Below are 50,511 nucleotides of genomic sequence, written 5' to 3'. Positions count from 1 at the left end.
TGACTACCGGCTGCCAAACGGCAAGATTTTAATTTTGCGAAAAACTATTGACACAATCGTGGGTGTAGGTCTTTTCTGTTATATCTTCAACCGCATGACCAACAATCAGTTTCAGAATATATTCATGCATCTCAACAGCCTTTGCCTTGGTGATGAATGTGTGCCGGGTGTCATGGGGCTTATGGTTCATGTTCATACGCTTCATCACTTTATTGAACCGTCCCCGGTATTTGTCATATGTGAGGAAAGTTCCCTGCTGCCCGAATTCATCATTGAACAGGTGGTCACTGTGCATCGCTTGGGCTTGGTCATAATTCTTCTTGACCAGTTCCAGAATTGCCGGGTGAATGGGAACAACCCGGTTCCTGCCTGATTCTGATTTCAGACCGCCTTGAATGGTCAGGTTTTCGAAGTCCACATCTTCAACTTTCAGTATTGCCAGTTCCTGCGGCCGGAACCCGGTAAAAATACCAATCATGACCATATCGGCAAACGGGAAATGAATATCATCCCACAACCGTTTAATTTCTTCATCAGAAAATGGAATTCTGACAATTTCCAGTTTTGGCTTTTTGATGCTGTCGCATAAGGCGGCATAGTCTTTGTCTACAATCTCATGCTTCATAGCGTATTTGTACATGAGATTGAACAGGCTTTTCATCCTGCCTTTAGTATTCGCCCCTACTGTGGCATCTTTGATTGTCTGTTCCAGATGATTCACCCGTATATCCCGCATCCGCATATTATACAGGGGCTTGCAGTAACTAAAGGCACTCTTCCACGTCCTTCTGGCAGAAGGAACGATTTGATATTGTCAAGATTAGTTGGCACATTTTTCTCAAGGATATCACTGACTATGCCGCCCGCTCCAAAGTCTCATAATACTGCCTGCGTTTTACCACGGGAGGAACCCCTCCATTGGCAGAGCAGATCCTCCGGTTATTCCAGTAGCTGAGGAAGTATCTCCAAATGAGTACCTTTAATTCCTCTACAGTCATCTGCTTTGTATCATAACGGTCATAAAGGATCTCTGTCTTCATTCTGGCCCACATACTCTCGCAGCGTGCATTATCATGGCAGCGCCCTCCTGCGCTGTTCATGCTTTGGTGGATATGATATTTCTGGATAGCTTGACGATAGACTTCGCTGGTATACTGTGTCCCACGGTCGCCGTGGATAACAGCACCTTCCAGCGTGGGATAAGCAGTCAGGGCGTTTTCCAGTGTTTGGATACACAAATCTGCTTTCCTGTTTGTTTCCATTGCCAGACCGAGGACGCTAAGATCAAAGCAGTCGAAAATCGCAGATACATACAGTTTTCCATTGGATGCCGGAATCTCTGTGATATCTGTCATGCACTTTTCTAATGGGACATTGGAATGGAAATCCCGCTTCAGCAGATCATCCGATTTCATGGCTTCTCGGTCTGCCTTTGTGAGTCCATTCGGTTTTCTCCTTGGCCGATGACTCAGACCGATTTGATCCATAACCCGGTATACAGTCCGCTCACTTGAGATATGCACTCCCTCCGGCTGTTTCAGCAACAGTGTCTGATACATCCGGATCCGTCCGTAAGTATCGTTACATTCGTCCTCGTTGATGATTTCTTTCATGGCATCTGCCAAATCCTGGTACTTCCAAGGACGGTCTTTATTCGCAAGATATTTATAGAAACCTTGCCGGCTGATACCAGGCATCCGGCAATAAAAGGAGATTTTCCCGGTAATCCTGCCGTACTCTGTTTTCAAAGCCAGAAATATCATTCTCTGTTTTTTTCTGACTTCCGACGGCTGGAGGCGAAAAAAGCGCTGGCTTCCTCCAGAAATTCGTTTTCTTCCTTCAAGCGGCGAATTTCTTTATCCTGCTCCTTTACCCGCTTACGCAGCATAGCAATCTCTTCTGACAGGCTCATTGCACTGGCAGGGGTATGGGAACCTTCCCCGATATCTAACTTACCGGCCCTTACAGCTTTCAGCCAGGTATGGATGGTTCCTTCAGGGATTCCTAATTCTTTAGCAGCCTTAGCGCCACCGATTTCTTTGGCAAGTTTTACTGCCTGTACTTTGTATTCATGGTCATATTTGCGCGCCACTTTGAATACCTCCTTATTCTCTTGGTTTTATTATGGAATCCTTGAGAATAAGCTGTCAACTTTTTTTATACCACACCATTATCATTAAAGCAATGAAAGCCTGTATATGGGCTTTATATGAGTTGTCAGAGTTAAAAGAATATGGTAGAATCTTGTCATGGAACAATCGTGTTACAGGGTGCGTTGACCTCATTCCAAAAGAATGGGGGTGATGCCTATGAAAAATCATTTTGATTTTAAGGATTTGATGACCTTTGGTCTTTTCCTTTTGGCATTGCTTACATTCGTTTTTACGTTTTGTAAGTAGCCTTACATAGCAAAAACCACCCTGATACTTTGGACGGTTTAGGGTGGCTTTGCTATCTTCTTAACTGGTCAACCCCCTTGTGGGCGGTTGTTCCTTTTCTAATTGCATTATAGCACAACTGTTCAGTGTGTTCAATAGAAAATTCAGTGTTGATGAGTGATCTACATGGAATTGCAAAAGGCGTTGGAAGAATATGAAAGATGCTTTGGTGAGAATTATTGTTTCTATATCGGATTTCTGAAAACGGATGAAGAGATTATTGCAGAAATTCAGAAGTGCATTAGGACGGGAAAGAAACAACGCCCGCCAAAGTACAGGGATGACCTTATTAATTGAAAGTGATTCAGCGTGTTCAGACGGTCAGGTTGCTACAACAGATTGAATTGTTCACAGGTAATACACAAATACATTGAACGATACAGTAAAATCAAGCCTTTTCAATTAGTTGCGGTAGCGATTGAGGAAGCTGCTAAGGCTGGGAAGTTCTAAATTCCAAAGCAGCAGAGAAAGGTGAGCCGAAAGGCGAAGAATGGGCTTAGCGGAGGGACTATTCCCTTACAAACGAATAATGAAATGAAAAGACCGCACTGGCTGCATGGCCGGTGCGGTTTAATTCTGATGAAAAAATGAGACAAATAAAATAAAGATCAGACTATTGGACTTGCATTTTCAAGAATCCGGCGGTATAATAGGCACGATAAAAAAACAGGGGAGCTTGTGGGCAGGCTGAGAGGAAGTAATCGAACTTCGACCCTTTAACCTGATGCGGATAATGCCGTCGTAGGAAGTCAAAGGATGAGATTTTTTTCGGGAGACGCTGCATCAGGCGTCTCTTTTTGTATTGTCCTTTTGCAGCGCCGGGACTTTGCTCTGTAAGAAACAGAACAGCCGGACGGCCTGTAAAGCCGCTCAAAAGGGGAGAAAAGCCAACAAGATTCTCTCAAGGGAAAGGAAGTGGGAAAACAGCATCTGCTGTCCATGAAAAGACAGTAAAAAAGGATGCCAGCCGACAAAAACCGCGGAAACCCGCGGCGGGCAGAGGGGGAGCGCCCTGTGCCTTGTATCACAGCGATGGGAAGCCGTGTTCCGGCGTGAGAGGAGACCAGTAAGTCTCGACCGAACCGCCGGGCGGAAAGGAGTGAATCCTTTCTGTCCTGATTCTGGAGAAAGCGGCGCTGTGACAGGCTGTTTTCTCTGTATTTCAAAGGAGAGAAGTAGAAAAATGAACAAGACAGTGAACAGAACAGTGAAGGAGAAAAACAGGGCAGCTGTCCAGCAGAGAACAGGAATGTCCCTTAGAACCAGAAAAATGGTCTTGGCAGCCATGTTTGCGTGTCTGGCCTTTGTGCTGAATACCTTTGTCTATTTTCCGGCAATGGCTCCGTTTCAGCATTTTGTGGATGTGCTGGCGGCTGTATTTCTGGGCCCGTGGTACGGGTTTGTCAGTGCGCTTCTGTGCGGGCTGATGAGAATGATGTGCGGGCGGACTATCCAGGCAGTGGCAGGGGCTGTATTTGGGCCGATTCTGGGAGGACTTCTGTACAGAAAGACAAAAAATATTTATCTCGTGTTTGCAGGGGAGGTGGTGGGAACCGGGTTCTGCGGAGCCATGGTATCCTACCCTCTGATGAAAATCTTTTACGGACTGGATGCCCAGTCTCCCTTCTATTATATTCCGTTCTACACGCCGGCAGCGGCTGTCGGAGCTGCCATGGGAATTGCAGTGCTTCTGCTTTTAAAGCGCGCCGGAGTATTCGGGCGGATGATGGATGCGATCGGATAGACAGTCAGCTTAAGTGCTGTACTGAAATCAGAAGCTGAGTAGGAATGAATCTGAGTCGGCATGAAGCTGGGACAGGGCAGAAATGACGCCAGAAACGGGTCAGAACGGAGCCGAACAGGCAGAAAAGGAGTCGGAAAGGGACCGGGAATGGATCAGTTACAAGAGAGAATTTTAGAAGTGTTTTGCAGGACAAGGGAGCAGGGGCCGCTGGTGCAGTGCATCACAAATTTTGTCACGGTCAATGACTGTGCCAACGTGATACTGGCGGCGGGAGGCTCGCCGTCCATGGCCCACGATATACGGGAAGCGGCAGAGGCAGTGGAGGGGGCGGCAGCCCTTGTCTGCAATATGGGCGCGATTGAGAACATTGATGCGATGATTCTGGCAGGGAAGCGGGCCAATGCTCTGGGAAAGCCGGTGGTTCTCGATCCGGTGGCAGCCGGCGGCACAGAGCTTCGCAGGAGAGAGTCCAGGCGGCTGCTTGAGGAAGTACATTTTTCAATTATACGGGGCAATGCCTCAGAGCTTCGCTATCTGGCCGGCCGGCAGGTTGCGGGAAGCGGGGTGGATGCAGGCGGAGCCGATCGAGTCACAGAGGAGAATCTTCTCCGGGCCGCAGAAGAGTTCAGGGAGCTTTCGAGAAGAACCGGGAGCGTGACGGCTGTATCCGGGGAAATCGATCTGATCTCTGACGGAAATCAGACAGCCGTCTTCCGGGGCGGATGTCCGGTGATGGCCAGGATTACAGGAAGCGGCTGTATGCAGACTGCGCTCCTGGGCGCATTTTCCGGTGCAGGGAGGGAGGACTCCTTTGCAGCTGCATGCGCCGGGGCGGCAGTCATGAACGTCTGCGGCGAGCTGGCAGACGAAAAAAGAAAACGAAACGGCACGGGAAATGCCACGTTTCGCACGGACTTAATTGATGCAGTTTTTAATCTGACAGAAGAACAGTTAAAGGAAGGGATGCGGTATGAAATTTTCCAGGGATGAGATCAGAAGGGCGATGCTGCTCTATGCGGTGACGGATCGCTCCTGGCTGAGAGAAGGGGAGAGTCTGTCTGGTGTATGCAGGGAGGTTCTGAAGGGAGGAGCTACCTTTCTGCAGATCCGGGAGAAGGACTTGGATGAGGCTTCCTTTGAGGCTGAGGCCAGGGAGCTTAAGGAGCTCTGTGCAGAATACAGGGTTCCGTTTGTGGTGAATGACAGCGTGGAGATCGCTCTGAAAATTCAGGCAGACGGTGTTCATGTGGGGCAGTCAGATATAAAAGGGCGCGATATCCGCGCTATGATAGGCCCTGACCGGATTCTGGGGATTTCAGCCGGAACGCCTGAGGAGGCTGCCGCAGCAGAAAAGGCAGGGGCAGACTACATAGGCGTGGGAGCCGTGTTTGGAACCAGCACAAAGAAGGATGCGAGAAACCTGTCTGTGGACGCACTCCGGGAAATCCGGAATTCTGTTTCTATTCCCATTGTGGCAATCGGAGGTATTCAGCCGTCCAATCTGATGGAGCTTGCGGGAACGGGAGTGGACGGAGTGGCTGTGGTGTCAGCTATTTTCGCTGCAGAGCGGCCGGGAGAGGCCGCAGAGAATCTGAGAAAGCTGGCAGAGGAGATGGTAAGACATGGATAAGCAGTTTGCTGTGTTTGATCTGGACGGAACGCTGGCAGATTCCATGGTCTACTGGGCGGAGCTGGCCGGGGAATTCCTGAAAAAACGGGGGCTCCATCCTGTCCCGGAGGGCATAGCCGATGAAATTAAAACGATGACAATGGCGGAGTCTGCGGCTCTGTTTGTCAGGACATTCGGCCTGGAGGATACGCCGGAGCAGGTGGCAGGCGAGATGAATGCCATGATAGAGGAGCATTATAGGAAGGATATTCCGCTGAAGGACGGAGCCGGTGAATATATCAGGCGGCTTGCCAGCCAGGGAGTCAGAATGTGCGTTGCATCGGCGACGGACAGACACCTTGTCAGCGACTGCCTGAAGCGGCTCGGTATTCTGCCGTATTTCGAGTTCCTCATTTCCTGCGAGGAGGTAGGCCGCGGAAAGGACAGCCCCAGGGTCTATGAGGAGGCCGCACGCCGGTTCGGTGCACAGCCCGGGAAGATCGCTGTCTATGAGGATGCACTGTTTGCTGCCAGAACAGCGAGACAGGCGGGATTCTACGTGGTCGGTGTATATGACAGGGGATCAAAGGATTTTGACCAGTTAAAGCAGATGGCTGACGAGGTGGTGCTTAGCTGGAGAGACTGCCTGGGATAGAAAAGAAAAAAGAGAGGAGAGAGTGGTATGAGCGCAAGCATTGCAATTCAGGTTCTGCCCAAGGTGGACAGTGACCAGGAGGTATGCCGGATTGTGGATCAGGTGATTGAATATATAAAAAGCACGGGACTCCACTGTGAAGTAGGCCCCTTTGAAACGACGATAGAGGGGGAGAGCTATGACGAACTGATGGATATTGTCAAGGAGTGCCAGCATGTGGCAGTCAGGGCCGGAGCGCCGAAGGTTTCAGCCTATGTAAAGATTGTGTACCGCCCCGATGGGGAGATCCTGACGATTGATCAGAAGATTGGAAAATACAGGGACGAATAGGAGTGCCGGGAGCCGGGAAAGGGCCGAAAGAAGCACCGGAAGGCCGAAACAGACACAGCGGTAAGCAGAAGAAGCGCAGAGAGCGGGAGGAACAAAAGTGAAAACAGTACTTTCAATAGCAGGGAGCGATTCAAGCGGAGGAGCAGGAATCCAGGCAGACTTAAAGACCATGATTATGAACGGTGTCTATGGCATGAGCGCTGTGACGGCGCTGACGGCCCAGAATACCACAGGGGTGAGGGGGATACTGGAGAGCAGCCCGGAATTTCTTGGACAGCAGATCGACGCAGTCTTTGAGGATATCCGGCCGGATGCGGTAAAAATAGGTATGGTTCCCTCAAAAGCTCTGGCGCAGATGACGGCAGACAGGCTTCGCTTTCACAGAGCAGAGCGCATTGTGCTGGATCCTGTGATGGTGGCTACCAGCGGTTCACGTCTGATGGAGACGGAGACAGTCGCTGTTTTGGAGAAGGAGCTTATGCCGCTGGCACTCGTGGTCACTCCGAATATACCGGAGGCGGAGATTCTGGCCGGCATGAAGATAAGGGAAAAGAGTGAGATGGAGGCTGCAGCCGTAAAAATCTGGGAGAAATTCGGCTGCGCCGTGCTGGTCAAGGGAGGACACAGCGTCAGCGACGCAGATGACTTCCTGTTTGACGGACGAAAGGGAGAATGGTTCTGTGGAAAGAGGATTGACAATCCCAATACCCATGGAACGGGGTGCACGCTTTCAAGCGCCATTGCCTCCAATCTGGCCAAGGGTTACTCCCTGTCTGAGTCCGTCCGCCGCTCCAAGGATTATCTCTCTCTTGCCCTCGCCGAAATGCTTAATCTGGGAGCGGGAAGCGGCCCGATGGATCATGGCTTTGCGCTTACAGGCACATTTGCAGAATAGGAGAGGGGCACTGGAATTTAAACTGCGGATCTGAAACGCCGTTTTTCCTTCCTTTTCGACAGACTGCATGATATAATGGGGATATCAGACATGATATCTGCCCAGACAGGATGAAGGAAAGGGGTGCATGCTATGAGCAAAGTTATAACAATCAGCCGGGAATTCGGAAGCGGAGGAAGAGAGCTGGGGGTGAAGCTCGCAGAAGCTCTGGGGATTCCTTTTTATGATAAGGAGCTGATTTCCATGGCAGCTGACGATATGGAGATTGCGGAAGAGGCTTTCCGGCGCTATGACGAGAGGGTGGAGATTCCGGATTATCTGAATCATGAGAGATATGTGGCTCTGGCAGATTTATACCGGGTAAATATTTCAGATCAGCTGTTTGTGGCCCAGTCCAATGTAATCAGACGCCTGGCTGCCCACGGCCCGTGTGTGATTGTGGGACGGTGTGCAGATATGATATTGGAGGACAGCGTCAACCTCTTCCTGCACGCTAGGATGGAGCGGCGGGTGATGCGGGTGATGGCCATTGAAGCGAGCACGGATCCGAAGGAGACCGAACGCCATATCCGAGAAGTAGATGCAAAGAGAAAAGATTATTACCAGTACTATACGGGAAATACCTGGGGCAGAGCCCAGAATTACCATCTGTGCCTTGATACGGGACTGGCCGGGATCGATGGCTGTCTGAAGGCAGTGCTGGCCTATCTGGAAGCATTTTAAGATGCAGCAGGAATGCAAAAAATCATACCGATTAGAACTAGGTTAAAGAGGGGCAGCTTCTGTGATATGACAGAGGCTGCCCTTTCTGGCAGGATACAGTGCGGGAGAAAAAATGGTATTGACTTAGAGTGAACTCCAGGGCATATAATCAGTTTAAAGCCGGAACTTTGCCGGAATGTTTCTGTGCATCCAGAAATAGCTTTTACAATAGCTTCAAAAGATTCAGAAACGGTCACAGAGACATCTCCTGGAGAACGATGGAAACTCCGGCACAGGATTTTGACTGACAGAAGGAGGAGTGTGCGGATATGATCTACAAAAAATTTCAGAACCTGAATCTTTCAGCCCTCGGGATGGGGGCCATGAGGCTGCCGGTGATTGACGGGGACGATTCCCGGATCGATGAGGCTGCCGCAGAGAAGATGGCCGCCTATGCCATGGAGCATGGGGTAAACTACTATGATACGGCATGGGGATACCACAATGGCCAGTCTGAGCTTGTGATGGGACGGATTCTCAAAAAATACCCCAGGGACAGCTTTTATCTGGCCACGAAATTTCCGGGCTATGATCTCTCCAATATGGATAAGGTGGAGGAGATTTTTGAGAAGCAGCTTGAAAAATGCCAGGTAGAATACTTTGATTTCTATCTGTTCCACAATGTCTGTGAGATGAACATTGACGCATATCTGGATCCGAAATACGGAATTTACGAGTACCTGACACGACAGAGGAAAGAGGGCAGAATCCGCCATCTGGGATTTTCCGTTCATGGAAGCCTGGATGTTATGAAGCGCTTCCTCGACGCCTACGGCGACGTCATGGAATTCTGCCAGATCCAGCTGAACTACATAGACTGGGATTTTCAGGATGCCAGGGCCAAGGTGGAACTGTTAGCAGAGAAGAAGATTCCTGTCTGGGTAATGGAACCCCTTCGGGGAGGAAGGCTGGCCTCTCTTCCGGAGGAAAGTGAAAAGCGGCTGAGAGAGCTGCGCCCGGATGAGACCATTCCGGCCTGGGCCTTCCGGTTCCTTCAGACAATCCCGGGAGTAACCGTCGTCCTGTCAGGTATGTCCAATATGGAACAGATGCAGGCAAATATCGAAACCTTCAGGGAGGAGAGGCCTTTAGACGAGAAGGAGAGAAAGGTGCTTGCAGAGATTGCAGACGGGATGGTAAAGAAAACAGCCCTCCCCTGTACGGCCTGCCACTATTGTGTCAGCCACTGTCCTAAAGGGCTTGACATTCCTTCACTGCTGAATTTGTACAATGAGCACAGCTTTACAGAGGGCGGTTTTATCGCTCCCATGGCGCTTTCGGCGATTCCGGAGGATAAAAGGCCTTCTGCCTGTATCGGCTGCAGAAGCTGTGAGGCTGTCTGTCCCCAGCAGATTAAAATTTCTGAGGCCATGAAGGATTTTGTCAGGAAACTGGGCTAGGACTGGGAGAAAGCGTACGGCAGTACAGTAAAAAACCATGCGGAATAACTGATTTGAGAAGGAGACTGAGAGGATGGAATATCGCAGACTGCAGCTGGGAGGAGAAAACATCAGCATTCTGGGGCTTGGAAACAGCTCTCTGGGAGCAGCAGGGCAGAAAGAGGCAGAGGAAACGATTGCTCTCGCCCTGGAAAACGGGATCAACTATTTTGATATGGCGGCGGCAGACGCCTCGCCGTTTTCCGCCTTCGGAAGCGCTGTTTCAGGGTACAGAAATCAGGTGTTTTATCAGATCCATTTCGGAGCGGATTACAGAAGCGGGAAATATGGCTGGACGCTTAAGCTAGAGGATATAAAAAAATCAGTAGACTGGCAGCTTCAGGCCCTTAAAACAGACTATATCGATTTTGGCTTTATCCACTGCATTGACGAGAAGGCAGACTGGGAGAAGGTATTGTCCGGCGGAACGCTGGAGTATATCAGAGAACTGAAAAAAGCGGGAACAGTCCGCCACATCGGCCTTTCATCCCACACGCCTTCGATTGTGGAGCGCTTTCTCGATGAGGGAGATATTGACATGGTCATGTTCAGCATCAATCCCGCCTATGATTACAGGCAGGGAGACTATGCCATTGGAAGCGTGGACGAGAGAATGGCCCTGTACCGCCGCTGTGAGGCCGAGGGAGTGGGGATTTCGGTTATGAAGGCATTTGGAGGCGGACAGCTTTTAAATGCAAAGACTTCTCCGTTTCAAAAAGCATTGACAGAATACCAGTGTATCCAGTATGCTCTCGACAAGCCGGGCGTGGTGACAGTGCTTCCCGGCATCCGGGGGAAGAAGGATCTGGAACGCATTCTGGGATTTTTCAGGGCACCCAGGGAGGAGAAGGACTATTCGGTTCTCGGGACCTTTGCGCCCCAGGATGCAGAGGGCATCTGTGTCTACTGCAACCACTGCCAGCCATGTCCGGCAGGGCTTGACGTGGGTCTGATCAATAAGTACTACGATTTGACAATGGCCGGGGATGTCCTTGCGAAGGATCACTATGAGAATCTGGAAAAGACAGCCTCTGACTGTATTGGCTGCGGCCACTGCGACAGGCGCTGTCCCTTCCATGTAGGCCAGACAGAACGGATGAAAGAGATTGCCGGGTACTTCGGAAAATAGCAGAGAAGAGATCCCTGCGCGGCTCCGGGGCAGACAGATGCGGAAAAATGCAGAGGCAGAAAAGCGGAGAGCGGAAGTCCGGGAGAACTCCGGGGAACATGTATGAAAATGGAAAGAGCAGAAAACATGGCAGGAGGAAAGCAGCTCATGAAAGAAGCTTTGGAAGAGATGACAAGGGAGCTGCTAAGGACAGCTGGTTTCAGCCTCTGGCCGTGGAGGTGCCGGCTGAAGGCGCTTCCAATGAGTGGCTGGAGGCTGTGGAGGATGAGGAGTACATCAGGCTTCCGCAGGAATCCTGATGTGAAACAGAGTGAGAACTGACAGAATTCAGGAGGTACAGGGATGAAAGTATTGATGATCAACGGAAGCCCGAGAAAAAACGGAAATACATCGGCTGCGTTAAAGGAGATGGAGCGCGTATTTTTAAAGGAAGGCATTCAGGTGGAAACCGTACAGATTGGAGCCAGGGACATCAGAGGCTGCATTGCCTGCTGTTCCTGCAGCAAGACGGGGCGATGTGTGTTTGAGGATGAGGTAAACCAGCTGGCTCCGAAGCTTGAGGAAGCTGACGGTCTGGTGATTGCCAGCCCTGTGTACTATGCCTCTGCAAACGCCACGCTGATCGCCTGTCTGGACCGGCTGTTCTACAGCACGCATTTTGACAAGACCATGAAGGTCGGGGCGAGTGTGGCAGTGGCAAGGCGGGGAGGCTGCTCTGCCACCTTTGATGAGCTGAACAAGTATTTTACTATCACGGGAATGCCGGTGGCCTCCAGCCAGTATTGGAACAGCGTGCACGGCAGGAATGCCGGAGAGGCACTGGAGGACGAGGAGGGACTTCAGACTATGCGCACTCTGGCGGCCAACATGACATTCCTTATGAAGAGCATTGCTCTTGGAAAGGAGACGTTCGGTCTTCCAGAGAGAGAGCCTCAGGTGTTTACCAATTTTATACGATAGGATCCCACTGTCCTGGCAGGCCGCCGTTTCGGCGGCCTGTATCTGTATTGGAGGTCTTTGCCTGGCCTTTTTTCAGAAGATAAAGGATTCCGGGCAGTTTTGAGAGAAGAGAGAAGAAGACAGGAAGAGAAGGATTGATGTTGGCCCCCGTTCCCTGTTTGTGCAAAAAAGGACTTGCAGAAGGGAGGATTTTGTCTTATCATATAGTTTGATATCAAACTATATAAAGGAGGGAAATGAATGCTCAATGAAGAACTGCATGTCCTGCTGCTCAGAGCCTTTCATCACTGCAATAAGCGGATTGTCCAGAGAACATCGAGGCTGCCGCTGCTCCCGGGACAGCCTAAGATTCTGGAATACGTAGAAGAAAACAACGGCTGCATCGCAAAGGATATATGCAGGGGCTGTGTGCTCGATAAATCGACGATGACAAGTCTGCTGACCCGGATGGAACGGGAGGGACTGCTTGTTAAAAGCGGAAGTCCGGCTGACAGAAGGGCATATCATATTTTTTTAACGCCAAAGGGAGAGCAGGCTGCCAGAGAAGTGAAAAGGATTTTTTCTGAAACGGATGAGAAGGCCTTTCAGGGAATTTCTGCCAGTGAAAGGGCAGGCTTTCTTTCCACATTGAATAAAATTATAGCAAACCTGGAGGATGAGACCGAATGAAACAGATACTAAAGCGTTATTTATATTTTATACTTGGAGTGGCGATCAACTCTTTCGGTGTTGCCTTCATCACGAAAAGCGCTCTGGGAACCTCCCAGATTTCCAGCGTTCCCTATGTCTTAAGCCTCCGGTTCCCATCTGTCAGCTTTGGCATGACAACCTTTTTTGTAAACCTGCTGTTTATTCTGATCCAGGCAGTACTTTTGAAAAAGAATTTTCAGCCTGTGCAGTTTCTTCAGGTAGCAGTCAATGTGCTGTTCAGCGTGCTGATCGATGTGAGCATGACGCTGCTGTCTTTTTTCCAGCCGGAGGCGTTCGGGCTCAGAATCGTAAGCCTTCTGGCAGGATGCGTCATACTGGCTGTCGGAATCAGCATTGAGGTAGCCCCTGATGTGCTGGTGGTTCCCGGGGAAGGGGCAGTGCGCGCAATTTCCCAGACCACGGGACTCAAATTTGGCTCTGTGAAGGTCTATTTTGATGTCAGCCTGATTGTAATTGCCTCGGCTCTGTCCTTCCTGTTTTTTGGAAGGCTGAACGGCGTCGGCCTCGGCACCGTGATCTCGGCTCTTACAGTGGGAAAATTTGTGAATATTGTTAACCTTCATCTCCCTGCTGTCCGGAAAATAAGAGATCTGGCCGCATCTGCTTCTTGTCCATCTGCAAATTTTGTGCCATAATAGAACTGAATTCCTGCCGGAAGGTCTGAGCTGCCTGCTTTTTCAGGCAGCCAGGAAGATGGACAGGGGGAAATAAAAGTGACAGTACTGAAAAGAGAGGGATAGATAATGAGAAGAGAAGCCTCCCTGGAATTGTGGAAATCTCTGTATAAGGCTGCCGTTCGTCTGATGGAACTTGCTCCATGGGAGAATTTTTGGGATACGGATCTGGTAGCGATACAGCTGAAGGATAAAAAAGAACCTGTGTTTATGAGTATTGCAGGCCGGGGAATTGCCGGCTGCGGAGTGACGATGTATGAGGGAGAGAGAGGGCTGGAGGACTTTGATCTTCTGGAGGGAACCAGGGGTGAGGAAGGACCCTTCAGTGTTTTTGCGCTCAGAGAACAGCAGTGTGTCTCCTTAAGCTTTGTGGATCGGGAGGATGTGCCGAAGGAGCAGCGTGACAGGATAAAGGAGCTGAATCTCTCCTTCCGCGGCAGAGGCAAATGGCCCTGCTTTCTCGCCTTCGAGAAGGCCTATGCGCCGTGGACTCCTGACGAAAGGCAGGTGTCCGTTATGGCCCAGGCCCTGTGGGAGCTGTGCGAGGCGGCAGGTGACGTGAAGTCCGGAAAGGTGAAAATCCGATATGAGAGGGGAGAGCACCTGTGGCGTTCCTATGACAGTGAGGCAGGAGAGTGGAGAAACTATTCGGCGCCTCTACCTGACGGGAACAGAAAGTATCCTCTTGCAAGGCTGAGAAGCCAGGACCAGATAGAGGCTGTGAAGTCCAGACCCAGGAGCATTTATGAACTGTGTATGGATCTGTTCTACATGAATGCGGAGGTGATGGAGGAGGGCTATGACAAGCCGTTTTTCCCCCGCGCCTTTCTGGTTATGGATAAGAGAAGCAGGAAAATTGCCAATATGCAGGTTTTAGAGCCCAGGGACAGCGAGGTAAACGCGATCCTCCATTTCCTGCTCACCTATGTGATGAAGAGCGGAAGGCCGCGCACCATTTACGCCAGAAATCCCTGGATCTTTGCGGCTCTGACCGATACCTGCAAAAAGTGTGACATCCCTCTTGTGCACAGCGATCTGGAAGAGATGGAAGAGATGGTGGAACAGCTGACGGACGCTGGGACAGAGGACGGACAGGAGTAGGAAACGTGATAAGGAATCTTTCCTGCTTCCGCTATTTTCCGCTGTCGCCGTAGTTGGACAGATACCGGGCGGAGGGGTCGGCTACACGGCAGCCCTCCCAGCTCTCATTCGGCATCCAGTAGCCCGGGATCATTTCCGCCTGGCCAGGATAGTGACGCTCAAAAATCTCCCGGTACAGGAGAGATTCCTTCGTGAAGGGCGGGCAGAAATCAAAGGAGGCGGCTTTGGAGGAGAATTCGCTGTCGCTGTAGCAGCTGTCCGCATATTCCTTCAGATAATCTACCATGGAATGGCCTACCGCGTCAGAGAATGCGGCCTTTTCGCGCATCAGGATGTCCTCAGGGAGAATGCCGGAGTCCAGAAATGCCCGGCGCAGCAGGTACTTGCCTTTTCCATAGACATTTCTCTTTTTTTCAGGGTCAATGCTCATGACGTATTCCGCAAAAGCCAGATCTCCGAAAGGAACGCGGCCCTCCATGGAATTGTCGCTGATGCACCGGTCTGCTCTCAGCACGTCGTACAGATAAAGCTCCCGCACGCGCTTCTGGCTCTCCGCCTGGAAGGCCGCGGCGTCAGGGGCAAAATCCGTATATTTGTAGCCAAACAGCTCGTCGGAAATCTCCCCTGTCATCAAAACGCGGATGTCGGTAGTTCTGTGAATCTCCCGGCAGAGCAGGTACATTCCGATGGAAGCCCGGATGGTGGTAATGTCATAGGTGCCCAGGATGGAAATTACCGGATCCAGCGCGCGGATTACATCTTCGCGGTCTATGAGTATTTCCGTGTGCTTGCTTCCGATGTATTCGGCGGCCTCGCGGGCGTATTTGAGGTCAATGGCATCTTCCGCCATTCCGATGGCAAAGGTGCGGATGGGACGGCCCAGCAGACGGGACGCGATGGCGCATACAAGGGAGGAATCCAGGCCGCCGCTCAGCAGAAAGCCCATGGGAGCGTCTGAATCCAGCCTCTTTTTTACACCGTCTGTGAGAAGAAGCCTGATGTTTCGGCAGATGGTGTCCAAATCTTCAGAGAGATCGGACAGATGTTCCCCGTCCGGATGAAAAGGAGAGGGAAAACGGCGGGAAAAGATACTGTCAGCCGTCGGGGCGGACACGTCTCTGTATTTTACGAAGGCGCCGTCCCTGCAGTAGCAGCCGGGAGGAAAGGGAAAGATTTTCTGGCACAGGCCCACGAGGCATCTTGCTTCGCTTGCAAAGCAGATAGCCCCCTCGCTGTCATAGCCGTAAAAAAGAGGACGGATGCCGAAAGGATCTCTGGCTGCAAGGAAGGAGCCGGAAGCCTTGTCGAACAGAACAAGAGCGAACTCCGCGTCTAAGAGCCGGAACATGCCGGTTCCGTATTTTTTATACAGCGGCAGGAGAAGTTCACAGTCGCTGCCGCTCTTAAACTCCCATCCCTCTTTAATAAGGGCTTCACGGACAGGACGGAACCCGTACAGTTCGCCGTTGCAGGCGACGCAGATGTCTTTATCTGAAAAGGGCTGCATACCTTCGGGGGAGAGCCCCATAATCGCCAGCCGCTTAAAGCCTATCAGGCCGCGGCCGGTATCTATAATTTTCGTATCGTCAGGACCTCTCTCCTCCGAGCGGCCAAAGAGGGAGGAAAACTCCTCCCTGTCGGCTCCGGCCCTGCAGCAGCACATGATCGAGCACATATCAACCCTCCTATTTCACACTGAATATAATATCGCTGTAGGACGGATAAGGCCATGCGCTGGAATCGGTCATACCTTCCATGCGATCCACTGTGGAGCGCAGAGCCTCCATGGCAGGCACGATGCTGTCCCGATAGAAAAAGGCCTGTTCACAGAGCTTTGCCTTTTCCTTCGCTTCTCCCAGCCGTTTTTTCAGCTCTTCCACTTCCTCAAAAGCCTGATCCGCAAGGGAGGACAGCTGAGCTGCCACTGTGAACTCATAGCCAGACGGAGCCTGGGAGGACAGCTGCGCTTTTCTGTGAGCCGCCGCTGCCAGCTCTCCAAAAAAGCGGGATACGGCCGGAAGAATATCCCGGAGAACCATCTCATTCATGGTCAGCGCTTCGATATTCAGAACCTTTACATAGTTCTCAAACATGATCTCACAGCGGGCCTTTGCCTCTGCCTCACTGAATACCCTGTGCCTGGAAAAGAGAGCCAGATTTTTTTCATCTGTAAAATGTGACACAGCGTCCGGGGTAGTTTTCAGGTTCATGAGCCCGCGGGCCCTGGCCTCTGCGATCCAGCTCTCATCGTAACCGTTCCCATTGAAAATAATCCGTTTATGTTCAGATATGGTCTTTTTCAGCAGTGTGCGGAGAGCTGCCTTAAAATCCCCGGCAGGTTCCAGAATATCGGCAAACTGCCGAAGCTCCTCGGCCACAGCCGTGTTCAGCATGATGTTGGGGCCGGAGAGGGAGGAGGAGGAGCCTGGCATACGAAATTCAAACTTATTTCCTGTGAAAGCAAATGGGGAGGTCCTGTTTCTGTCTGTGGTATCCCTTGGAAATCTGGGGAGCACATGGGCGCCGCGCATAAACTCCCTCTCACTGCATCCGTCATAGGGGCAGTCCCTCTCAATGGAATCCAGCACCTTTTCCAGAGCGGAGCCGATAAAAATGGAAACGACGGCAGGAGGGGCTTCGTTGGCGCCCAGGCGGTGATCATTTCCCGCGGAGGCGACGCTCAGACGAAGGAGATCCTGATACTCGTCCACAGCCTTTATGACAGCACAGAGGAAGAGAAGAAACTGGAGATTGCTGCCAGGCGTGTTCCCGGGCTCCAGCAGGTTATTTCCAAGGCTGTCGCAGAGAGACCAGTTGTCATGCTTGCCGCTTCCGTTGATTCCCTCGAAGGGCTTCTCATGGAGCAGGCATACCATATGGTGGCGTCTGGCAATTTTCTGCATCATCTCCATGGTGAGCTGATTCTGATCCATGGCCACATTGGCGGTGATAAACACGGGAGCCAGTTCATGCTGGGCAGGGGCCACCTCGTTGTGTTCTGTCTTTGCCAGAATTCCCAGCTTCCACAGCTCCTTGTTCAGCTCGTCCATAAAAGCCTGTACCCTGGGCTTGACTGCGCCGAAGTAGTGATCGTCCAGCTCCTGTCCCTTGGGGGATGTGGCGCCGAACAGGGTTCTGCCGGTCAGGATCAGATCCTTTCGTTTCAGGAATACCTCCTCGTCGATGAGAAAATATTCCTGCTCTGCTCCGATGGTGGGGCGCACCCAGGATACGCGGTCATTGCCGAAGAGGCGCAGAATGCGGACAGCCTGACGGCTCAGGGCTTCCATGCTCCTGAGAAGAGGCGTTTTCTTATCCAGGGCCTCCCCGCCGTAGGAGCAGAAGGCAGTGGGGATGCACAGCACCCGGTCTTTGATAAAGGCGTATGAGGTGGGATCCCAGGCGGTGTAGCCTCTTGCCTCAAAGGTGGCTCTCAGCCCGCCGTTAGGGAAAGAGGAGGCGTCCGGTTCGCCCTTTATGAGTTCTTTGCCGGAAAAATCCATGATAATTTTTCCATCGCCGGCGGGAGTGATGAAGCTGTCGTGCTTTTCAGCGGTGATGCCTGTCATGGGCTGAAACCAGTGAGTAAAGTGGGTGGCTCCATGATCCAGAGCCCAGTCCTTCATAGCGTTGGCAACGGTATCCGCTATCTGAGGATCCAGGCTTCGCCCGTCGTGGATGGTGCGAAGAAGCTGGCGGTATACGTCCTTTGGAAGACGTTCTCTCATGGCGCTTTCGCCGAATACCATAGAACCGAAAATGGCGTCAGGTTTTTTCATAATGTCTCCTCCTTCTTTTCAGAGTATGAGCTGTCATGCCCGGACAGCGCGTCCGGGCGGGAACTGGGAGAGGGACCGTCCGGTTTCTCTCAAAAAAAGAAACGGCAGAGGGCACTTTGACCATTGGCCGGCGCCCTTGCCGTTTGTTTGGGTGATACTATAGCGCGTTCAGAGAGATTTGTCAACTGCCGTTTAAAAAAAATCGGAGTCCATCTTTCAGACCCGGTCAGGCGTCGGAATATCAGGAGAACCCGTACAGCGAAAAAATTCTTGACAGCAGAGATATTTTCCTGTATAAATAATTCCAAACTGCAGAAAATACAATTTTGAGAGAGAACAAAGGCGTTCGCTTCAGGGGAAAGTGTCCCCCTGGCGAGCGCCTTTTCTGAAAGGTTGTTTTTTGGCGGAGGCAGAATATGAGGAGGAAATCTGGGATGACGAAGTACATTTTTGTGACAGGCGGAGTAGTATCTGGACTCGGAAAGGGGATCACGGCGGCTTCTCTTGGACGGCTGCTGAAGGCCAGAGGCTTAAAGGTTGCTGCGCAGAAGCTGGATCCCTATATCAACGTGGATCCGGGGACTATGAGCCCTTATCAGCACGGAGAGGTATACGTGACAGAGGACGGTGCGGAGACAGATTTGGATCTGGGGCACTATGAGCGGTTTATCGACGAAGATCTGAACCAGTATTCCAACCTGACGACGGGAAAGGTTTACTGGAATGTTCTCAGCAAGGAGCGCCGGGGGGAGTATCTGGGAGAGACGGTTCAGGTGATTCCTCATATAACCAATGAAATCAAGGATTTTATCTACAGGGTTGGCAAAAAGACGAACGCGGATGTGGTGATCACTGAAATCGGCGGAACCACCGGTGACATCGAAAGCCAGCCCTTTTTGGAGGCTATCCGCCAGGTGGGGCTGGAAGTCGGCAGGGAAAACAGCCTTTACATTCATGTGACTCTTGTTCCGTTCCTGAAGGGAAGCAATGAGCATAAGTCAAAACCCACCCAGCACTCGGTCCGGGAGCTTCAGGGGATGGGAATTAAGCCGGATCTGATCGTACTTCGCTGCGACGAGCCTCTGGAGGAGGAAATTTTCAAAAAGACAGCCCTGTTCTGCAACGTGAAAGAGGACTGTATTTTTGAAAATCTGACGATCCCTGTACTCTATGAAGCTCCCCTGATGCTGGAGCGGGAACATTTTTCAGAGATTGTCTGCCGGGAGCTTCAGCTGAGAGCCAGGGAGCCGGATCTTGCCGACTGGAAGGCCATGGTGGAGCGGATCAAGGGAAGGAAAAAGACAGTGACCATAGGCCTGGTGGGCAAATACACAAAACTCCATGACGCCTATCTCTCTGTAGCTGAAGCCCTGCGCCATGCAGGCTATGACTGCGGCTCAAGAATTGATATCCGCTGGATCGACTCGGAAACCGTGAGAGAGAACGATTCTGCCCGGGTGCTGGGTGCCTGTGACGGGATTATCGTGCCGGGAGGCTTCGGGGCAAGAGGAATTGACGGAATGGTGGAGGCTGCCAGATACTGCAGAGAGCACAATGTTCCCTACCTGGGAATCTGTCTGGGAATGCAGATTGCCGTGATTGAGTTTGCCAGAAATGTCTGCGGCATGAAAGAGGCGTCGTCCAGGGAGTTCGATCCGGATTCCCCCTATAAGGTGATCGATTTTCTCCCGGATCAGGATGATTTTACGGACAAAGGGGGAACACTCAGACTGGGAGCCTATCCATGCAGCATAAAGGAGGGAAGCAGAATGGATGAGTGCTACGGCAGCAGTCTCATTTATGAGCGTCACCGCCACCGCTATGAGTTTAACAACGGCTACAGGGACAGGCTTGAAGCAAATGGCCTCCTGATCAGCGGCACATCCCCGGACGGAAAGCTGGTGGAGACAGTAGAAATACCCGGGCATGATTTTTACGTAGGCGTCCAGTTCCATCCTGAGTTTAAGAGCCGTCCGAATCGTCCTCATCCTCTGTTTAAAGGGTTTGTGGAGAGTGCGCTTAAAAGGAGAGACGATTTGCGCGGGTAAGGCTCAGCCTGAACAGAGTCTTTTTGAAAGGAGAACAGACGAATGAACAGATACCTTGTCCTGGAAAACGGAAAAGTACTGAAAGGTACGGCTTTCGGAGCTGACAGAGAGGTAACGGCAGAGATCGTGTTTACCACGGCCATGACAGGCTACATTGAAACGCTGACAGATAAGAGCTATAAAGGGCAGGCGGTTGTCCAGACCTTTCCCCTGATTGGAAATTATGGAATCATCAGGGAGGATCAGGAGAGCGGGACTGCAGGGCTTTCTGCCTATATTGTGCGGGAATGGTGCGCCCATCCCTCCAATTTCCGGTGCGATACAGATCTGGACAGCTACCTGAAGGAAAACCAGATTCCCGGCATCTGCGGTATTGACACAAGGGCTCTCACAAAAATGCTCAGAGAGTACGGAACTATGAACGGGTTCATCACAGATGACCCGTCGAGAGCAGATCTGGAACAGATCAGGGCCTTTCGCTGTGAGAACCCGGTTTCCCAGGTGACAATCCATGAGCCGACGCTGTTTCGCGGCAGGGCCAGCCGCAGACTGGTGGTCATGCTGGATTTCGGAAGGAAGGACAATATTCTGCGCTCCCTCCTGGAGAGAGACTGTGACGTGTGGGTGCTTCCGGCTTCCACTTCCCCAAAGGAGGTTCTCAAGTACAAGCCGGACGGAATTTTCCTGACAAACGGTCCGGGAGATCCGGCAGAGAACACGGAGATTATAAAAAATCTGAGAGAGCTATTGGAAAGCGGTATTCCGATGATGGGAATCTGTCTCGGCCATCAGCTTCTGGCCCTTGCACACGGTTTTCAGACAGAGAAGATGAAATACGGCCACAGGGGAGCCAACCAGCCTGTAAAGGACGGAAAGACAGGGCGGATTTACATTACCTCCCAGAATCACGGCTATGCGGTGAGGGAGGACAGCATCGATACCTCTGTAGCTGAAACCTCCTTTGTCAATGTCAATGACGGGACCAATGAGGGGCTGCGCTATAAAAATTACCCCGTGTACTCCGTCCAGTTTCACCCGGAGGCGTGCGGAGGCCCGAAGGACACAGATTTTCTGTTTGATGATTTTTTAGGGATGCTGAAACGGTAGAAGCCCCGCCTGGCAGTTCAGCTTTGCCATAGAGCAGCAGTACGAAAAGACAGATAAGGAGGAAACAGAATGCCTTTCAATCATTCAATTAAAAAGGTGCTTGTGATCGGCTCCGGCCCCATTGTCATCGGACAGGCAGCAGAATTCGACTATGCGGGAGCGCAGGCCTGCCGTGCCCTCAGGGAGGAGGGGCTGGAAATTGTCTTGGTGAATTCAAATCCGGCTACCATTATGACGGATCACATGATGGCAGACAGAATATACATTGAGCCGCTGACCCTTGAAACGGTGAAGAGGATTATTGAGAAGGAAAAGCCGGACAGCATTCTCTCCGGTCTCGGCGGCCAGACGGGGCTTACACTCTGTATGCAGCTGGCCCATGACGGGTTCTTAGAGGAGCATGGAGTAAAGCTTTTAGGCTCTTCGCCGGAAACTATCGACAGAGCAGAGGACAGGCAGCTCTTTAAGGATGCTATGGAGTCCATCGGACAGCCCTGCGTCCCGTCAAAGGTAGTCAATGAGACAGAGGACGCCCTGGAATTTGCGAAGACCATCGGATATCCGGTGATTGTCCGCCCGGCCTTCACCCTGGGAGGAACGGGAGGAGGAATCGCAGACAGTGAGGAGGAGCTTCGGGAGATTGCAAGAAACGGCCTTGCCCTGTCGCCGATTCACCAGATTCTGGTGGAGAAAGGGATTTCCGGCTGGAAAGAGATTGAGTTTGAGGTGATCAGGGACAGGGCAGGAAACTGCATCACCGTCTGCTCAATGGAAAACTTTGATCCGGTAGGGATCCACACAGGCGACAGCATTGTCATCGCCCCTGCGGTGACGCTGGCAGACAGGGAGTACCAGATGCTTCGCTCTGCGGCTCTCAGGATTGTGGACACCCTTCAGGTAGAGGGCGGCTGCAACTGCCAGTTCGCACTGAATCCAGAGTCTTTCGAGTATGCAGTGATCGAGGTAAACCCGAGAGTGTCCCGCTCCTCGGCCCTGGCATCCAAGGCCACAGGCTATCCAATCGCCAAGGTAGCCACCAAGATTGCCGTGGGATACACCCTGGATGAGATCAAAAATGCAGTGACAGGAAATACGTACGCCGCCTTTGAGCCGGCTCTGGACTATGTGGCTGTAAAGTTCCCCAAGTGGCCCTTTGAGAAATTCGTGTATGCAGAGAGGACGCTGGGAACTCAGATGAAGGCCACCGGGGAGGTTATGTCCATCTCCGACAGCTTTGAGTCAGCCATTATGAAAGCGGTGAGAGGGGCGGAGATCTCCACAGAAACCCTGAGTTTTGCGTGGATACGCGCCCTGACGGACGGGGAGCTGAAAGACCGCATTCACGTCCAGGATGACAGCCGCCTTTTTGTAGTCTGCGAGGCCTTAAGACGGGGGATCACAGTGGAGGAAATCCACGGGATCACAAAGATTGACGAGTGGTTTCTCTGGAAGCTCAGAAATATAGTCGTTTATGAGAAGGAGATTGAGGAAAGGCAGCTGACCGGGGAGCTGTATATGCGAGGCAAGAAACTGGGCTTTACAGACCGCTCCCTTGAGACCATATCCGGCCATCCCCTGCCTGCGAAGGCTGCTCCTGTGTACCGGATGGTTGATACCTGTGCCGGCGAGTTTGCCGCCCAGACACCTTACTTCTACGGCGTTTACAGCAGCGAGGAGGAGGGAGGAGAAAATGAGGTGCTGCCGTTTATCAGAAATCCCGGGAAAACCGTCGTGGTATTTGGCTCCGGCCCCATCCGTATCGGGCAGGGAATTGAGTTTGACTATGCCAGCGTTCACTGTGTCCAGGTGCTGAAGGGGCTGGGCTATGAGGTAGTGATTGTCAACAATAATCCGGAGACTGTTTCCACGGATTTCGACACGGCAGACCGTCTCTACTTTGAGCCGCTGACGACGGAGGATGTGAAGAACATCCTTCAGGCGGAGAAGCCCTGCGGGGTGGTGGTGGCCTTCGGCGGCCAGACTGCAATCCGGCTGACCAGGTTTCTGGCAGAGAGCGGGGTGCCGGTTATCGGAACCTGTGCAGACAGCATCGATATGGCGGAGGACAGGGAACGGTTTGATGAGCTCTTAGACCGTCTGCACATTGCAAAGCCGAAGGGGCACACAGTCATGACAGAAGAAGAGGCCATCCGGGCAGCAGAGAGCGTGGGGTACCCGGTTCTGATGCGCCCGTCCTATGTACTGGGGGGTCAGAACATGATTATCGCCTTCGACGAGGCGGACATCAGAGAGTATATGAAAATTATCCTGGCTCAGAATATTGAAAATCCGGTGCTCATTGACAAGTACCTGGAGGGTACGGAGATAGAGGTGGATGCCATCTATGACGGAACAGATATTCTGCTTCCGGGAATCATGGAGCATGTGGAGCGTTCAGGCATCCACTCCGGCGACAGCATAGCCATCTATCCGGCCATGCACCTGACGCCGGAGACGGAGGAGAAGATCGCAGAGACCACGAAAAAGCTCTGTGAAGGTCTCAACGCCGTCGGCATTGTCAATGTCCAGTACATTGTGGCAGACGGGGAGATCTATATTATAGAGGTAAACCCTAGGGCATCCAGAACCGTTCCTTACCTGTCGAAGGTGACGGGAGTGCCGATGGTCGATCTGGCGGTAAAGGCAAGCCTTGGAATGAAGCTCAGAGATCTTGGCTTTGGCACGGGGCTTTGCAGAAAATCACGGTACACGGCAGTCAAGGTACCGGTGTTCTCCTTTGAGAAGCTGATTGATGTGGACGTACAGCTGGGGCCGGAGATGAAATCAACCGGTGAGGTTCTGGGCATTGGACGGGATCTGAAGGAGGCACTCTACAAAGGGCTTTTGGGAGCCGGCTACAAGATGTTCCACGAGGGAGGCGTGTTCTTTACTGTCAGGAGAAGTGATAAAAAAGAGCTTCCTGCGCTGGCGGAGAAGTTTGCATTCCTGGGCTTCAGGCTCTACGCCACAGAGGGAAATGCCAGAGTGCTCCGGGAGGCCGGATTTGCGGTTAACATGGTTCCGAAGATCGATGAGAACAGCGAGTACAACAGCATGACCATCCTGGAAACAGGGAGAGTGCAGTATATTATCTCTACCTCTGCCAAGGGACGGATTCCGGCCAGGGACAGCGTGAGGATCCGCCGCAGAGCCTGTCTGCTGGGCGTTCCGTGCCTGACCTCCATCGACACGGCAGGCGCGCTGGCAGACAGCCTGATGAGCAGGTACAATGAGGACAACACGGTTCTGGTGGATATTAACCGGATGCAGGAGGAAAGGATTCAGGGAGAGCAGGTACAGTCAGGAAGGAGAGAAGAGCATGGCGGCAGATATTAACCACAATTACGAAAACTTACAGGAGAGCTACCTGTTTGCAGAGACAGCAAAAAGGGTGAATGCCTACAGTCATAGCCACCCGGAGGCAAAACTCATCCGGATGGGGATCGGAGACGTGACGCGCCCTCTCCCGGAGGCAGTTGTGAAAGCCCTTCACCGCGCGTCCGATGAGATGGGAAAGGCGGAAACCTTCCGGGGCTACGGTCCGGAGCAGGGGTACGACTTCCTGAGGGAGGCTGTGAGGGAGTATTACAGGCGGTTCGGCGTGGAGCTGGCAGCAGAGGAGATCTTTATCTCAGACGGGGCCAAGAGCGATCTGGGAAATATCCTCGATATTTTCAGCTGTTCCTGCCGCGTCCTGGTGACGGATCCCGTCTATCCTGTCTATGTGGATACGAATCTCATGGACGGCCGCGAGATTCTGTATGCCCGGGCCGGGGAGGAGAATGGCTTCCTCCCCATGCCAGAGGAGGGCATGGAGGCAGATCTGATCTACCTGTGCTCTCCCAACAACCCCACAGGCGCCGTTTATACGAGAGAGCAGCTGAAGGAATGGGTGGACTTTGCAAACGTCAGGGGAAGTGTGATCCTCTTTGACGCTGCCTACGAGTGCTTCGTGACGGGAGAGCTGCCCCGCAGCATTTTTGAGATAGAGGGCGCAAGGACCTGTGCCATTGAGTTCTGTTCCTTCTCCAAGAAGGCGGGATTTACCGGAACCCGATGCGGATACACGGTGATCCCCATGGAGCTTGTGCGCTCCGGGAAGGCGCTTAACAGACTGTGGCTGCGCCGCCAGACCACGAAGTTCAACGGAGTGCCCTATATTGTCCAGAGGGCTGCCGCCGCTGTGTTTACAGAAGAAGGCGAGAGACAGATTCTTGAAAATATTCAGTATTACAGGGATAATGCGAAAATTATTACAGAGACCCTGGACAGACTTGGAATCTGGTATACAGGCGGGGAGCATTCCCCGTATATCTGGCTGAAATGCCCGCGGCAGATGGACTCCTGGACCTTTTTTGATTTTCTGCTGGAGAAGGCCAATGTTGTGGGAACGCCGGGCGCCGGCTTTGGTGCCTGCGGGGAAGGATACTTCCGGCTGACGGCTTTCTCCACAAGGGAGAATACCATTGAAGCCATGAAACGGTTTTATGAGGTGTTTTCCAGATAGAAAAATAAAAATCACAAAAAATCACATAAGAGGCTGAACGGCAAAAACGGCTCCGGCCAGGGCTTTTCCCTGAATGGAGCCGTTTTTTGCCTGCAGCCGGTGCCGTTCAGCCCGGGAAGGCCAGAGCCTGGGGCAGAAGGGGAGGGCCTGGGGCAGAAGAGCCTGGAGGTCAGCCCTGACCGGTGCAGGAGAAGGTATAGCCGATCCCCCAGACAGTTTTGATAAACCGCGGATTTTTCGGACTGTCCTCAATCTTGTTTCTCAGGTGGCTGATGTAGACCATAATTACGTTGTCATCCACTGCGGTATTGTTCCAGACAAGCTCATAGAGCTGCTCCTTTGAGAACACCTGGCCCGGGTGGGACAAAAAAAGGCGCATCAGCACATGCTCCCTGGAGGAGAGGGAGATGGGAATCCCGTTCTTTGAAAATTCCATGGTAAGGGTGTTGTAGAGAAAGGGCCCTGCTGTGAGAAGCTCCCCTGCCTCTTCCCGTCCGGCCTGGCTTCTGCGCACCAGCGCCTTGATCTTGGCGCCCAGAATGACGGGGTTAAAGGGCTTGGACACGTAGTCATCGGCTCCGATGTCCAGCCCGTAGAGGGTGTCAAAGTCACCGCTCCTTCCGCTGAGAACCATGATGGGAGTAGTGTTTCCGGACTCTCTGAGCTTCTTAATGGCATGAAAGCCGTCGTCATTCCCGTTCATCATAATGTCCAGGAGAATCAGGGCAAACTCCCCGCTCTGGGCTGCGCGGACAGCCTCCAGTCCGTCGCTGGCCGTCTGAGCCTTAAAGCCGCTCCCCTCCACAACGCGCATGAGAAGCCGGCGGACAGCCGGATCATCGTCAGCAATCAGTATCTTTTCTTCAGCCATAGGTCCTCCTCCCTTTCTGGTCCGTCTCTTTAATTTCTTCATGAGCAGAAACTGCTCTGTCCAGAATACCACAAAACGAGGAAAACTGCAAAACTTTCAAATCTTAACATTTTTTAAGACTTTTTCAGGGGATGTTAAGAACCGGGCAGTATACTGAAGGCAGAATAACCGTTCTGCTGTACCAGAAGACAGGAAGCCCCAGGGCCTGGCAGGAAAGCAGAGGGAAGAAAGGGAGAAAGAGATATGTATTTAGCTTTTCTGGGCTTTGCCATGATCGTAGTATTTATGGGATTAATTATGGCAAAAAAATTAAGCCCGTTTACGTCACTGATTATCATTCCTGTGCTTTTCGGTCTGCTGGCAGGCTACGGCTGGGATACGCTGGAATATGCCATGGCCGGAATTAAGGATGTGGCCGGCACCTTTTCCATGATGACCTTTGCCATCCTGTATTTTGGAATCATGCTCACGGCGGGAATGTTTGACCCTATGGTGGACAAGGTAGTTTCCTGGTGCAAGGGAGACCCGCTGAAGGTTTTGGTGGGAACGGCCGTACTGGCTGCCTTCGTGTCACTGGACGGGGACGGCACCACCACGGTCATGATCTGCTGTACTGCCATGATCCCGATCTATGAGCGCCTGAAAATTAAAAAAATCTATCTGGCGACTCTGATTATCCTTCAGAACTGTATTATGAACCTGATTCCCTGGGGCGGCCCAACGGCCCGCGTTATGTCGGTGATGCATCTGGATGCTGGAGAAATCCTGGCTCCTCTGGTACCTGGTATGGTTCTCTCGGCGATTTACGTCATCGGAGTGTCCTATTATCTGGGACTGAAGGAGAGAAAACGCCTGGGCGTGTCAAAGGATGTGGAGAATCACGCGGTTAAGGTACAGCTTTCAGAGGAGGAGAAAGCATGGAAGAGGCCAGGGCTTATCTGGTTTAACCTGATCCTCACAGCGGCTATCATTGTAGCCCTGATTATGGGACTGGCTTCCTCTGCCATCCTGTTCGGAGTGGGAACAGCGGTTGCCCTCCTCGTCAACTATCCCAATCAGAAGATTCAGAGAAATGTCATCAGCTCCATTGCTCCGGATATGATCAACGTGGTCATGATGGTCCTCGGTGCCGGTGTGCTGATGGGTATTTTAAACGGTCCGGAAAATGCGGGTATGTCAAATGCCATTGCCGAATTCCTGGTTGCCGTGATTCCGGAATCTCTGGCAAAGTACTTTGCAGTCGTGATTGCCGTTGTCAGTGCTCCGGGTACCTATCTGCTTAACAATGACGCCTTCTACTATGGCGTGCTGCCGCCTCTGGCTGCCACAGCCAAGGCCTATGGCTTTACGGATCTGAATGTGGGCTTTGCAGCTCTGATGGGACAGGCCTTCCATTTCCTCAGCCCGTTAGTTCCGTTTATCTACCTGCTGATGGATAAGACAGAGATTACACTGGCACAGTACCAGGGATATATCTTTAAGTGGTGTATCGGAATTTTTGTCATCTTTATGGCTGCAGGGCTTGCGACAGGTTATCTGCCGATTCTGTAAAGAACAGGATTTCCGGGTTTCAGAGGCTGCTTCAGGCAGAAAATAAAACGGCAGTACTATTTGACAGAAAAAGGGGCATTCTGTAAAATAGACGGAAGAAAATGCAGAAAGGCCCTGCAGAATGTCTGCGGCCAGCCGCCGGCTGCCGCAGGCAGGAAGCGGACGGAGTGCGCAGCGGTATGAAAATTCATTTTTTTAGGGAACGCCCCCGGGGAGGGGGAATCGGCGCTGCCGCAGCGGTTGTATTTGCTGCGGCAGTGCTTTTGTTTATTCTGGTAGGAAATATGATAGTCGAGAACCAGAAAACCATGATTGAAACCCAGAGCGGGCAGCTGCGCTCTATCTCAGAGAGCGTGGCGGCCAATATTGAGGTGTTTGTGGAGGAGACGAAAGACGATCTGGCAGTGGAAACAGGGCTGGAACAGTTTCGCACAGCGGAGGCTGCTTTTGCAGAGCAGAATCAGAAGCCCATGGAAGAGACCCTGGAGGAATTTCTCAGGGAGAGGGAGGGAACGGTCACGGGCCTTGTCTACGAACAGGGAAACCTCAGCATTTCACACTGGACACAGGAAGAGAGGGTTCTTACGCTGGTCAGCTTTATGACGGAGCAGACGGCAGATACCGCTATTTCCATCTGGCAGGATGAGGAGGAAAACTGTTACCTGAAACTTCAGAGAACTACAGAAGCCGGAGGCAGGCTTTCCTGTATTCTGAGCTTTAACGATATCTATGAGAAAACAGCAGCCTATATTAAAATGGGAAAAAACGGGTATGTGATGGTCAAGTCCTCAGACGGCCTGATTCTGATGCACCAGGTAGAGGAGCAGATCGGGCAGTATGTCCTGGAAGGGCGCCGCAGGATGTACCCGGGGCTGGATTTTTCTGAGCTGGAAACGCTGATTGAGCATCAGGAGTCGGGAAAAGGAGGGGTGGAGATCTACAATTCCTACTGGTGGATAGAGGAACCGCCCCGGCCGGTCAGAAAGGTATCTGCCTATGAGCCGGTTGAGATCGGAGACGACTTTCTGATCGTCAGCGCTGTGATCGACTATGCGGAAATCACAGAACCCTTGCAGGCGGCTACTATAAAGATAGCTGCAGCAGCCGTCTGCCTGGCGGTATTTTTCGGTCTGTTTCTTCTCCTGATCTGGAAGCTGTTCAGCAGGCAGAAATCGGTGGAGCAGGAGAACTGTCGGCTGAGAGAGGTGAATGAGCGGCTTGAGGAGCTCAGAAGGAGAGAGGAGGCTATGGCTCATCAGCAGAGGCTTCAGCTTGTGGGAACTATGGCGGGCGGAATCGCCCATGAGTTCAACAACCTGCTGACTCCCATTATGGGCTACTCGGCGATGATGCTGTCAGAGATGGATGAAAGAGACCGCTATTACGCAGATATTCAGGAAATTTTGAGCTCAGCGGAAAAGGCGAAGGAGATTATCAGCCAGATCTCAGCCTTCAGCGGAAAAAATTCCGAGCAGTCCTTTCAGGAAATTCCTGTAAGTCAGGTGGCGGCCAGGGCCATGCTGGTGGCAGAGTCAGGAAAGCCAAAGCAGGTGGAAATTGTCATGGAGCTTGTATTTGAGCCGTTTTGGATGTGGGGGAATGAAACCCAGATTCATCAGATTGTGCTTAACCTGTGCACCAATGCCTTTCACGCCATGGGGGAAGCGGGAGGCCGTCTGACGGTAAAGGGGAGAGTACGGAAGGGAAGAGAGTTTGCCAAAAACAGGTTTTTTGAGGGGAAGGAGGAACAGGACTTTTATGAGCTGTCCTTCTCTGATACCGGGTGCGGTATGACAGAGGATGTCAGAAAACAGATCTTTGATCCATTTTTCACAACCCGCAGGGCTGGAGAAGGGACGGGACTGGGGCTGTTTCTGGTGTACCGGATGGTGGAATCCCACAGGGGGCTGATCATGGTGGAGAGCGAGCCGGGAAAGGGGACGGTGTTCTGTCTGTATTTTCCGGTATACTGCCGCAGCGCGGATTCGGCTTCGCTTCGGTAGGGCGGCCGGCGTTCCGGCCTGTCCTACTTCCTGAAAGGTCCGGCTTTTTCCGGCAGGCTGATGCAAGAAACGAAAAGTTTGAGAACTCTGGCTGCTTAAAAAATTCAAAAAAATACGTCCTGTTAAAGTGTTTTATCTCTGACAGGACGTATTTTTTTGCAGGTGTTTCCAACTGACTGCATTGCAGCCGCCGTATTGATGCTAATGTGTAAGTCAGGACGGATTACAGCTTTTGCACCCTCTGTATCCGGGATTTTCCTTCAGGCACTGATCGAAGGACTCTCCACTCCATTCAGCTTTATTTTTATCACTCATATCAGACACACTCCTGCAGTCCGGCATGTGAATGAGCTTGGAACTGGTGTTAAGAATATACGTATGAAGTCCGTTTCCATCCACAGTCCCGGAAGGCTCTGAACCGGCGGAGGGACCAAAGCCGGAAACAGAACTGTCTTCTGAACTGCCTCCCGCCGGTCTGGCCGGTTTGTCATCCGGATCCCCCGGCGTGTAGTCGCTGCAGGGACTGACAGACCAGGTCAGTGAGGAGCCGTCTGTGGAGACTGTGATGGTTCCCTGCTTGTCCGTGCGGAAGATCTCGATGCCCATGGCCTCGAATTTTTCCATGGTTTCCACATGGGGATGGCCGTAGGAATTTCCGGCTCCGCAGCTGATGACAGCATATTCTGGCACTGCTCTCTGAAGAAAGTCCCAGCTTCCGGAGCTGGCGCTTCCGTGATGGCCGGCAGCGTAAACCGTGCTTTCCAGGGGAAGACCCGTCTTAATCATTTCAGCCTCACTCTCAGATTCCGCGTCCCCGGTAATGAGAAAGCTCACGTCGCCTGCCGTAAGACGGATGGCAACCGAGTAGTCGTTGGCGCTGCTGTAGCTTCTGCTCTGGGGGGCCAGAACGGTGAAGGACGCATTTCCCAGCTGGTAAGTGTCCCCGGGCTTTGGATGGATGAGAGGAATGTCCTTCTCGCGGATCACAGACTGGAAGGACTGAAATACCCTTGTATCTGTCTCATAGTCTGGCGCAAGGACTTTCTCTGTTTCATATACATTCAGCGCGCCGACCACTCCGTTCAGGTGATCGGCGTCGTAGTGGGACGCGATCACATAGTCCAGGGTTTCCACGCCCTGCTCCTGAAGATAGGATACGACGAGAGAGGAAGCGTTCCTGTCTCCTCCGTCGTAGAGCATGAAATGGCCGTCAGACTGGATCAGCACAGACAATCCCTGCCCAACGTCGATGAAATGCACTGTGGTATCAGCAGATAATACCTGGCCTTCAGCTGTGCTGCTCTGTGAGGAAGCCGCGGAATTCTCCTCAGTGCTGCCTGTCACATTCAATGAGCCTTCTTCATTGGCCTGCCCGGATAATCCGCTGCCGGAGCATCCTGTTAAAAGAAGAGCGGCAGAGAGCAGACAGGCAACAGCCAGCCGGACAGAATGTCTGACTCTGTTGAATCGGTTCATATGTCATTACCTCCTTTGCCTGTCCATTTTACCTCATACAGGCAGAGTGCGCAACAGAAAAAAGAACATAAGTTCGCAAGTCCGGAAAACGGGCCTTTTGTTATTTTGTTCCCACAATTGTGACAATCACGCGGTTTGGGAGGCAGACAATAGACTGGCCTGTTTCAGAGATGGCACCCTGACGGACGCAGAGTTTGTCAGGGCAGGAGGCCTCAGTCAGGAATGCCTTTCCATCCTCTATTATAAGATGGTTCGTCTGGCCGTTTCCGCTTTCAATGACAATGTCATCATTCCGGTTTAAGTCTAACGTCATGATTTCTGTTCCGTCTACACTGACTGAGACCATAACTGCCGGCCGGCCGGCGAAGAATTCTCTGCCGGCAAAGAGGAGGGCAGCAGCGGCGAGGAGGACGGCGAGAAGAAGAAGGTCCCGCTTTTTCTGTCCGGACTTATGTTCAGGGGCGCTGTCAGCGCGTCTCGTCTGGCTCATATGCATTCTCCTTATCACTTAATTCAGAGGCTTCCCATGGATATCATAGATGGACAGCTCTCTGGCGCCTTCGGAAAAGTGGAGCTCGTAGTCATCCGTGATGAAGATTCCGCAGGCGTCATCCGTAGAATCGAGAAGTTCTATTCCTTTTTCCAGTCCCAGGGAAAAGCAGGTGGTGCTTAAAGCATCACCGTCCACAGACTCCGGACAGATGATGACGACGGAGATCAGACCGTTGTCATAGGGATAGCCGGTCTTTGGGTTTAGGAGGTGGTGGTAATTCTTTCCGTCTGCAACAAAATGGCGTTCGTATACTCCGGAGGATACCACGGACATGTCGTCGATATCCACATATCCCACCACATCGCTGTATTCCGCAAAAGGCTTCTGGATGCCGATGCGGAAGGGAGTGCCGTCCGGCTGTGTTCCGATGCACAGTACATTTCCACCCAGATTGATGATCGCGCTCTCCACACCGCGGCTGACAAGAAAATCCTTCAGTCTGTCCGCGATGAATCCCTTGGCTATAGAACCCAGATCCAGGGTGGTATCAGGGGAGAGGAAGGTCAGTTTATTGCCGTCGAGAGAAAGATTTTCATATCCCACCCGGCTCACAGCCTCGTCGATGGAGGACTGAGGGGGAATCACGGCCTGTCCGCCTGTAAAGTCCCAGAGAGAACTTAAGGGCTCGATGGTCAGGTCATAGGCTCCGTCGGATACCTGGCTGTAGTAGAGGCCCTCCCTCAGAAGGGCAGCCGTATCATCGCTCAGGGTGAAGGTGGTTTCATCGGGGCTTCTGTGGTTCAGCTTATAGATCTCGCTGTCCGCGATAGTCTTGCTGAATCGGTTTTCGTATTCCCGGCACAGGGCCATGCACTGTGTCAGAAGCTCTTCGTCATCTGTGTCATAGAGAGTGACGGTGACAAAGGTATTTAAAAGAAAGTCAGAGCGGGAAATGGGCTCCTGCGGTACGGTCTTCTGATCAAGAAAAAAGCAGGCGGCCAAAACTGCTGCACCGGCCAGCACGCCGGCGGCTTGGGTCAGTCGTTTTTGATTCATTTCAGTATTTCCTCTTGTACTTTGTTTATTGACAGATATAATAGAAAGGAGTGCTTTAGGCGCTGCGCTTTTAGGGCCCGCAGACCGGCACTGAACTTTCGCTTACCATACTAGCAAAGGCAGAGAGGCATGTCAAGAAGGCGGCCGGGAAAGGACGGCAGGAGAATGGACAGCTATGGGACAGAGAAAAAAGTGAAAAAACGCAGGATGAGAGAGAAAGCTGAGAAAAATAAAACACAGACAGAAGCAGACATAGTCAGAGGCAGGCGGAAGCAAAAACAGAGCACAGACAGAAGAGACAGAAGACATAGAAATAAGAGAAATGGAAATAGGAGAAATGGAAATAAAGGAAACAAAAACTAGGAAAGCAGAGAGAAAAAGAAGGGGAAATGCATTCCAGGCCGCGTTCTGCGGGATGATGATCGCCCTGGCCTTTCTCCTGAGCTATGTGGAAACGCTGATTCCCATAAACCTGGGCATTCCGGGCGTGAAGCTGGGACTTGCCAACCTTGTCACGATCGTGGGCCTCTACACAGTAGGCCTGGGGGAACTGGTATTTATCTCACTGGTCAGGATTATTCTGGTAGGATTTACCTTTGGAAACGGCTTTTCCATGGTTTACGGGATGGCAGGGTGGACCCTCAGCCTTCTCCTGATGCTTTTATTTAAAAGGACAGGATGGTTCGGACAGACAGGGGTGAGTGTCATAGGAGGTGTGGGACACAATGTGGGGCAGCTTGCGGTTGCCGCCCTGGTTGTACAGAACACGGCAGTATTCTATTACCTGCCGTTTCTTCTGGCTGCGGGAAGCATCGCCGGGGCAGTGATCGGGCTTCTCGGAGGGATGGTGGCAGAGCGGATTCACGGTTTTAGGGGAAGGCTGTGAGGAAGAAACAGAGGAAAAAACTGGTTGGCAAACCGTCCGGGATGAAGTACAATGGAAGGCAGGAGTGAGGAATGCTCCTTCGAGTGTATCAGAAGGTTCAGATGCCTTCTAGGGAGCAGCTTCATGGAGAAATCATTCTTTTATGGTTATTTATGGTTATAGTTATAAGAAACAATAAGGAGAGTACGGGTATGATTTATGAAGCAATCAAAAAACTGGTGAAATACGGTCTTGATACGGGGCTTATCACGGAGTATGACAAAATCTATGCCACAAACCAGATCCTTGAGGTGATGGGGCTTGATGAGTATGAGGAGCCGGCAGAGGAACCGGGAGATATTGATCTGGAGGCCGTGTTGAAGGAGCTTCTCGACTATGCCCACGAAACAGGCGTTCTCGCTGAGGACAGCATTGTTTACCGCGATTTGTTTGACACGAAACTGATGAACTGCCTGATGCCGCGTCCAAGCGAGGTGGTGGCGAAGTTCTGGGATATATACAACCACAAATCTCCAAAGGATGCCACAGAGTATTACTATAAGCTGAGCCAGGATTCCGACTATATCCGCAGATACAGGATTGCCAGGGATATGAAATGGACGACGGATACGAAGTACGGCACCCTGGATATTACCGTAAACCTTTCAAAGCCGGAGAAGGATCCGAAGGCCATCGCAGCCGCGAAGCTGATGAAGCAGAGCGGTTATCCGAAATGCCAGCTCTGCATGGAGAATGAGGGCTATGCAGGAAGGGCCAACCACCCTGCCAGAAACAATCACAGAATCATCCCGATCACGGTCAACGGAAGCCCCTGGGGATTCCAGTACTCTCCATATGTCTATTACAATGAGCACTGCATCGTGTTCAACGGAAAGCACACCCCGATGAAAATCGACAGAGCTGCTTTTGCGAAGCTGTTTGACTTCGTTAAGATGTTCCCCCACTATTTCCTGGGATCCAATGCGGATCTGCCGATTGTGGGCGGTTCTATTCTGACGCACGATCACTTCCAGGGCGGAAATTATACCTTCGCCATGGCAAAGGCGCCTATCGAGAAATATTTTACTGTCCCGGGCTTTGAGGATGTGGAGGCCGGAATTGTGAAATGGCCCATGTCCGTGATCCGGACCAGGGCAAAGGATCCGGAGCGCCTGATTGAGCTGGGGGATAAGGTGCTTGGATGCTGGAGAGAATATACGGATGAGGCTGCCTTCATCTTTGCAGAGACAGACGGAGAGCCTCACAATACGATCACTCCCATTGCCAGAAAGAACGGAGAGATGTATGAGCTGGATCTGGTGCTCAGAAACAACATTACCACGGAGGAGTTCCCTATGGGCGTTTACCATCCGCACCAGGAGCTTCACCATATCAAGAAAGAGAACATCGGTCTGATTGAGGTTATGGGACTGGCAGTTCTTCCGTCCCGCCTGAAGGGAGAGCTGGCAAAACTGGCTGAGTACATTGTGTCCGGCAGGGATATCCGTTCCGATGAGGAGATCGAAAAGCATGCAGACTGGGTGGAAGGCTTCCTTCCGAAATATCCGTCTGTGACGGCAGAAAATGTAGATGAGATTCTGAAAAAAGAGGTTGGGCTTGTATTTGAGAAGGTTCTCGAGGATGCAGGCGTGTACAAGTTCACTCCTGAGGGGAGAGAGGCATTTGCCCGCTTCCTGCACGCGGCAGGTTTCCAGGAGAAATAAGCAGGGGACAGAAAATACAGGAACAGGCTGCTTTTCAGCTCCGGAGCTTTTGTGAGAGAAAAGGAGAAAAAGGACAGATAACATGCTTATTAAGGAAGAGTTTCTGAAAAAGTACAACATTGCTGAAAATGAGTTCCGCTCGGCGAATATCAGCTTCAGGGAACTGGAACGGATTTATAATCATTACTGTTCCCTGGAGCCGAAACTGCGTTCCATCAGCCGGGATTTCCTTGACGAGTATCTCTATGACACGGAGAGAGCGGGAATCCACTCCTACCGTTACCGGCTGAAAGAGCCGGGCCACCTGATTGAAAAGATCATCAGAAAGAGAAATGACAGCCTGGACAGCTACCGGGAAATTGACAGCACCAACTATTATAAGTACATTACAGACTTAATCGGAATCCGCGTGTTTTTCCTGTACCGGGAGGACTGGAGAGGATTCCATGAATACATTACAGGCAGGTTTGAGAATAATCCCGAACACTACGTGGAAGATCGGCTCAGGGATTTTGACGAGGATCCAGGTCACTGGTATATTGCGGAGCGCCCCAAAAGCTATCGGAGGATTGGGGACACGAAAATATATGATAAAAATCTGATTGACATTAAGTCGGACGGAATCTACCGGTCGATCCACTACATTGTCAAATATAAGGGATACTATGTGGAGCTGCAGGCCAGAACTTTGTTTGAGGAGGGATGGAGCGAGGTAGATCACGACATCGTGTACCCGTATTTCCAGAACGATGTGATGCTGAAGGACTTTTCCACCCTCTTAAACAGACTGTCCGGCATGGCTGATGAGATGAGCTCCTACTTCAGACGGCTGAAAGAGGCAAAGGAGCGCTATCAGATGGAGGAGGACAGGCATTCCCTGTAAGTCGGAAGGATATCATATGAACGAAAAAGAGATACAAAGGCGCATTTTCAGAATCACCGTGCTTACAGTGGCAGTGAGCCTGATTCTCATTGTCTGTGCAGGCGTCGTAATCACATCAATGCTCCGGGCGGAGAAAAACTCATATGAAGCGCAGATGAAGGCCTTTATCAATGAGTACAAGATAAATATGGAGCGCCAGATGGATTCTGACATTGAATCTCTGGAAACGCTGGCCGGCTTTATCTCCAACAGCCGTCTGCTGGAGCTCGAAAACCTGGCGGACGGAATTGACGGGGCAGGGACGGCAGCGCTGTTTCTGCGGCTGGGCTACTGTGAGAAGGGAAGCGACAAGATACGCATCAGCATGACCAGGGAGCTGGGAAGGGATCTGCCGATCTCTGAGCGGGCGCCGGAACTGCAGGAGGTGATTGAGAAGGGATGGAACGGAGAAAACGCCACCTCTCAGGTGTATATGGATGTGACCCTGAAAACGCCGGTTATTGCTTACAGCGTTCCCGTCTACGATGAATCGGGTATTCCGAAGGGATGCCTGCTGGGAGTAAGGGCTCTGGATGTGTTTCTGGATATTCTGAACGAGACAACGCTGTCGCAGATTAGCCTGGATGTGGCCTGGCTGGATGCAGACGGGAATTTCGTCGGGCATACGGAGGAGGAAGAGGGGCGTCATATGAGCGCGTCCATTTTCAGCCAGGAAGGGATTTCAGAGAAGGACAGAAGCCTTCTGAGGGAGAACATGGCCATGGGCAGGGACTGCACGATTTCCTACCAATATGGCGGCAGTACCTACGGCCTTTACCTGGAACCGTTAGACAGAAACGACTGGTATCTGCTCTGCATTGACGACAGCGATAAAGTGAAAAGCCCCGTCTATTTTATGCTTCTGGCTGTTGCAGCCACCTTCCTGATTATTCTGGTTCTGAGCATTGCTTCCATATGGTATGGTTCCAGGATTCTGAGGAAGAATAACCGGGAGCTGATAAGAACCGCATACTACGACAGCCTGACAGGACTGTTTAATATGAAACGGTTCGAACAGGAGGCTTCCGAGCTTCTGGAACAGGATGGCTGCAGGAGCGTTGCAGCTCTGAATATACGCCATTTCCGCTACATTAACGAGATATTCGGAAAGAAACAGGCGGATCAGGTGCTCTGCGAGCTGGCTCTTATCATCAGGGAAAATATAAGAGAAGATGAGCGCTTCTGCCGTTACAACAGCGATCAGTTCTGCATGCTTCTCCACACCGTGGAGGAAGAGGAGATCCGGAGACGGATTGGGGACATCATGAAGAGCTGCGAGAGAATCTCCAGAAGATTTAACAGAAACTATCCCATTCAGATTTACGCGGGAGCAGCAGTCAATCAGGTGACCAGACCGGATGAACTGATCGACAGGGCAGAATTTGCGCTGAAGCAGGCCAGACAGGGAGTGGAGCGGGATATTGTATTTTACGATGAAAAGCTCCACAAAGCAGAGGAGCTGGTGCGCCTGATCGAGAGCAGCAAAAATGAGGCCCTGGAAAAAGAAGAGTTCCGCCTGTTCCTCCAGCCTAAGAGAGACCTCGCTTCAGGGGAGATTGCCTCTGCAGAGGCCCTGGTGCGGTGGATTCGTGAGGACGGTTCGGTGATCTTTCCAGATCAGTTTATTCCTCTTTTTGAGCTGAACGGCTTCTGCGCCCAGCTGGACCTCTACATGGTTGCCCAGGTATGCAGAAAGCTGAGGCAGTGGGAGGATGAGGGCAGAAGGCCAATCAGCGTTTCTGTCAATCAGTCCAAGCTGCTGTTTTATCAGTCTGACTATGTGGAGCGTCTGTGCCAGATCACGGAGCACTACAACATTCCGCGCAGCAGGATCACGCTGGAGATACTGGAAGGGCTGGCGGCGGAGAGCATCGGAGAGCTGAATAAGACAATTATGCTCTTAAAAAATCTGGGATTTAAGATCTCTCTGGACGATTTTGGAAGCGGCTATTCTTCCCTGAACCTGCTGACGAGAATCGGCATTGATGAAGTCAAGCTGGACCGCGGTTTCCTGGAGCAGGAGGTCTTCAGAGAGAGTGAGAGCCAGGCGGTTCTCATGAAGCATATTGTGAATCTGGCGAGAGACCTTTCCATCACTACGGTTGTGGAGGGAGTGGAGACTGCAGAGAATGAAGCCTTTATCCGCTCCATCGGCGTGGACTATGGACAGGGCTACTATTACAGCCGACCGATTCCAAGTGATGAATTTGCAGAGAAGTATCTGCAGTAAGAGTATATACAAAGCCAAAAGCGGCGCATTCCAGGCGGTTTATCCGTCGTCTGGAATGCGCCGCTTTTGGCGCGCTATGTGGGATATGAAATTCTCAGAAGTGTTTCATTTTCCAGCTTTCCGGGAAACTGGAAGATGAAACTGTCATTACAGATCCAGCTTTAAATCTCCTTCACGAATCCATCCGATTCTGCGGAAGATCTCTCCGAAGGCAAGTGTCAGGACTGCCGGGAGCAGAAAGCATACAAGGGCGATTCCAAGCCACATGTTTGCTCCGCCCTCAGGCATAGCTGTGTAGATGCCGATAGGTCCTACCAGTCCGCAGGTTCCCATGCCGGATCCGGCCGCGATATTTTCCAGCTTGAAGACCATGGTGGATATAGGCCCTGCCACCATGGAAGCCAGGGTGGGAGCCAGCCAGATTTTTGGGTTCCTCACGATATTCGGCATCTGCAGCATGGAGGTTCCAAGCCCCTGAGCCAGAAGGCCGCCAAAGCCGTTCTCCCTGTAGCTCAGTACGGCAAAGCCGATCATCTGTGCGCAGCAGCCGGCTGTAGCTGCTCCTCCCGCCAGCCCGTCAAGGCTCAGCATGATGCAGATGGCCGCGCTGCTGATAGGAAGCGTCAGGGCGATGCCTATAAGAGCGGAAACTACAATTCCCATGAAGAATGGCTGCATGACAGTGGCTGTCTTTACGAGATCTCCGAAGGCTGTCATGAAGGCGGAAACGCCTGGTCCGATAAACTGGGCGGTAAGAACTCCGAAAATGATCGTGACCCCGGGGGTTACCAGGATGTCAACCCTCGTTTCCTTTGAAACGGCCTTTCCAAGCTCGGCTGCAATGATGGTGGCTACCAGTGCGCCTACAGGTCCGCCCAGCTCGTTTCCGGCAATGCCGACTGTGGCGGCAGAGAAGATGACAAGCTGGGGAGCCTTCAGAGCATAGGCGATGGAAACGCCCAGGGCGGCTCCGGTGGCCCCCTTTGCATAGACGGCAATGGTGTTGAAGATTTCAAGGCCTGTTTTTTCTCCCAGGGTACCGAAGATGGTGCCGATCAGCAGGGAGGCGAAAAGACCGAAAGCCATGGCGCCCAGCGCGTCAATCAGGTAGGTCTGGACGGAGATATTGATCTGCTTGCGTTTGAGAAAGTCTTTTACAGTCTGACTGTTCATTGGTGTAAATCCTCCTGTGAAAATCTTGAACTGTCTTACAATCACACTGCATGGACGAAAAGGAAGGCAGCAGACGGGGCCTGGCTTCGAGCATGCTTTCAGCGGCAGAGTAAACAGCACAGCATTGTTAAAAATCTGTCGAGTAAAACAGTTACCGTATTCTACCACAGATTGACAGGAATGCAAGAAAAATTCGAAAAAATGTGAAAAATTTGTCAATATCATTTGTGGAAATTTTATCAATCCTGTGCTATACTTACAGAAATCTTACAGCTGAATGTCAGGCAGCAGTTCAGCGCCCTGCCAGGCAGGCCTTGACCAAAGGCTCTGAACAGATGCCTGTCTCAGTGAAAGAGCAAAAAGAGAAAAAAAGAAAACTCGGCCTCCTCGGAGGACCAGGGGAAACGGAGGTATTCAGGTATGAAGATCAGAGATATACTAGCACAGGGGAAGCCGACTCTTTCGTTTGAAGTGTTTCCCCCAAAGGCAGAAGACAAATATGATTCTGTGGAAGAGGCAGCCATCAGGATTGCCAGGCTGAAGCCTGCTTTTATGAGTGTGACCTATGGGGCGGGAGGAGGTACAAGCAAATATACAGTGGATATTGCCTCCAGTATCAAAAATCAGGGAGTGAATGCCCTGGCTCATCTGACCTGCGTCTCGTCCACGAAAGAGGAGGTGCGCCGTGTTCTGGGAGAGCTGAAGACCCGCGGGATCGAAAATGTCCTGGCGCTCAGGGGCGACATTCCCGAGGGAGGCCCTCTGGCTCACGACTACAGGTATGCGTCTGAGCTGATCCGTGAGATCCGCAGCTTTGACGGGGATTTCTGCATCGGCGCCGCCTGCTACCCTGAGGGACATGTGGAATCTGCCAACAAGACAGAGGATATTGAGCATCTGAGGGAAAAGGTGGAGGCCGGCTGCGACTTTGTGACCACCCAGATGTTTTTTGACAACAACATTCTGTACAACTACCTCTACCGCATCCGGGAGAGGGGAATTACAGTTCCTGTGGTAGCCGGAATCATGCCTGTCACCAATGCCAGGCAGATCGACCGCATCTGCAGGATGTCCGGAACCTATCTTCCGGCCAGATTTAAGGCCATTGTCGACCGGTTCGGAGACAATCCGGCTGCGATGAAGCAGGCTGGAATTGCCTACGCTACCGAGCAGATCATTGACCTGATTGCAAATCATGTAAACGGCATCCATGTCTACTCCATGAATAAGCCGGATGTGGCGGAGCAGATCAAGAACAGTCTTTCAGAGATTTTGTAGGATTAAACTATTTATAAGTATCCTTCAGAAGTCATCAGGTATCACCAGGCGTAGCCTCCTTTCAGCAGAACCGGGGCGCATGATGAAGGGAAGCAGAAGGCAGGAAAGTACAGCCGGAAGAGCGGGCTGCCAGCCCGGGGACGGAAAGCAGGACAGCCTGCAAAGCAGAAAGCGGGGAAAAATGGAAAAGGACACAGAAAAGCAGTCGGAAAAAAGAAAAAAAGAACGGGAACTGGAGAACAGGACGCTGGAAGCACAGATTGCAGGATCCACAAACCGCAGGGAAATCTTCCGCTACCTGGGCTACAGAGGAAAACGCCCTGAAAGGAGGGAGGAGGAGCTTGTGGAGAGCTGTATCGAAGAGCTTTCCGGCTTCCTGTCTCCCCGCTTTTACGGCCGGGAATACCCTTTTTCCGTCAGTCAGGACGGCTCCCTCGATTTCACCTGCTTTCAGGCCAGAAGCGAGAGTCTGAGAAAAAATCTGGAAGGATGTCGGCAGGTATTTCTGTTTGGAGCCACACTGGGGGCAGGAGTGGATCTGCTCCTTCGCCGCTACAGCGCCATAGAGATGAGCCGGGCAGTTGTGATGCAGGCTGCGGCAGCTGCCATGATCGAGGCCTACTGCAACCTGGAAAACAGGCGCCTGGCAGAGGAGTACGGGAGGAGGGGGCTGTATCTGTGTCCCCGCTTCAGCCCCGGCTATGGTGATTTCTCTCTGGAATATCAGCGATCCTTTGCGTCAGCCCTGGAGCTTGAAAAGCGGGCGGGAATCACACTGACTGACAGCCTCCTTATGGTGCCGTCGAAATCGGTGACAGCCGTTATCGGGATTGGCAGTGAGGCCTGCTCACAGGCGGGCACAGCAGGAGGACGCAGCTGTGAAGCCTGCCAGAAGGAGGACTGCATGTACCGGGAGAGGAAAGAGGGTTCAAAAGGCCAGGTTTCCAGGTCCGCAGCCGGACGGGCAGGCACAGGGAACAGACAGAGAAAACAGATTTAAATAATAAAAGTTGCTAAGACAGGAGTGCGGGAAGATATGAGCATAGCAGAGAGACAGACAGGGAAAAAGAGCAGACTCCTTCATGAGCTGGCGGAGAGGATTCTGTTTTTTGACGGAGGGACAGGGAGCCTTTTGCAGGCGGCCGGGCTGAAGCCGGGAGAGCTTCCTGAAACCTGGAATATCCGCCGTCCAGAGGTGATCGTAAAGCTGCACAGAGATTACCTTGATGCAGGCTGCGATATCATCAATACCAATACCTTCGGGGCCAACCGGCTGAAGTTCAATGAGAATACGGAATTTGGCCTGAAGGAAATCATAGAGGCGGCCGTCAGGAATGCGAGGGAGGCAGTGAATCTGGCAGGCCACGGATACATTGCCCTCGATCTGGGGCCCACAGGCAGGCTTTTAAAGCCCATGGGAGACCTGGATTTTGAGACAGCGGTGGAGATTTACCGGGAGGCTGCCGGGATTGGGATCCGCGCAGGGGTGGATTTAGTTCTCATCGAGACAATGAGTGACAGCTATGAGCTGAAGGCCGCTGTTCTCGGCGTCAAGGAGGCTCTGGCAGGGGACGGAATCTCAGGGGAGCAGGCGGATCTGCCTGTTTTTGCCACAACGATCTTTGATGAAAAGGGCAAGCTCCTGACAGGCGGCACGCCCCGCACGGTGATTGCTCTTCTGGAGGGGCTGGGCGTGGATGCAGTGGGCATTAACTGCGGCCTGGGACCGGTGCAGATGAAGGAATTTGTCAGGGAGTTTGCGAAATATGCGTCAGTGCCGATTATTGTAAATCCCAATGCAGGTCTGCCCAGAAGCGTGGAGGGCAGGACTGTATACGATATAGACGAGGATCAGTTTGCCAAAACCATGGCTGAGATTGTGGATATGGGAGCATCCGTTGTAGGCGGCTGCTGCGGAACGACGCCGGAATATATCAGAAAGCTCTGCCTGGCATGCAGGGAAAAGAAGCAGAAGCTCCCGTCCAAAAAGGCAGAAACCGTTGTCACCTCCTACTCCCAGCTGGTGGAGATCGCATCGGATCCGGTAATCATCGGGGAGCGCATCAACCCCACCGGAAAGCCGAAGTTTAAGCAGGCCCTGCGGGATCACGACATGGAATACATTCTCAGGGAGGGACTGGCACAGCAGGATAGCGGCGCGCAGGTGCTGGATGTCAATGTGGGCCTTCCAGAGATTGACGAGCCGTCCATGATGGAGGAGGCGGTGAGAGAGCTTCAGAGCATTCTCGACCTTCCGCTGCAAATCGATACCTCGAACATTGAGGCCATGGAGAGAGCCATGAGGATTTACAATGGAAAGCCTCTCGTCAACTCCGTAAACGGAAAGGCAGAGAGTATGGATGCCATCTTTCCCCTGGTAAAAAAATACGGAGGAGTTGTGGTGGCCCTGACTCTGGATGAGGAGGGAATCCCCGACACAGCTGACGGCAGAATCAGGGTAGCTGAAAAAATATACAGGAGAGCCGCCCAGTACGGAATTGACAAAAAGGATATTCTGATCGATACACTCTGCATGACGATCAGCTCAGACAGCCAGGGAGCGCTGACCACGCTGGAGGCGGTAAGGCGCATAAGGGATGAACTTCACGGGAAAACCATTCTCGGGGTATCCAATGTCTCTTTCGGCCTTCCCCAGAGAGAGAGCATCAATGCCGCTTTCTTCACAATGGCCATGATGAATGGTCTGAGCGCGGCCATCATCAATCCCAATTCCGATGCCATGATGCGCTCCTGGCGCAGCTTTCGTGCCCTGGCCGCTCTGGATGAAAACTGTGGGGATTATATCAGCGCATATGGGGGACAGACAAAACAGCAGCCCTCGGACACTGTCTTTGGCAAAGGAGAAGCAGTATCGGAGAAAGCGCCGGAAGAGGTACAGGAAATCCATGAGAGCCATAAGAGTCAGGTGCAGCTCTGGGAGAGCGTGGTGCGCGGACTGAAAGAGCAGGCTGCCAGAGCAGCAGCAGCTGCTCTCAAGGAGGCTTCCCCTCTTGAGGTGATCAATGCCTGCATGATCCCGGCTCTGGACTGTGTGGGAAAGGGCTTTGAGCAGGGAACGGTGTTTCTTCCCCAGCTCCTCATGAGCGCGGAGGCTGCCAAGGCTGCCTTTGAAGTGCTCAAGGCTGCCATGGCAGGTTCAGGGAACAGCCAGGAAAAAAAGGGAGTGATTATCCTTGCAACCGTCAGGGGTGATATTCACGATATAGGGAAAAATATTGTGAAGGTGCTTCTGGAAAACTACAGCTATGAGGTGGTGGATCTGGGAAAGGATGTGCCGCCTGAGCGGATTGCAGAGGAGACGGTGAAGCGCAGAGCACCTCTTGTGGGACTCAGCGCCCTGATGACCACCACGGTGCCCAGCATGGAGGAGACGATCCGGCTTCTCAGGAAGGAAGCAGGCTGGGCAAAGATCATGGTGGGAGGCGCAGTTCTGACTCCTGAATATGCCGATTCCATCGGGGCTGACGCCTACTGTAAAGATGCCATGGCATCTGTAAATTATGCCCAGAAGGTCATTGGATAGCGCATGAAAGCGTACTTGACACAGAATGAAAATTGTAATAAAATTCTCATATATCAGACGAGGAGTCATGGCACTCTAAGGAAATGAAACAGTAGAGGAGACGAGCGTATGTTATCTAAAAAATTAACGGTTGTGAACCCATCTGGTCTTCACTTAAGACCAGCTGGAGTGTTATCCCAGGCAGCTATGAAATTCAAATGCGACGTAATCATCGAGTGCGGTGAGAAGAGGATTGTCGCAAAGAGCGTGCTGAATGTAATGGCAGCAGGAATCAAGTGCGGAACAGAGATTAACCTGATCTGTGACGGCGAGGACGAGGAGGCAGCTATGGAGGCTCTCTCCGCAGCGATCGAGAGCGGACTCGGCGAGAATTAATAGAATATGCGTGAGAAGAGAGAGTGTTGCTGGCAGCAACGCTCTCTTTTTGCCAGTGCCGACTTTTATCCAGCGGCGGAAGCATGAGAGGCTGCGCGGCTGTGCAGGTCCGAACCGGTACATCCTTTTGATTCGGAACGTACATTCAGGCCGTATGATTCAGGCCGCGTACTTCCAACTGTGTGTTTCGAAGGGAGAGCCGTGATACCAGGAAGATGATGGAAGCAGGAAAGGAGCGGGATGTCGTGAAATATGAGGTTTATGAACACAAGACACAGTATTATGAAACGGATCAGATGGGGATTATTCACCATTCCAATTACATCCGCTGGTTCGAGGAGGCCAGAGTCCACATGATGGAGCAGATGGGCATGGGATATGACATGATGGAGGCGGAGGGAATTATCAGCCCCGTTGTTTCCATCCACTGTGAATACAAGAGCATGACGCGCTTCGGTGAAACCGTGCGGATCATCACGAATCTGAAGGAGTACAATGGAATCAGAATGACCATAGAGTACACGGTGCTGGACTGCGAGACAGGTCAGGTGCGCTGCGTGGGAGAAAGCCGTCACTGCTTTTTGACCAGAGACGGGAAACCCGTTTCCCTGAAGCGCAATTACATTGAGATGGACAGGGCGTTCAGGGAGATGAAGAATGAGTCAGAAGAAGACTGACGAAACGGCAGAGACAGCCTTCAAAGCCCCGATTGACCGGGACGCAGATAAAAAGTATTGAAAAGTTATGCTGATATGGTATAATAGCGAGAAAAGCGCATGCCATGCTTGCATGAGCATGCATTTGGCGATCAGTCCCATCGAGACGTCAGTAGAGATGGTATACTGTGGTTACAGAAAAATAAGAACGCAGAGTAGGGGAGCAGGCGTTAAGTGCCGGATGGACAGGGAGTTGCCGTCCGGACGAAGAAGGAAACCTTCGCGGTCTGTTCCCCGCATCCCGCTGCATCCGTGGAAGGAAGTATCTCCCTGGTGCGGTTCGAGATTCTGCACGAAGGAGGTATTTTTTATGAAAAAACTCGCAGAATTGTATGCCCAGTCCTGGAAGGAAATGAGACATCTGAGGACGATGACCACGTCGGCCATGTTTATGGCCATCTCCGTTGTGCTGGGCTATTTTACCATTGAGGCAGGGCCTTACCTGAAAATAGGCCTTGGAAGTGTGGCAAATCAGTTTGTCTACTACCTCTTTGGTCCTGTGACAGGCATGTTCTATGCGGGAATCCTGGACATTCTGAAGTTTGCAGCCAAGCCGACGGGAGCCTTTTTCCCTGGCTTTACCCTGATCGCCATGCTGGGCGCCATGATTTACGGAACGGTTCTCTACCGCAGACCCATTACCTTTGGCCGCGTCCTCTTTGCCAAGCTTCTGGTGGCTCTTATCTGCAACGTACTCTTAAACACCTGGTGCCTCAGCTTTATGTACGGCAAGGGAATGGCAGTTCTGATCGGGCCGAGGCTGTTGAAAAATCTGATCATGTGGCCCGTTGACTCCGTTATTTTCTTCGTGATTGTAAAGAAGCTGGAGGATCTGGGCTTTGTAAAAACGATCAGAAACTTTGGGACGGCCAGAAGGATACAGCAGTGATCACAGAGAAGACATGGCTACGGTGCCCGGCCCCTGTTTAAACGGCGGGAAGCAGTTCAATCAATGGGTGAAATAAGAAAGCAGAAGAAGGAAAAACACTGACAGAGAAGGGGGAAGAGTAAAGCTCTTCCTCTTTTTTGCGGAATAAAACTGCAGACGGGACAGAGAGGAGAAGACGCTGCCTTTTGGAATAAGAACGGAGATGCACGAAAAAAAGAACGGGACAAACCGGTGGGAATGTGATACGATAGAAGCTGTCAAAAAGCCCAAAAGGGCAGAAAAAACGATTGGGAAGGGAGAACCCTTCTGACCATAAAAAAGAACGTGCCGGCTTTTAAAGACGCCGGAGACGGAAAGGAGAAATTATTATGAGTGAAGGGTGCAATCATGACTGCAAAAGCTGCAGTGCTGACTGCCAGAGCCGCCAGCCATCCAGCTTTTTAGAGCCGTTAAACCCACAGAGTACAGTAAAGAAGGTAATCGGCGTAGTGAGCGGAAAGGGAGGCGTGGGAAAGTCCCTTGTGACCTCACTGATGGCCTGCAAGATGCGGGCAAGAAACAACAGAGTCGGGATTCTGGATGCGGACATTACCGGACCGTCCATCCCGAAGGCCTTCGGTGTTCATGAGATGGTGAGGGTGACCGCTGACGAGCTGATGGTTCCCTGCGAGAGCCAGACGGGCATCCAGATGCTGTCCGCCAACCTGATCCTGGAGAATGAGACGGATCCTGTGATTTGGAGAGGCCCCATTGTGGCAGGCGTGATCAAACAGTTCTGGAAGGAGGCGCTGTGGAAGAATATCGACTATATGTTTGTGGATATGCCTCCGGGAACAGGGGATGTGCCGCTGACCGTCTTTCAGTCAATTCCCCTTGACGGAATCATCATTGTAACCTCTCCTCAGGATCTGGTTTCCATGATTGTGGCAAAGGCCGTCAACATGGCGAAGAAGATGAACGTGCCGATTATCGGTCTGGTGGAAAATATGAGCTATCTTGTCTGTCCTGACTGCGGAAAGAAGATTTCCGTGTTTGGAGAGAGCAGAATCGAGGAGGTAGCCAGTGAGTATCAGATTCCGGTGCTCGCCCAGCTGCCGATCGATCCGAAGATCGCAGACAGTGTGGATCAGGGTGTGGTAGAGTATGTGGAATCTCCATGGCTCGATCATGCAGCAGATGTGATTGAGAAGCTGTAAGCTGCAAATGGTTTGGCAGCCGTAAATTCTGCGTGAAAGAATAAAGAAAAATGCGGCTTCCGGCCGGACGGAACGGGAAGGTTCCATGTCTGTGCAGGGAGTCCGCATTTTTTCTTTTCCGTACTGCATTGAACATCTGGCAGAATATCAATAGAGCAAAGGCTCTCCCGGCCGGTGCAGTGCTATCTGCCGTTTTCAGTTTCGCGCAGGAAGCGCTCCACATAAGCATTCTGAAGCTTTTTGAAAAGGTCAGAGGCCTTTCCGCCCACCGGCTGTCCCTCCAGCTCGCATGCGCGCAGCACCAGCTTGGTGGAGCTGGAAACGATGATCTCGTCAGCCTCCAGAAGCTCCTTCATGGTGAATGGAGTCTCGTCCACCGGAATGCCCAGGCGCCTGCACTCCTGAATCAGATGCATTCTGGAAATGCCGGGAAGGATGTAGTGGTCGGTAGGATGGGTGATGAAAACGCCGTCCTTTAAAATGGAGACATTGCTGTGGGCGCACTCGGTTACAATGTCGCCGCGGTGGAACACACATTCATCGCAGCCTGCCTCGCGGGCCTTCTCGGCGGCCATAACATTGGGAAGCAGGTTGAGTGTCTTGATATTGCAGTGGAGGAAACGTGTATCCTCTGTAGACACCAGCTTCAGAACATGATCCGGATCCGCCTTCTTTCCGGGCTTCATGGTAATCCAGAGATTTGGTTTTACGGAGGCGTCGGGGAATACATGATTTCTGATGGCAGTGCCTCTGGTGAGCTGCCAGTAGACCAGAATCTCAGAATCATCCATCTTGCCGAGCATGGAATAGAGAATGTCGGTCAGCTCCTCTCTCGTGTAGGGAACTGTCATCTTGATCAGTGCGGCGCTGTTGTAGAATCGGTTTAAGTGATCCTCAAGGGCAAAGATTTTCCCATTTCTGGCCAGGGTCGCTTCATAGACGCCGTCGCCGAAGTATCCGGCGCGGTCGTTCATAGGTACGGTCATCTCTTCCAGAGGGCCGAAGGCACCGTTGTAGTAACCTAAGTTTTTCATAATAAACCTCCAATCCGATGTAAAATATCTACTGCTAAGCATACCATTAAAGGGATAGTTTGTAAACCGCTCAGCGCGAGGGAACCCGGCTAAAATGAAAAAATACAGAACCTGTGCCGGAGAGCATATGGGAACTGCGGCAGACGGTGCCCGCCGGATAGGAAAGAAACGAACTTCAGGGAAAATTAATGAAAGTTTCATTGTCTCCGAACGGTTTTTCGGCTATAATAGACAGAGATAATGCGGAAAACACCGGCAATCCGGCTGTGCCGCAGCAGACAGAATGACAAACCAGAGGTGTGTGATATGAGTTTTAACCAGAATCCGAACAGTGAGCTGAGCCAGTCAGTTGTGATTGGTCCAAGTGAGGTGGAGGTTCCGGAAAGCCTGATCGGCGAGGCCATTGAATTTCGAAATGAAATGATGAAATACTCCTGTGCAATCCGTGAACTGAAGACAAAGCTGGAGGTACTCAACGACGAGCTGTCAGTCAGGAACCAGAGAAACCCCATAGAGATGATTAAGTCCAGAGTCAAAAGGCCGGAGAGCATTTTCGGGAAGCTCAGACGCAGAGGACTGCCTCTGACTGTGGAGTCCATGACGCAAAATCTTGATGACATTGCAGGAGTCCGCGTGATCTGTTCTTTTATTGACGATATTTACGATGTGAGCCGTATGCTGGCGAGACAGGATGATGTGAGAGTGGTTGCCATTAAGGATTACATCAGAAGCCCCAAGGTAAACGGATACAGGAGCTACCACATGATTGTGGAGGTTCCGGTTTTCTTTTCAAACTGTAAGCAGTATATCAGGGCAGAGGTTCAGATTCGCACGATAGCCATGGATTTCTGGGCCAGCCTTGACCACCAGCTCAAGTATAAAAAAGAGATGACCGAGGAGGAGGCGGCAGAGATCGGGGAAGATCTGAGAAAGTGTGCGGAAGTCATTGCCGGGACAGACTGGAAGATGCTGGAGATTCGGAGAAAAATTGAGGACCGGGAGCAGATGAAGGAGTTCGATATCAACAAAGGCAGGGAAAAGGCGGTGTAGAGCCGGCCGGTTTGAATATTTCACAAATAAGAAAGAACTGTTTTCGGGACAGATGCCAGAGATGGCTCTGTCCCATTTTTGGTGTGCCCGGCGGGCACACGTTCTAACGGGTGAAAGTCCCCGACCCGCCCGGCAGTGGGAAGGGTGCAGCCAATGGCAAAGGCGTCATCGCGAGGT

General features: G+C 51.9%; 43 protein-coding genes, 1 pseudogene and 2 riboswitches. Of the genes and pseudogenes, 33 read left to right on the top strand and 11 right to left on the bottom strand.

Features of this window, described 5'->3' with window-relative positions:
* Positions 1-28 precede the first annotated feature (28 nt).
* The 3 genes from DW757_RS14145 to DW757_RS14135 form a co-directional block, all read right to left on the bottom strand.
* Positions 29-721, bottom strand: coding sequence for a tyrosine-type recombinase/integrase (locus tag DW757_RS14145; RefSeq protein WP_243033715.1), 693 nt, complete (start codon positions 719-721; stop codon positions 29-31).
* Positions 722-854: 133 nt separating this feature from the next.
* On the bottom strand, positions 855-1,763 hold the full coding sequence (locus DW757_RS14140) for an IS3 family transposase (RefSeq protein ID WP_118752040.1): 909 nt from the start codon (positions 1,761-1,763) through the stop codon (positions 855-857).
* Positions 1,760-2,092 (bottom strand): transposase, encoded by a 333-nt coding sequence (locus DW757_RS14135; protein ID WP_118752039.1) that lies wholly within the window; start codon positions 2,090-2,092, stop codon positions 1,760-1,762. The genes DW757_RS14140 and DW757_RS14135 overlap by 4 nt, the downstream gene beginning before the upstream one ends.
* A gap of 1,004 nt (positions 2,093-3,096) precedes the next feature.
* Positions 3,097-3,203: riboswitch (TPP riboswitch) on the top strand.
* A 418-nt stretch (positions 3,204-3,621) separates the two neighbouring features.
* Between DW757_RS14135 and thiW the strand changes: the two genes are divergently transcribed.
* From thiW to DW757_RS14065, 14 genes and pseudogenes are all read left to right on the top strand, one after another.
* Positions 3,622-4,182: an energy coupling factor transporter S component ThiW gene (gene thiW / locus DW757_RS14130; RefSeq protein WP_118752038.1), complete on the top strand. Its 561-nt coding sequence runs from the start codon at positions 3,622-3,624 to the stop codon at positions 4,180-4,182.
* Between the two features lie 147 nt (positions 4,183-4,329).
* Positions 4,330-5,172 (top strand): hydroxyethylthiazole kinase, encoded by an 843-nt coding sequence (thiM, locus tag DW757_RS14125; protein WP_243033714.1) that lies wholly within the window; start codon positions 4,330-4,332, stop codon positions 5,170-5,172.
* Positions 5,153-5,812: a thiamine phosphate synthase gene (thiE, locus tag DW757_RS14120; RefSeq protein ID WP_021965974.1), complete on the top strand. Its 660-nt coding sequence runs from the start codon at positions 5,153-5,155 to the stop codon at positions 5,810-5,812. Before thiM ends, thiE begins: the two co-directional genes overlap by 20 nt.
* A complete protein-coding gene (locus DW757_RS14115) occupies positions 5,805-6,446 on the top strand; it encodes an HAD family phosphatase (protein WP_118752036.1) in 642 nt (213 codons plus the stop codon). The genes thiE and DW757_RS14115 overlap by 8 nt, the downstream gene beginning before the upstream one ends.
* Positions 6,447-6,473: 27 nt before the next feature.
* The gene (locus tag DW757_RS14110) at positions 6,474-6,776 is read left to right on the top strand and encodes a thiamine-binding protein (protein WP_008395072.1); all 303 of its coding nucleotides are present in this window, start codon (positions 6,474-6,476) and stop codon (positions 6,774-6,776) included.
* A 97-nt stretch (positions 6,777-6,873) separates the two neighbouring features.
* The gene (thiD, locus tag DW757_RS14105; protein WP_118752035.1) at positions 6,874-7,671 is read left to right on the top strand and encodes a bifunctional hydroxymethylpyrimidine kinase/phosphomethylpyrimidine kinase; all 798 of its coding nucleotides are present in this window, start codon (positions 6,874-6,876) and stop codon (positions 7,669-7,671) included.
* Between the two features lie 132 nt (positions 7,672-7,803).
* Positions 7,804-8,394, top strand: coding sequence for a cytidylate kinase-like family protein (locus DW757_RS14100; protein ID WP_118752034.1), 591 nt, complete (start codon positions 7,804-7,806; stop codon positions 8,392-8,394).
* 308 nt (positions 8,395-8,702) lie between these two features.
* Positions 8,703-9,833, top strand: coding sequence for an aldo/keto reductase (locus tag DW757_RS14095; RefSeq protein WP_118752033.1), 1,131 nt, complete (start codon positions 8,703-8,705; stop codon positions 9,831-9,833).
* A gap of 73 nt (positions 9,834-9,906) precedes the next feature.
* On the top strand, positions 9,907-11,001 hold the full coding sequence (locus DW757_RS14090; RefSeq protein ID WP_118752032.1) for an aldo/keto reductase: 1,095 nt from the start codon (positions 9,907-9,909) through the stop codon (positions 10,999-11,001).
* Between the two features lie 176 nt (positions 11,002-11,177).
* Positions 11,178-11,300, top strand: a pseudogene (locus tag DW757_RS14085) (cupin domain-containing protein); the annotation flags it as partial.
* A 43-nt stretch (positions 11,301-11,343) separates the two neighbouring features.
* Positions 11,344-11,961, top strand: coding sequence for a flavodoxin family protein (locus DW757_RS14080; protein ID WP_118752031.1), 618 nt, complete (start codon positions 11,344-11,346; stop codon positions 11,959-11,961).
* A gap of 240 nt (positions 11,962-12,201) precedes the next feature.
* Positions 12,202-12,630 (top strand): MarR family transcriptional regulator, encoded by a 429-nt coding sequence (locus DW757_RS14075; RefSeq protein ID WP_008395082.1) that lies wholly within the window; start codon positions 12,202-12,204, stop codon positions 12,628-12,630.
* Positions 12,627-13,307 carry a DUF6198 family protein gene (locus DW757_RS14070; RefSeq protein ID WP_008395083.1) on the top strand — a complete coding sequence of 227 codons (681 nt, stop codon included), beginning with the start codon at positions 12,627-12,629 and terminating at the stop codon, positions 13,305-13,307. The genes DW757_RS14075 and DW757_RS14070 overlap by 4 nt, the downstream gene beginning before the upstream one ends.
* Positions 13,308-13,415: 108 nt before the next feature.
* Positions 13,416-14,447, top strand: a complete 1,032-nt coding sequence (locus DW757_RS14065) for a hypothetical protein (protein ID WP_015573794.1) — start codon at positions 13,416-13,418, stop codon at positions 14,445-14,447.
* Positions 14,448-14,478: 31 nt separating this feature from the next.
* On the opposite strand, the gene asnB is transcribed toward DW757_RS14065, so the two are convergent.
* The gene (gene asnB, locus DW757_RS14060; RefSeq protein ID WP_118752030.1) at positions 14,479-16,122 is read right to left on the bottom strand and encodes an asparagine synthase B; all 1,644 of its coding nucleotides are present in this window, start codon (positions 16,120-16,122) and stop codon (positions 14,479-14,481) included.
* Between the two features lie 10 nt (positions 16,123-16,132).
* Positions 16,133-18,226, bottom strand: coding sequence for a glutamine synthetase III (locus DW757_RS14055; protein WP_118752029.1), 2,094 nt, complete (start codon positions 18,224-18,226; stop codon positions 16,133-16,135).
* A gap of 434 nt (positions 18,227-18,660) precedes the next feature.
* Here DW757_RS14055 and DW757_RS14050 point away from each other — a divergent pair, with 434 nt between their 5' ends.
* The 4 genes from DW757_RS14050 (at position 18,661) to DW757_RS14035 (ending at position 25,888) form a co-directional block, all read left to right on the top strand.
* Positions 18,661-20,274, top strand: coding sequence for a CTP synthase (locus tag DW757_RS14050; protein ID WP_118752028.1), 1,614 nt, complete (start codon positions 18,661-18,663; stop codon positions 20,272-20,274).
* A 42-nt stretch (positions 20,275-20,316) separates the two neighbouring features.
* A complete protein-coding gene (locus DW757_RS14045; protein WP_118752027.1) occupies positions 20,317-21,381 on the top strand; it encodes a carbamoyl phosphate synthase small subunit in 1,065 nt (354 codons plus the stop codon).
* A gap of 69 nt (positions 21,382-21,450) precedes the next feature.
* Complete coding sequence (carB, locus tag DW757_RS14040; RefSeq protein WP_118752026.1) at positions 21,451-24,717, top strand: carbamoyl-phosphate synthase large subunit; 3,267 nt, start codon at positions 21,451-21,453, stop codon at positions 24,715-24,717.
* The gene (locus DW757_RS14035) at positions 24,701-25,888 is read left to right on the top strand and encodes an LL-diaminopimelate aminotransferase (protein WP_021965458.1); all 1,188 of its coding nucleotides are present in this window, start codon (positions 24,701-24,703) and stop codon (positions 25,886-25,888) included. The genes carB and DW757_RS14035 overlap by 17 nt, the downstream gene beginning before the upstream one ends.
* 169 nt (positions 25,889-26,057) lie before the next feature.
* On the opposite strand, the gene DW757_RS14030 is transcribed toward DW757_RS14035, so the two are convergent.
* Positions 26,058-26,759: a response regulator transcription factor gene (locus DW757_RS14030; protein ID WP_118752042.1), complete on the bottom strand. Its 702-nt coding sequence runs from the start codon at positions 26,757-26,759 to the stop codon at positions 26,058-26,060.
* Positions 26,760-27,002: 243 nt separating this feature from the next.
* Here DW757_RS14030 and DW757_RS14025 point away from each other — a divergent pair, with 243 nt between their 5' ends.
* The gene (locus DW757_RS14025) at positions 27,003-28,310 is read left to right on the top strand and encodes a citrate:proton symporter (protein WP_118752025.1); all 1,308 of its coding nucleotides are present in this window, start codon (positions 27,003-27,005) and stop codon (positions 28,308-28,310) included.
* A 179-nt stretch (positions 28,311-28,489) separates the two neighbouring features.
* The gene (locus DW757_RS14020) at positions 28,490-30,313 is read left to right on the top strand and encodes an ATP-binding protein (RefSeq protein ID WP_243033713.1); all 1,824 of its coding nucleotides are present in this window, start codon (positions 28,490-28,492) and stop codon (positions 30,311-30,313) included.
* A 213-nt stretch (positions 30,314-30,526) separates the two neighbouring features.
* Here DW757_RS14020 and DW757_RS14015 read toward each other — a convergent pair whose 3' ends face one another.
* The 3 genes from DW757_RS14015 to DW757_RS14005 all read right to left on the bottom strand — a co-directional run bounded on the left by DW757_RS14015 (position 30,527) and on the right by DW757_RS14005 (position 33,338).
* Positions 30,527-31,789, bottom strand: coding sequence for a ComEC/Rec2 family competence protein (locus DW757_RS14015; protein ID WP_118752023.1), 1,263 nt, complete (start codon positions 31,787-31,789; stop codon positions 30,527-30,529).
* Positions 31,790-31,889: 100 nt separating this feature from the next.
* On the bottom strand, positions 31,890-32,279 hold the full coding sequence (locus tag DW757_RS14010) for a NusG domain II-containing protein (protein WP_015573804.1): 390 nt from the start codon (positions 32,277-32,279) through the stop codon (positions 31,890-31,892).
* A gap of 18 nt (positions 32,280-32,297) precedes the next feature.
* Positions 32,298-33,338, bottom strand: a complete 1,041-nt coding sequence (locus tag DW757_RS14005) for an FAD:protein FMN transferase (protein WP_008395097.1) — start codon at positions 33,336-33,338, stop codon at positions 32,298-32,300.
* A 165-nt stretch (positions 33,339-33,503) separates the two neighbouring features.
* Between DW757_RS14005 and DW757_RS14000 the strand changes: the two genes are divergently transcribed.
* From DW757_RS14000 to DW757_RS13980, 5 genes are all read left to right on the top strand, one after another.
* A complete protein-coding gene (locus DW757_RS14000) occupies positions 33,504-33,701 on the top strand; it encodes a hypothetical protein (RefSeq protein WP_243033712.1) in 198 nt (65 codons plus the stop codon).
* Positions 33,676-34,224 carry a Gx transporter family protein gene (locus DW757_RS13995; protein ID WP_118752020.1) on the top strand — a complete coding sequence of 183 codons (549 nt, stop codon included), beginning with the start codon at positions 33,676-33,678 and terminating at the stop codon, positions 34,222-34,224. The genes DW757_RS14000 and DW757_RS13995 overlap by 26 nt, the downstream gene beginning before the upstream one ends.
* A gap of 191 nt (positions 34,225-34,415) precedes the next feature.
* Positions 34,416-35,927 (top strand): UDP-glucose--hexose-1-phosphate uridylyltransferase, encoded by a 1,512-nt coding sequence (galT, locus tag DW757_RS13990; protein WP_118752019.1) that lies wholly within the window; start codon positions 34,416-34,418, stop codon positions 35,925-35,927.
* A gap of 82 nt (positions 35,928-36,009) precedes the next feature.
* Positions 36,010-36,810 (top strand): GTP pyrophosphokinase, encoded by an 801-nt coding sequence (locus DW757_RS13985; protein WP_008395101.1) that lies wholly within the window; start codon positions 36,010-36,012, stop codon positions 36,808-36,810.
* Between the two features lie 16 nt (positions 36,811-36,826).
* Complete coding sequence (locus DW757_RS13980) at positions 36,827-39,079, top strand: GGDEF and EAL domain-containing protein (RefSeq protein ID WP_118752018.1); 2,253 nt, start codon at positions 36,827-36,829, stop codon at positions 39,077-39,079.
* Between the two features lie 147 nt (positions 39,080-39,226).
* Here DW757_RS13980 and DW757_RS13975 read toward each other — a convergent pair whose 3' ends face one another.
* Positions 39,227-40,252: a PTS sugar transporter subunit IIC gene (locus DW757_RS13975; protein WP_118752017.1), complete on the bottom strand. Its 1,026-nt coding sequence runs from the start codon at positions 40,250-40,252 to the stop codon at positions 39,227-39,229.
* Positions 40,253-40,672: 420 nt separating this feature from the next.
* Between DW757_RS13975 and metF the strand changes: the two genes are divergently transcribed.
* The 7 genes from metF (at position 40,673) to DW757_RS13940 (ending at position 48,250) form a co-directional block, all read left to right on the top strand.
* Entirely contained in the window at positions 40,673-41,530 is an 858-nt protein-coding gene (gene metF, locus DW757_RS13970) for a methylenetetrahydrofolate reductase [NAD(P)H] (protein ID WP_021965414.1), read from the top strand.
* Between the two features lie 181 nt (positions 41,531-41,711).
* Positions 41,712-42,530 carry a vitamin B12 dependent-methionine synthase activation domain-containing protein gene (locus DW757_RS13965; protein WP_243033711.1) on the top strand — a complete coding sequence of 273 codons (819 nt, stop codon included), beginning with the start codon at positions 41,712-41,714 and terminating at the stop codon, positions 42,528-42,530.
* A gap of 36 nt (positions 42,531-42,566) precedes the next feature.
* Positions 42,567-45,074, top strand: coding sequence for a homocysteine S-methyltransferase family protein (locus DW757_RS13960; RefSeq protein WP_118752015.1), 2,508 nt, complete (start codon positions 42,567-42,569; stop codon positions 45,072-45,074).
* A 108-nt stretch (positions 45,075-45,182) separates the two neighbouring features.
* Positions 45,183-45,449 (top strand): HPr family phosphocarrier protein, encoded by a 267-nt coding sequence (locus DW757_RS13955; RefSeq protein WP_008395108.1) that lies wholly within the window; start codon positions 45,183-45,185, stop codon positions 45,447-45,449.
* Between the two features lie 215 nt (positions 45,450-45,664).
* A complete protein-coding gene (locus DW757_RS13950) occupies positions 45,665-46,126 on the top strand; it encodes an acyl-CoA thioesterase (protein ID WP_015573811.1) in 462 nt (153 codons plus the stop codon).
* 188 nt (positions 46,127-46,314) lie between these two features.
* Positions 46,315-46,414, top strand: a riboswitch (THF riboswitch).
* A gap of 61 nt (positions 46,415-46,475) precedes the next feature.
* Complete coding sequence (locus tag DW757_RS13945) at positions 46,476-47,054, top strand: folate family ECF transporter S component (RefSeq protein ID WP_118752014.1); 579 nt, start codon at positions 46,476-46,478, stop codon at positions 47,052-47,054.
* A gap of 368 nt (positions 47,055-47,422) precedes the next feature.
* The gene (locus tag DW757_RS13940) at positions 47,423-48,250 is read left to right on the top strand and encodes an Mrp/NBP35 family ATP-binding protein (protein WP_118752013.1); all 828 of its coding nucleotides are present in this window, start codon (positions 47,423-47,425) and stop codon (positions 48,248-48,250) included.
* Between the two features lie 182 nt (positions 48,251-48,432).
* Here the strand turns inward: DW757_RS13940 and DW757_RS13935 are convergent, their stop codons facing one another.
* Positions 48,433-49,284 carry a D-amino acid aminotransferase gene (locus DW757_RS13935; RefSeq protein ID WP_118752012.1) on the bottom strand — a complete coding sequence of 284 codons (852 nt, stop codon included), beginning with the start codon at positions 49,282-49,284 and terminating at the stop codon, positions 48,433-48,435.
* A gap of 306 nt (positions 49,285-49,590) precedes the next feature.
* Between DW757_RS13935 and DW757_RS13930 the strand changes: the two genes are divergently transcribed.
* Positions 49,591-50,334 carry a GTP pyrophosphokinase family protein gene (locus DW757_RS13930; protein ID WP_008395116.1) on the top strand — a complete coding sequence of 248 codons (744 nt, stop codon included), beginning with the start codon at positions 49,591-49,593 and terminating at the stop codon, positions 50,332-50,334.
* Positions 50,335-50,511 lie beyond the last annotated feature (177 nt).

Source organism: Clostridium sp. AM29-11AC (assembly GCF_003480545.1).
GTDB classification, from domain to species: Bacteria; Bacillota; Clostridia; order Lachnospirales; family Lachnospiraceae; genus Otoolea; species Otoolea saccharolyticum_A.
The sequence above is the reverse complement of the archived record's forward strand: the minus strand, read 5'-3'. Positions and strand labels throughout refer to the sequence as shown.

Excerpts from the sequence above, each read along its gene's own strand:
- DW757_RS14140 (WP_118752040.1), bottom strand. The coding sequence starts at position 1,763 with ATGATATTTCTGGCTTTGAAAACAGAGTACGGCAGGATTACCGGGAAA.
- thiW (WP_118752038.1), top strand. The coding sequence starts at position 3,622 with ATGAACAAGACAGTGAACAGAACAGTGAAGGAGAAAAACAGGGCAGCT.
- thiM (WP_243033714.1), top strand. The coding sequence starts at position 4,330 with ATGGATCAGTTACAAGAGAGAATTTTAGAAGTGTTTTGCAGGACAAGG.
- thiE (WP_021965974.1), top strand. The coding sequence starts at position 5,153 with ATGAAATTTTCCAGGGATGAGATCAGAAGGGCGATGCTGCTCTATGCG.
- DW757_RS14115 (WP_118752036.1), top strand. The coding sequence starts at position 5,805 with ATGGATAAGCAGTTTGCTGTGTTTGATCTGGACGGAACGCTGGCAGAT.
- DW757_RS14110 (WP_008395072.1), top strand. The coding sequence starts at position 6,474 with ATGAGCGCAAGCATTGCAATTCAGGTTCTGCCCAAGGTGGACAGTGAC.
- DW757_RS14100 (WP_118752034.1), top strand. The coding sequence starts at position 7,804 with ATGAGCAAAGTTATAACAATCAGCCGGGAATTCGGAAGCGGAGGAAGA.
- DW757_RS14095 (WP_118752033.1), top strand. The coding sequence starts at position 8,703 with ATGATCTACAAAAAATTTCAGAACCTGAATCTTTCAGCCCTCGGGATG.
- DW757_RS14090 (WP_118752032.1), top strand. The coding sequence starts at position 9,907 with ATGGAATATCGCAGACTGCAGCTGGGAGGAGAAAACATCAGCATTCTG.
- DW757_RS14080 (WP_118752031.1), top strand. The coding sequence starts at position 11,344 with ATGAAAGTATTGATGATCAACGGAAGCCCGAGAAAAAACGGAAATACA.
- DW757_RS14075 (WP_008395082.1), top strand. The coding sequence starts at position 12,202 with ATGCTCAATGAAGAACTGCATGTCCTGCTGCTCAGAGCCTTTCATCAC.
- DW757_RS14070 (WP_008395083.1), top strand. The coding sequence starts at position 12,627 with ATGAAACAGATACTAAAGCGTTATTTATATTTTATACTTGGAGTGGCG.
- DW757_RS14065 (WP_015573794.1), top strand. The coding sequence starts at position 13,416 with ATGAGAAGAGAAGCCTCCCTGGAATTGTGGAAATCTCTGTATAAGGCT.
- asnB (WP_118752030.1), bottom strand. The coding sequence starts at position 16,122 with ATGTGCTCGATCATGTGCTGCTGCAGGGCCGGAGCCGACAGGGAGGAG.
- DW757_RS14055 (WP_118752029.1), bottom strand. The coding sequence starts at position 18,226 with ATGAAAAAACCTGACGCCATTTTCGGTTCTATGGTATTCGGCGAAAGC.
- DW757_RS14050 (WP_118752028.1), top strand. The coding sequence starts at position 18,661 with ATGACGAAGTACATTTTTGTGACAGGCGGAGTAGTATCTGGACTCGGA.
- DW757_RS14045 (WP_118752027.1), top strand. The coding sequence starts at position 20,317 with ATGAACAGATACCTTGTCCTGGAAAACGGAAAAGTACTGAAAGGTACG.
- carB (WP_118752026.1), top strand. The coding sequence starts at position 21,451 with ATGCCTTTCAATCATTCAATTAAAAAGGTGCTTGTGATCGGCTCCGGC.
- DW757_RS14035 (WP_021965458.1), top strand. The coding sequence starts at position 24,701 with ATGGCGGCAGATATTAACCACAATTACGAAAACTTACAGGAGAGCTAC.
- DW757_RS14030 (WP_118752042.1), bottom strand. The coding sequence starts at position 26,759 with ATGGCTGAAGAAAAGATACTGATTGCTGACGATGATCCGGCTGTCCGC.
- DW757_RS14025 (WP_118752025.1), top strand. The coding sequence starts at position 27,003 with ATGTATTTAGCTTTTCTGGGCTTTGCCATGATCGTAGTATTTATGGGA.
- DW757_RS14020 (WP_243033713.1), top strand. The coding sequence starts at position 28,490 with ATGAAAATTCATTTTTTTAGGGAACGCCCCCGGGGAGGGGGAATCGGC.
- DW757_RS14015 (WP_118752023.1), bottom strand. The coding sequence starts at position 31,789 with ATGAACCGATTCAACAGAGTCAGACATTCTGTCCGGCTGGCTGTTGCC.
- DW757_RS14010 (WP_015573804.1), bottom strand. The coding sequence starts at position 32,279 with ATGAGCCAGACGAGACGCGCTGACAGCGCCCCTGAACATAAGTCCGGA.
- DW757_RS14005 (WP_008395097.1), bottom strand. The coding sequence starts at position 33,338 with ATGAATCAAAAACGACTGACCCAAGCCGCCGGCGTGCTGGCCGGTGCA.
- DW757_RS14000 (WP_243033712.1), top strand. The coding sequence starts at position 33,504 with ATGGACAGCTATGGGACAGAGAAAAAAGTGAAAAAACGCAGGATGAGA.
- DW757_RS13995 (WP_118752020.1), top strand. The coding sequence starts at position 33,676 with ATGGAAATAAAGGAAACAAAAACTAGGAAAGCAGAGAGAAAAAGAAGG.
- galT (WP_118752019.1), top strand. The coding sequence starts at position 34,416 with ATGATTTATGAAGCAATCAAAAAACTGGTGAAATACGGTCTTGATACG.
- DW757_RS13985 (WP_008395101.1), top strand. The coding sequence starts at position 36,010 with ATGCTTATTAAGGAAGAGTTTCTGAAAAAGTACAACATTGCTGAAAAT.
- DW757_RS13980 (WP_118752018.1), top strand. The coding sequence starts at position 36,827 with ATGAACGAAAAAGAGATACAAAGGCGCATTTTCAGAATCACCGTGCTT.
- DW757_RS13975 (WP_118752017.1), bottom strand. The coding sequence starts at position 40,252 with ATGAACAGTCAGACTGTAAAAGACTTTCTCAAACGCAAGCAGATCAAT.
- metF (WP_021965414.1), top strand. The coding sequence starts at position 40,673 with ATGAAGATCAGAGATATACTAGCACAGGGGAAGCCGACTCTTTCGTTT.
- DW757_RS13965 (WP_243033711.1), top strand. The coding sequence starts at position 41,712 with ATGGAAAAGGACACAGAAAAGCAGTCGGAAAAAAGAAAAAAAGAACGG.
- DW757_RS13960 (WP_118752015.1), top strand. The coding sequence starts at position 42,567 with ATGAGCATAGCAGAGAGACAGACAGGGAAAAAGAGCAGACTCCTTCAT.
- DW757_RS13955 (WP_008395108.1), top strand. The coding sequence starts at position 45,183 with ATGTTATCTAAAAAATTAACGGTTGTGAACCCATCTGGTCTTCACTTA.
- DW757_RS13950 (WP_015573811.1), top strand. The coding sequence starts at position 45,665 with ATGATGGAAGCAGGAAAGGAGCGGGATGTCGTGAAATATGAGGTTTAT.
- DW757_RS13945 (WP_118752014.1), top strand. The coding sequence starts at position 46,476 with ATGAAAAAACTCGCAGAATTGTATGCCCAGTCCTGGAAGGAAATGAGA.
- DW757_RS13940 (WP_118752013.1), top strand. The coding sequence starts at position 47,423 with ATGAGTGAAGGGTGCAATCATGACTGCAAAAGCTGCAGTGCTGACTGC.
- DW757_RS13935 (WP_118752012.1), bottom strand. The coding sequence starts at position 49,284 with ATGAAAAACTTAGGTTACTACAACGGTGCCTTCGGCCCTCTGGAAGAG.
- DW757_RS13930 (WP_008395116.1), top strand. The coding sequence starts at position 49,591 with ATGAGTTTTAACCAGAATCCGAACAGTGAGCTGAGCCAGTCAGTTGTG.